Annotated in this window: 49 protein-coding genes, 4 tRNA genes, 1 pseudogene and 1 riboswitch; of the genes and pseudogenes, 32 read left to right on the top strand and 22 right to left on the bottom strand. The window is 59.6% G+C overall.

What is annotated here, in order from left to right; translation table 11 throughout:
* The first annotated feature begins 54 nt into the window (after positions 1-54).
* On the top strand, positions 55-378 hold the full coding sequence (locus J1G34_RS15900; RefSeq protein WP_065895009.1) for a DUF2025 family protein: 324 nt from the start codon (positions 55-57) through the stop codon (positions 376-378).
* A 45-nt stretch (positions 379-423) separates the two neighbouring features.
* Here J1G34_RS15900 and J1G34_RS15895 read toward each other — a convergent pair whose 3' ends face one another.
* Positions 424-744, bottom strand: coding sequence for an antibiotic biosynthesis monooxygenase family protein (locus J1G34_RS15895; RefSeq protein WP_122462613.1), 321 nt, complete (start codon positions 742-744; stop codon positions 424-426).
* Positions 741-1448, bottom strand: coding sequence for a CTP synthase C-terminal region-related (seleno)protein (locus tag J1G34_RS15890; RefSeq protein WP_222994319.1), 708 nt, complete (start codon positions 1446-1448; stop codon positions 741-743). Before J1G34_RS15890 ends, J1G34_RS15895 begins: the two co-directional genes overlap by 4 nt.
* Positions 1449-1528: 80 nt before the next feature.
* On the opposite strand from J1G34_RS15890, the gene J1G34_RS15885 reads away from it, so the two are divergent.
* Positions 1529-2413, top strand: coding sequence for a LysR family transcriptional regulator (locus J1G34_RS15885; protein WP_222994318.1), 885 nt, complete (start codon positions 1529-1531; stop codon positions 2411-2413).
* On the opposite strand, the gene J1G34_RS15880 is transcribed toward J1G34_RS15885, so the two are convergent.
* From J1G34_RS15880 to J1G34_RS15870, 3 genes are all read right to left on the bottom strand, one after another.
* Complete coding sequence (locus J1G34_RS15880) at positions 2410-2928, bottom strand: DUF1003 domain-containing protein (RefSeq protein ID WP_065895005.1); 519 nt, start codon at positions 2926-2928, stop codon at positions 2410-2412. The two genes, J1G34_RS15885 and J1G34_RS15880, sit on opposite strands and share 4 nt — an antisense overlap.
* A gap of 74 nt (positions 2929-3002) precedes the next feature.
* Entirely contained in the window at positions 3003-4322 is a 1320-nt protein-coding gene (locus tag J1G34_RS15875) for a methyl-accepting chemotaxis protein (RefSeq protein ID WP_065895139.1), read from the bottom strand.
* A 283-nt stretch (positions 4323-4605) separates the two neighbouring features.
* The gene (locus tag J1G34_RS15870) at positions 4606-5226 is read right to left on the bottom strand and encodes a TetR/AcrR family transcriptional regulator (protein WP_065936215.1); all 621 of its coding nucleotides are present in this window, start codon (positions 5224-5226) and stop codon (positions 4606-4608) included.
* 121 nt (positions 5227-5347) lie between these two features.
* Here J1G34_RS15870 and J1G34_RS15865 point away from each other — a divergent pair, with 121 nt between their 5' ends.
* From J1G34_RS15865 to J1G34_RS15850, 4 genes are all read left to right on the top strand, one after another.
* The gene (locus tag J1G34_RS15865) at positions 5348-6406 is read left to right on the top strand and encodes an MBL fold metallo-hydrolase (protein ID WP_065896442.1); all 1059 of its coding nucleotides are present in this window, start codon (positions 5348-5350) and stop codon (positions 6404-6406) included.
* Positions 6407-6514: 108 nt separating this feature from the next.
* Complete coding sequence (locus J1G34_RS15860) at positions 6515-7252, top strand: hypothetical protein (RefSeq protein WP_177430137.1); 738 nt, start codon at positions 6515-6517, stop codon at positions 7250-7252.
* 199 nt (positions 7253-7451) lie between these two features.
* Entirely contained in the window at positions 7452-8903 is a 1452-nt protein-coding gene (locus tag J1G34_RS15855; RefSeq protein WP_122462628.1) for an amidase family protein, read from the top strand.
* A 136-nt stretch (positions 8904-9039) separates the two neighbouring features.
* A complete protein-coding gene (locus J1G34_RS15850) occupies positions 9040-9597 on the top strand; it encodes an AAA family ATPase (RefSeq protein WP_065895001.1) in 558 nt (185 codons plus the stop codon).
* Here the strand turns inward: J1G34_RS15850 and J1G34_RS15845 are convergent.
* The 7 genes from J1G34_RS15845 to argH all read right to left on the bottom strand — a co-directional run bounded on the left by J1G34_RS15845 (position 9527) and on the right by argH (position 16388).
* Positions 9527-9907: a helix-turn-helix domain-containing protein gene (locus tag J1G34_RS15845; RefSeq protein WP_083203185.1), complete on the bottom strand. Its 381-nt coding sequence runs from the start codon at positions 9905-9907 to the stop codon at positions 9527-9529. The two genes, J1G34_RS15850 and J1G34_RS15845, sit on opposite strands and share 71 nt — an antisense overlap.
* 107 nt (positions 9908-10014) lie before the next feature.
* Positions 10015-10962 carry a hypothetical protein gene (locus tag J1G34_RS15840; RefSeq protein ID WP_222994317.1) on the bottom strand — a complete coding sequence of 316 codons (948 nt, stop codon included), beginning with the start codon at positions 10960-10962 and terminating at the stop codon, positions 10015-10017.
* Between the two features lie 54 nt (positions 10963-11016).
* The gene (locus J1G34_RS15835) at positions 11017-12186 is read right to left on the bottom strand and encodes an MFS transporter (RefSeq protein WP_065896455.1); all 1170 of its coding nucleotides are present in this window, start codon (positions 12184-12186) and stop codon (positions 11017-11019) included.
* An 89-nt stretch (positions 12187-12275) separates the two neighbouring features.
* On the bottom strand, positions 12276-13097 hold the full coding sequence (locus J1G34_RS15830; protein ID WP_065894998.1) for an ABC transporter substrate-binding protein: 822 nt from the start codon (positions 13095-13097) through the stop codon (positions 12276-12278).
* 25 nt (positions 13098-13122) lie between these two features.
* On the bottom strand, positions 13123-13887 hold the full coding sequence (locus tag J1G34_RS15825) for an amino acid ABC transporter ATP-binding protein (RefSeq protein WP_065887758.1): 765 nt from the start codon (positions 13885-13887) through the stop codon (positions 13123-13125).
* A gap of 25 nt (positions 13888-13912) precedes the next feature.
* Entirely contained in the window at positions 13913-14791 is an 879-nt protein-coding gene (locus J1G34_RS15820; protein ID WP_222994316.1) for an amino acid ABC transporter permease, read from the bottom strand.
* A 169-nt stretch (positions 14792-14960) separates the two neighbouring features.
* Positions 14961-16388 (bottom strand): argininosuccinate lyase, encoded by a 1428-nt coding sequence (argH, locus tag J1G34_RS15815; RefSeq protein WP_222994315.1) that lies wholly within the window; start codon positions 16386-16388, stop codon positions 14961-14963.
* Between the two features lie 193 nt (positions 16389-16581).
* Between argH and J1G34_RS15810 the strand changes: the two genes are divergently transcribed.
* The 3 genes from J1G34_RS15810 to J1G34_RS15800 all read left to right on the top strand — a co-directional run bounded on the left by J1G34_RS15810 (position 16582) and on the right by J1G34_RS15800 (position 18359).
* The gene (locus tag J1G34_RS15810; RefSeq protein ID WP_222994314.1) at positions 16582-17541 is read left to right on the top strand and encodes a LysR family transcriptional regulator; all 960 of its coding nucleotides are present in this window, start codon (positions 16582-16584) and stop codon (positions 17539-17541) included.
* A gap of 253 nt (positions 17542-17794) precedes the next feature.
* The gene (locus J1G34_RS15805) at positions 17795-18082 is read left to right on the top strand and encodes a type II toxin-antitoxin system Phd/YefM family antitoxin (RefSeq protein WP_065894994.1); all 288 of its coding nucleotides are present in this window, start codon (positions 17795-17797) and stop codon (positions 18080-18082) included.
* Positions 18072-18359, top strand: a complete 288-nt coding sequence (locus J1G34_RS15800) for a type II toxin-antitoxin system RelE family toxin (protein ID WP_262411821.1) — start codon at positions 18072-18074, stop codon at positions 18357-18359. Before J1G34_RS15805 ends, J1G34_RS15800 begins: the two co-directional genes overlap by 11 nt.
* Before the next feature lie 123 nt (positions 18360-18482).
* On the opposite strand, the gene J1G34_RS15795 is transcribed toward J1G34_RS15800, so the two are convergent.
* From J1G34_RS15795 to J1G34_RS15775, 5 genes and pseudogenes are all read right to left on the bottom strand, one after another.
* Positions 18483-19130 carry an HAD-IB family hydrolase gene (locus J1G34_RS15795; RefSeq protein ID WP_065887762.1) on the bottom strand — a complete coding sequence of 216 codons (648 nt, stop codon included), beginning with the start codon at positions 19128-19130 and terminating at the stop codon, positions 18483-18485.
* Between the two features lie 72 nt (positions 19131-19202).
* Positions 19203-19916: pseudogene (locus J1G34_RS15790) on the bottom strand (HNH endonuclease).
* A 99-nt stretch (positions 19917-20015) separates the two neighbouring features.
* On the bottom strand, positions 20016-20594 hold the full coding sequence (locus J1G34_RS15785; protein WP_222994313.1) for a BRO-N domain-containing protein: 579 nt from the start codon (positions 20592-20594) through the stop codon (positions 20016-20018).
* 317 nt (positions 20595-20911) lie between these two features.
* On the bottom strand, positions 20912-22162 hold the full coding sequence (locus J1G34_RS15780) for a ribonucleotide-diphosphate reductase subunit beta (protein WP_122461669.1): 1251 nt from the start codon (positions 22160-22162) through the stop codon (positions 20912-20914).
* 883 nt (positions 22163-23045) lie between these two features.
* Positions 23046-23315 (bottom strand): DUF2790 domain-containing protein, encoded by a 270-nt coding sequence (locus J1G34_RS15775; RefSeq protein ID WP_128876201.1) that lies wholly within the window; start codon positions 23313-23315, stop codon positions 23046-23048.
* 400 nt (positions 23316-23715) lie between these two features.
* Here J1G34_RS15775 and acs point away from each other — a divergent pair, with 400 nt between their 5' ends.
* The 7 genes from acs (at position 23716) to J1G34_RS15740 (ending at position 31661) form a co-directional block, all read left to right on the top strand.
* A complete protein-coding gene (acs, locus tag J1G34_RS15770) occupies positions 23716-25671 on the top strand; it encodes an acetate--CoA ligase (RefSeq protein WP_065892695.1) in 1956 nt (651 codons plus the stop codon).
* 696 nt (positions 25672-26367) lie between these two features.
* Positions 26368-27153, top strand: coding sequence for an ABC transporter substrate-binding protein (locus tag J1G34_RS15765; RefSeq protein ID WP_222994312.1), 786 nt, complete (start codon positions 26368-26370; stop codon positions 27151-27153).
* Positions 27154-27245: 92 nt separating this feature from the next.
* Entirely contained in the window at positions 27246-27935 is a 690-nt protein-coding gene (locus J1G34_RS15760; RefSeq protein WP_065892693.1) for an ABC transporter permease, read from the top strand.
* Positions 27932-28630 carry an ABC transporter permease gene (locus tag J1G34_RS15755; protein WP_065892692.1) on the top strand — a complete coding sequence of 233 codons (699 nt, stop codon included), beginning with the start codon at positions 27932-27934 and terminating at the stop codon, positions 28628-28630. Before J1G34_RS15760 ends, J1G34_RS15755 begins: the two co-directional genes overlap by 4 nt.
* 1 nt (position 28631) lies before the next feature.
* Positions 28632-29744, top strand: a complete 1113-nt coding sequence (locus tag J1G34_RS15750) for a succinylglutamate desuccinylase/aspartoacylase family protein (RefSeq protein WP_065892691.1) — start codon at positions 28632-28634, stop codon at positions 29742-29744.
* Positions 29745-29771: 27 nt separating this feature from the next.
* Complete coding sequence (locus J1G34_RS15745) at positions 29772-30536, top strand: ABC transporter ATP-binding protein (protein WP_065884422.1); 765 nt, start codon at positions 29772-29774, stop codon at positions 30534-30536.
* Between the two features lie 144 nt (positions 30537-30680).
* The gene (locus J1G34_RS15740; RefSeq protein ID WP_065884423.1) at positions 30681-31661 is read left to right on the top strand and encodes a GlxA family transcriptional regulator; all 981 of its coding nucleotides are present in this window, start codon (positions 30681-30683) and stop codon (positions 31659-31661) included.
* Positions 31662-31668: 7 nt separating this feature from the next.
* On the opposite strand, the gene J1G34_RS15735 is transcribed toward J1G34_RS15740, so the two are convergent.
* Positions 31669-37554: a leucine-rich repeat domain-containing protein gene (locus J1G34_RS15735; protein ID WP_222994311.1), complete on the bottom strand. Its 5886-nt coding sequence runs from the start codon at positions 37552-37554 to the stop codon at positions 31669-31671.
* 295 nt (positions 37555-37849) lie between these two features.
* Here J1G34_RS15735 and J1G34_RS15730 point away from each other — a divergent pair, with 295 nt between their 5' ends.
* The 7 genes from J1G34_RS15730 (at position 37850) to astE (ending at position 45593) form a co-directional block, all read left to right on the top strand.
* On the top strand, positions 37850-39070 hold the full coding sequence (locus J1G34_RS15730; RefSeq protein ID WP_122483557.1) for an aspartate aminotransferase family protein: 1221 nt from the start codon (positions 37850-37852) through the stop codon (positions 39068-39070).
* Between the two features lie 198 nt (positions 39071-39268).
* Positions 39269-40288, top strand: a complete 1020-nt coding sequence (gene aruF, locus J1G34_RS15725; RefSeq protein WP_065884426.1) for an arginine/ornithine succinyltransferase subunit alpha — start codon at positions 39269-39271, stop codon at positions 40286-40288.
* Between the two features lie 51 nt (positions 40289-40339).
* A complete protein-coding gene (gene astA, locus J1G34_RS15720; protein WP_065884427.1) occupies positions 40340-41365 on the top strand; it encodes an arginine N-succinyltransferase in 1026 nt (341 codons plus the stop codon).
* The gene (gene astD, locus J1G34_RS15715; RefSeq protein WP_222994330.1) at positions 41362-42831 is read left to right on the top strand and encodes a succinylglutamate-semialdehyde dehydrogenase; all 1470 of its coding nucleotides are present in this window, start codon (positions 41362-41364) and stop codon (positions 42829-42831) included. Before astA ends, astD begins: the two co-directional genes overlap by 4 nt.
* 88 nt (positions 42832-42919) lie before the next feature.
* Positions 42920-44266, top strand: coding sequence for an N-succinylarginine dihydrolase (gene astB / locus J1G34_RS15710; protein ID WP_222994310.1), 1347 nt, complete (start codon positions 42920-42922; stop codon positions 44264-44266).
* A 26-nt stretch (positions 44267-44292) separates the two neighbouring features.
* Entirely contained in the window at positions 44293-44577 is a 285-nt protein-coding gene (locus tag J1G34_RS15705) for a topoisomerase II (protein ID WP_222994309.1), read from the top strand.
* 11 nt (positions 44578-44588) lie between these two features.
* Positions 44589-45593, top strand: coding sequence for a succinylglutamate desuccinylase (astE, locus tag J1G34_RS15700; protein WP_065892687.1), 1005 nt, complete (start codon positions 44589-44591; stop codon positions 45591-45593).
* 131 nt (positions 45594-45724) lie between these two features.
* Here astE and J1G34_RS15695 read toward each other — a convergent pair whose 3' ends face one another.
* Positions 45725-46234 carry a 6,7-dimethyl-8-ribityllumazine synthase gene (locus J1G34_RS15695; RefSeq protein ID WP_057723717.1) on the bottom strand — a complete coding sequence of 170 codons (510 nt, stop codon included), beginning with the start codon at positions 46232-46234 and terminating at the stop codon, positions 45725-45727.
* A 97-nt stretch (positions 46235-46331) separates the two neighbouring features.
* Positions 46332-46501: riboswitch (FMN riboswitch) on the bottom strand.
* Between the two features lie 190 nt (positions 46502-46691).
* On the opposite strand from J1G34_RS15695, the gene ltaE reads away from it, so the two are divergent.
* From ltaE to mgtE, 8 genes are all read left to right on the top strand, one after another.
* Positions 46692-47696 (top strand): low-specificity L-threonine aldolase, encoded by a 1005-nt coding sequence (gene ltaE / locus J1G34_RS15690; protein ID WP_065892686.1) that lies wholly within the window; start codon positions 46692-46694, stop codon positions 47694-47696.
* 146 nt (positions 47697-47842) lie between these two features.
* Positions 47843-50461, top strand: a complete 2619-nt coding sequence (gene alaS, locus J1G34_RS15685; protein WP_065892685.1) for an alanine--tRNA ligase — start codon at positions 47843-47845, stop codon at positions 50459-50461.
* A gap of 97 nt (positions 50462-50558) precedes the next feature.
* Positions 50559-51800, top strand: coding sequence for an aspartate kinase (locus tag J1G34_RS15680; protein ID WP_057723714.1), 1242 nt, complete (start codon positions 50559-50561; stop codon positions 51798-51800).
* Between the two features lie 174 nt (positions 51801-51974).
* Positions 51975-52163, top strand: coding sequence for a carbon storage regulator CsrA (csrA, locus tag J1G34_RS15675; RefSeq protein ID WP_003175645.1), 189 nt, complete (start codon positions 51975-51977; stop codon positions 52161-52163).
* A gap of 62 nt (positions 52164-52225) precedes the next feature.
* Positions 52226-52316: transfer RNA gene (locus tag J1G34_RS15670), tRNA-Ser, on the top strand.
* Between the two features lie 108 nt (positions 52317-52424).
* A tRNA-Arg gene (locus J1G34_RS15665) sits at positions 52425-52501 on the top strand.
* A gap of 73 nt (positions 52502-52574) precedes the next feature.
* Positions 52575-52651: transfer RNA gene (locus J1G34_RS15660), tRNA-Arg, on the top strand.
* A 348-nt stretch (positions 52652-52999) separates the two neighbouring features.
* On the top strand, positions 53000-54442 hold the full coding sequence (gene mgtE / locus J1G34_RS15655; protein ID WP_065892684.1) for a magnesium transporter: 1443 nt from the start codon (positions 53000-53002) through the stop codon (positions 54440-54442).
* 96 nt (positions 54443-54538) lie between these two features.
* On the opposite strand, the gene J1G34_RS15650 is transcribed toward mgtE, so the two are convergent.
* The 3 genes from J1G34_RS15650 to J1G34_RS15640 form a co-directional block, all read right to left on the bottom strand.
* A complete protein-coding gene (locus tag J1G34_RS15650) occupies positions 54539-54865 on the bottom strand; it encodes an Arc family DNA-binding protein (protein WP_065884435.1) in 327 nt (108 codons plus the stop codon).
* A gap of 393 nt (positions 54866-55258) precedes the next feature.
* Positions 55259-55438 carry a PA3371 family protein gene (locus J1G34_RS15645; RefSeq protein ID WP_065884436.1) on the bottom strand — a complete coding sequence of 60 codons (180 nt, stop codon included), beginning with the start codon at positions 55436-55438 and terminating at the stop codon, positions 55259-55261.
* A gap of 11 nt (positions 55439-55449) precedes the next feature.
* A complete protein-coding gene (locus tag J1G34_RS15640) occupies positions 55450-55677 on the bottom strand; it encodes a hypothetical protein (RefSeq protein ID WP_065895870.1) in 228 nt (75 codons plus the stop codon).
* A 319-nt stretch (positions 55678-55996) separates the two neighbouring features.
* Here J1G34_RS15640 and J1G34_RS15635 point away from each other — a divergent pair.
* A tRNA-Arg gene (locus tag J1G34_RS15635) sits at positions 55997-56073 on the top strand.
* The last annotated feature ends 590 nt before the right edge of the window (positions 56074-56663 follow it).

Here is a 56663-nt window from a genome sequence, read left to right as displayed (position 1 = left end):
CACGCGTGTAAACCATCTTTCCAGTCCCTGTGGGACTTTTCAGTGAGGTTTACCATGCGCATCACTTCCGAGCTTATCTGCCAGGCCGCCGACCAACTCCACGGTTTTGTTGGCCTGAATCGCAAGACTGGCCAGTACATCGTGCGTTTCAGCGAAGATGCCTTCGGCATGGACGTGGCCGATGACGGCATCATTCCCACCGCCGAGTTCGTCTGGGTCCCGGCTGCCGACCACAGCATGATCCTGTCACGCGCGCGCATTCAGTTACTGCTGGAGCAGAATATCGACGACCGGCTCAACATCAGCGAACCGTTGCGGGTGTATATGCGCCGGGTCGAGATTCCGCAGATCAGTGCGTTGCGTAGCCTGGTCAGCTAGACCTGCACCTGTGTGCAGGTCAACCTGGGGGAGCGGGCCTGGGGCTCACGTCGGGAATGCGTAGTCGCGTTCTACTTTGCATACGCGAGTTTGAAACGCGGTGTACCAGAGGGAACGCCCTTGCTCCCGCACCTGTCGATGCTCGGCCTGCTGTTTCCAGGCCAGGATCGCCGCTTCGCTGCTCCAGTAGGACACGGTGATGCCCAAACCCTCTTCCCGCGCCGACTCCACGCCGAGGAATCCCGGCTGTTCACGCGCCAGTTCCAGCATGCGCGTGGCGGCCTGACCGTAGCCCTGGTCGCCCTCGGTGCGCAGTGAGGTGAAAATCACCGCGTAGTAAGGTGGCGTCGGTGTCTTGGCGATCATGCCGAGGCCTCCCGGCACGCCTTGAGCAGGGCTATCGCCAGCGGCGGCGTGGTGCCTTTGAGGGCGGCGCGTTCGGGCTGGAACAGGGTGGCGACGAAAAATGGATGGCCCAGCAGCTCTATCGCGCGAAGCTCGCCAGCCGCGTCATGGCCGCCGGGGATCAACGCCCCGTCGAGCAGTGCGTGAGCGAACTGCGGATTGATACCGTAGCTGCAACGATAACCTTCGTGGATATCCAGGCTGCCGTAGGCTTGGGCGATACGCGTATTGGCTAGCAGGCGCACGGTGTCGCTGGCTTCCACCAGCGCACAGCTCAATGGCGTAATGACCGCGCGTTCGGCGTCCGGTACCAACTCGCCGTGTTCGGCATTCGCCCATCCCAGCACGTTGCGGGCATATTCGAGTACCACGTGCTGAAAACCACCGCAGGTGCCGAGGAAAGGTCGCCGCTGTTCGCGGGCAAAGCGGATGGCTCGCAGCGCGCCGTCGGTATCGCGGTAAGGACTGGCAGGCACGCACCAGAAGCCGTCAAACCCGTGCAGCGATGCCGTGGAGGTGAGGGTGTCGGTGCCGAGCCAGTGCAGGTTGATGTCAAGCTTCAGGGCTTGGGCCGCTTGTTGCAGCGCTACCGGGATGGCCTGGTGCGCAATCACGTCGGGGTTGTAATCGCCGATCAGAGCGAGGTGCAGCGGGGTGTCGTTCATCGTGTGCATCCCATGGCTTGTGGTGTCCTGGTGGGCACTATAGATTGGCGCTCACGCAATCGATATTGGCGTTTTCCCACATGGTCAATGCAGCCACGCACTATCAGCTCGACTATAACGACCTGTCGCTGGTCCTCGCTCTGGTGCGTGGCGGCACGCTGGCGCGGGCGGCGGGGTTGCTGCGCGTGGATGTGTCCACGGTGTTCCGCGCGGTACGGCGCCTGGAGGCAGCCCTGGGCCAACCGCTGTTTGAAAAAAGCCGCGCCGGCTATCTGCCCACCAGTTTGGCCAACCACTTGGCGCAACAGGCCGAGCGCGCAGAGCTTGCCCTGGAGGCTGCACGCATCGGTGTGGAGCAGGGCGGTGAAGTGATCAGCGGCACGGTGCGCCTGACCTGTTCCGACTCGGTGCTGCAAGGTCTGCTGCTACCCGCCCTGGCCAGCTTCATGGCGGACTATCCCGCGTTGATCCTGGAGCTGAGCACCTCCAACGATTTCGCCAACCTCAGCCGCCGCGATGCGGATATCGCGCTGCGCCTGACCAGGAACCCGCCGGAGCATCTTGTCGGACGTTGCCTGGGCACGGTGACGTATCAGGTGTGCGCCAGTGCCGACTATGCCCGTCGGCATACAGGCCATGAACTCGCCGACCTGACCTGGATCGCGCCGGATGACTTCTTGCCCGACCACCCCACCGTGGCCTGGCGCCGTGAGCATCTGCCGGGCGTGCGTCCCGGTTATCGCTGCAACAGCATGCAGTCGGTGACGGAATTGGTACGCGCCGGGCTTGGGGTGGCGGCGTTGCCGGATTTCCTGATCGACGATGGCTTGCAACGGCTGGGCCCCGCTTTGGCAGGACATGACACGGCGCTGTGGCTGTTGACGCGCCCTGATTGCCGGGCGTTGCGTTCGGTGGTGACGCTGTTTGATGAGCTGGGACGACACGTGCGCTGGCTGCGCCGTTAGGTTTTGCGCACAAAGTGCTCATGCATTTCACTGGTCAGGGTTTCGATACGCTCGGTCAGCTGTTTGGTCATTTGCGTCAACCGCGTGTTCTGCTCCAACAGTTCCAGCAGCTGTTGGGTGGTCTGTTCCGCCTGGGCCTGGCGTGCGGTATTGGCGGTGGCCAGGGCTTCGCGGTGCTGCGCGTCGGCGTCGGACTGGGCTTTGTCGCGCGCCGCCTGGCGCGTCTGGGCCAGCAGGATCAGCGGCGCGGCATACGCCGATTGCAGACTGAAGGCCAGGTTGAGCAGGATGAAGGGGTAGACGTCGAAGTGGGTGATGCCGGTCGCGTTCAGCACCACCCACAGCACCACAATGGCGGTTTGCGCGCCAAGGAACGTTGGGGTGCCAAAGAAGCGCGCGAAGGCTTCGGCCTTGAGGGCAAAGGTATCGTTGCCAAAGGTCGGCGCCAGGTGAGCGTGGTGGCGATGGAAGCGCAGGTGGTCGACAGGGATCGGGTCGGGTTTATCTGAGGTCATGGCAGGCTCGAGTCGAGGGCGTAAGGCTTACGCACTATAGACCGAGCCTCCCGGCCAGGCACATGAAGAAGCCGTCAGCGATTGCCCCGCTCGTTGGCGAACGCGCTCACCGCCTGCACGGCCTCGCTGGTGCCTTCACGAATCTGCAGGATCACCGTACCGGCCTGGTTGGCCAGCTCCACGCCCTGGGCCGCACGGTCGCGGGTGGCGTCCATGCTGTCGATGGCCTGGCGGGTTTCGTCCTGGATCATGGCGATCATGCCGGAAATTTCCATTGTGGAGCCGCTGGTACGCGCCGCCAATTGGCGGACCTCATCGGCGACCACGGCAAAGCCACGGCCTTGCTCGCCCGCACGGGCGGCTTCGATGGCGGCGTTGAGGGCCAGCAGGTTGGTCTGGTCGGCGATCCCGCGAATGGTGTTGACGATGGTGGTGATCTGTTGCGAGCGCTCGCCCAGCTTGGCGATCAGTTGCGAGGAAGCGTCAATATCCACGGCGATTTCGCGCATGCCGGTGGCGGTTTTCTGAATCACGTCGGCGCCTTTTTCGGCCATGTCCTGGGTATTGAGCGACAGGTGATACGCCTGCGCAGCGCTTTGCGCGTCAGCGGCATGCTGTTGCACACGGGCGGTGACGTCCGACGCAAACTTCACCACCTTGCACAGACGCCCGCTGGCGTCGTACACCGGGTTGTAGTTGGCTTCGAGCCACAGCGTGTTGCCGTGTTTGTCCACGCGCTCGAACTGGCCGTTGAACAGTTCACCCTGGTTCAGACGTTTCCAGAATTCGCTGTAGGCGGCGCTGCCGGCCAGCTCTGGTGTGCAGAACAGGCGGTGATGCTTGCCCTGGATCTGCGCGAGGCTGTAGCCCATGCGCTGCAGGAAGTTCGCATTGGCGGTGATGATGGTGCCATCGAGGTTGAACTCGATCATCGCCATGGCGCGGTCGATGGCCTGCAGCTTGGCGTTGGCTTCACTTTCGGCCTGCAGGCGTGGGGTGACGTCCATCGCGTATTTCACCACTTTGATCACGCGGCCGGTTTCATCCTTTACCGGGTTGTAACTGGCTTCCAGCCACACCGATTGGCCATTGGCGCCCACTCGCTCAACGGTGCCCGACTCGAATTGGCCGTTGCGTAGATGCGTCCACAGCTGGTTGTACTCTGCGCTGCGGGCGAACGCCGGTGTGCAGAACAGGCGGTGGGGTTGGCCCAGGATCTGTTCGGCGCGATAGCCCATGGTCTTGAGGAAATTGTCATTGGCGCGCAGCACCGTGCCCTGCGTGTCGAATTCGATGACCGCCATGGAGCGCTCGATCGCGTCCAGCAGGCTGGCTTGTTGGGCATTGGTGTGTTGCAAGGCGGTGATGGTTTTTTTGTAAGCATTGAATAGCATGGTCGGAAGCTCGAGCAGGCATGCGTATGAGGATTCCATGTTGATGCGCCTGACCCCGTAGGGCATCTGGGCCTCACGGTTGACTTGCTCATTGCCAGCTTCCTTGTGCTGACAGAGGGGTGGAACAACGGGTTCAGAGTGATCGGCCGGCCGAGAAGTTCGCCGCTTTGGGGGCGTATTTCATGACCATGCGACCAATGGCGGCATTATGCTATCGCGGCAGGCTGGCGGAATAAAATTCAGACGAAGCGTTGTAAGACGACTCAGGCCGGACGGCGTACCGTCAGCGGTGAGCATTGACCTCATAACCTGCCAGGAACAGATCGATTGCCGATTCGATCACATGGGCCTGGGACGCTGCATCGAGGGTAGGTTGGCCAAGGGTAATCTGCGGCCAGAATGCGAAGGCCTTGAGCAGGCTTTGTACCTGGTGGGCGGCGAACGCCGGGTCGTCGCCACTCAGCCGGCCGTCTTCCTGGGCGGCGCGTATCCACAGGGTAAAGCCTTCTTCACGGGCGCTCAGGCGGTTGACCATGTCCTGGGCACGTGCCGGCGAATGAATGGTGGCCGCAATGGCCACGCGCGCCAGGTCGAGGAAGTTGGTATCCGACATCATCTTCATTTTCGCTTCCAGCAACTGGCGCAATTGATCGCGCAAGGGTTGGTCGCGGCTGTAGGCCACATCCAGTTGCGCGGCGCTGCTGGCCCACAATTTGTGCATGATTTCGGCAAACAGCTCTTCTTTACTGGGGAAGTGGTTGTACACCGTACGCTTGGAAACCCCGGCAGTGGCGGCGATCTTGTCCATGCTGGTGACCTCGAAGCCATTGGCGCGAAATTCGGCAATGGCCGCCGTCACGATAGCTTCGCGTTTACGGTCGGTGAGGCGTGGGGAGGCATTCATGGAGGGCGTTCGGCTCGAAGATGAAGTTACACTCGGTAGTTTACTTGTTCAGGATTTTGTTGCAATGTAGAAACTACACTGTGCAGTGTAATTCATAAGCAGACGTAGGAGTCACTGTGTAATGGGCACCCTTTCAACCCGTCTCGATCCCGCACCCACTGCGCGCAAGCCTGCCGAGCGGGAGCAGGGGCATTTTCATAACGATGCGCCGGTGCCGCACGGTGGCTTTGGCAAGACCTTGCGTATCTTTTGGAACATGTTGTTCAACAAACCGCGTACTACACGGCCTGTGGGCAATATCCCGGTACAGCGCCTGACCCGCGAACACCTGATGGCAGCCCCTGACCACAGTGTGTTCCGCCTGGGCCATTCAACCGTGTTGCTGAAAATGCGCGGTAAGTTCTGGATCACTGACCCGGTATTCGCCGAGCGCGCTTCGCCGTTCAGTTGGGCCGGCCCCAAGCGTTTCCACCAGCCGCCTATCAGCCTTGAAGAGTTGCCGCCGTTGGAGGCGGTGATCCTGTCCCACAATCACTACGACCACCTTGACCGCGCGGCGGTCGTGCAACTGGCCGACAAGACGCGCTACTTCCTGGCGCCTTTGGGCGTGGGAGACACGCTGGTCAAATGGGGTGTGGATGCCGACAAAGTGCGGCAACTGGACTGGTGGCAGGGCACCGAGGTCGATGGCATTCGTTTTGTTGCCACGCCGGCGCAGCATTTTTCCGGGCGTGGCCTGTTTGATGGCAACCAGACCCTGTGGTGTTCCTGGGTGATGATCGATGACGCGCGGCGGATTTTTTTCAGCGGCGACACGGGGTATTTCGACGGTTTCAAGCGGATCGGCGAGCAATACGGACCGTTTGACCTGACCCTCATGGAGACCGGGGCCTACAACGTCGACTGGCCTCACGTGCATATGCAGCCGGAGCAGACATTGCAGGCGCATATCGACCTCAAGGGCCGTTGGCTGCTACCGATTCACAACGGTACGTTCGACCTGGCGTTCCACGCCTGGCACGAGCCGTTCGACCGCATCATGGCGCTGGCCTGGGAACGCAATGTGTCGATCACTACCCCGGCCATGGGCCAGGCTTTCAGGCTCAGCCAGCCCGAGCGAGGGCATGCGTGGTGGCTGGAAGTAGAGCGTCATGATGCAAAAGAACACGCTGCGGGCTAATTGACGAGCGTGTGGAAAAAGGTATTTTCAGGGTGTTTCAACGCTGCGACAAACGTCGGAAGGGAGTGCGATGATCCCTCGGAAATTTAATTTCGGGGAGACGTTGTCATGAGCGACGATTGCAAGAAACTATGGCGATTGGGCATACCCTGCTTCTCGGCGGCGTCGCACGCCGTTGAGCAGGGGAGCGTTGATCCTGGCTCTTCCAGCACCACGGCGGCGCGTACCGATAACGCCAACCCCGGTGCTATCGTCTTCGGTGCCGCACGCGCTGAGGGCGCGGTGCTCATACCCGGCTACAACGCTTTGGCGCCCATGATCAAACCCCCGCGCGACCCGGCCTTATCACTGATCGCCATCAGTGGTGTCGACCCCACTGAGCCTGTGATGGTTGAAGTCCCCCTGGTGCAAAACAACAGTGCTTCGCGTGCATCCCTGGTACTGGAGGGGTGGCGTATCGGTTATGCCAGCCGCTATGTACGCGGTGGTCATATCGAACCTGCCGACCACAGTGCGACCCTGCAGCGAGCGTTCGTCATCCTGCGCCAAGCGGGCGTGCAGTTGGTGGCAGTGGACGCGCAGTGTACGAGCGACCCGCTTGAATCCGGCACGGCCATTGATGAGCTTGCGACCCGCCATCGTCTGGATGCCTTGATATCAGACGAGCAAAGCCAGGCGTTTCATGCCGCCTGCAGAAGCGGCTACCCCAGTGGTTGCCAGGCACTGGAAGACGGGGCCAGGCTCTGGTTTTATGGTGCTCGCTGGGCAAGTGAGCGGGTGAGGGTTGTGCTGCGAACTTATGCTCAGTTGATATCACCCCGCGTACCTACAGCGGCTATGGAATGATCATACCGGGCGGTAGGATTAGCCTGTACAGCGCTGCCGGAATGACCTCTTAGACTGCTGTCGGGTTATCGCAAGATAACCCTCATTCAGTCACTTACAGGGGTATTTCATGATCGGACCCGTTTCGGCAGGTGGGTGGGCGTCAGGCCTGTTGCAAGAACTTTCAAATCCGCCGCAGGGCTTCAAAGGCGCCTGTCAAATGGCAGGGGAGATGGCCAGCCAGGGCGGGGTCACCTCAGAGTCGCTGGTGAAGGACTCATTCAGACAAATCGCTAATATTGACCGTGGCCTGCAGGGCGGTAACGCGTTTGTAGAAACCAACCCGGATGCCCTCAACGACGCCAGGGCTCGCGATCTGGAACGTAAAAGAGGCCATGTGCGCGGGTATTTGCACGGCGTTCCCATTGCCCTCAAGGACGTGTTCGAAACCAGGGACCGTATGCAAACAAGCGGTGGTTCCAGGGCTTTGGTGGGAAAGGCGGCGACTAAAAATGCCAAGGTTGTGGACAACTTGCTGGGGGCGGGGGTGGTGGTTGTCGGTAAAACCAACATGAGCGAACTGGCCAACTTCCGCTCTGAAATGCCCGTGGATGGCTGGAGTTCGCGAGGCGGCCAAACGCTGAACCCACATCGCCTGGGCGGGGTGGTAGCAGGGTCGAGTTCAGGCTCCGCCGTGGCAGTTGCCCAGGGGCATGTCCCGCTGGCGTTGGGGGTGGAAACCAGCGGATCGGTCATTACGCCAGCGGCTTATAACGGCGTGTTTGGCTTGAAAACCTCCGTAGGCTTGCTGAGCAATGAAGGTGTCATGACCAGTTCACGCATGGATACGATTGGCACATTCACCCGCAATGTCTGCGACGCGGCAGAAGCGCTCAACGCCATGGCCGAGACCCGTGTGTACACCGAAGGCCTGCGCTCCGATGCGTTGAAGGGCAAGCGCATCGGCTACACGCCGGTGCCTGAATTGTCCGAAGAGGATGCAAAGGACCCCGCGAAGCGCGCCGACAGCAAGCATTACGCAGAGGCGCTTGAGGTGCTGCGGTCTCAAGGTGCGATCCTGGTGCCCGTCGGCACCCTCGAGGAGGGCGTCGAAGAGCAAACCTACAGCGATTACAACGAAGCGTTGTTTTCAGACGTCAAGCATCACTTGGAAGAGTATCTCGCCGGACGCGAAGGCTTGCCGGTCAAATCGATTAGCGATCTGATTGCATTCAATCAGCGTACCCAGCAACCGGGTGAGCCTGATCACAAGCTGCTTGAGATTATCAATGGCCTGGAAACGACTCAGGACCAGCGCGATGAGCTGTGGGAGAGCGTCCTCCCTCTTTTTCAGAAAACCATCGATGATCCGATGAAAGAGCACAAGCTCGACGCCATGGTGTCGAATTTCCTCTCGAACAATTATTTTTTCACCGCAGCGGCAGGCTACCCCGGAATGTCCGTTCCGTCCGGCATGGATGACGAAGGTATGCCAACTGCACTTTACCTTTACGGGGCGGCCAACAGCGAGGCGACATTACTGTCGGCTGCCTACGTTTATGAGCAAGCCACACAGGCGATCAAAGAACCGGCATTCCTTCCCGGCACTCCGTTTACGCCGGCACCCGTAGCGGCAGATAGCGCCGCTGAGGTACCTGCAGGCAACGTCTGAATGTGATCCAACCTCTGCCCGATGGCATACGGCAGAGGTTGTTCCTGTGCGGCCAATCGACAAATAATGCATAGGGCTGCGCCACTGCTGGCCCGATGTCGGCGTGGCTTGAACTCAATGTCATGGAGAGAAAACCATGGCCTGTAGAATTCACATCCTTGGCGCTGCAGGCGCCGGTACGTCCACCTTGGGCAAGGCGTTGGCCGACTGCCTGAATGTGGCCTTTTTCGACTCGGACTTCTATTACTGGCAGCAAACCCCGGAGCCGTTCTCTGCTGCCCGACCCAAAGGTGAGCGCATCCGCCTGCTGCAGGAACACACCGCACGCCATGAAGGTTGGGTGTTATCCGGCTCGCTATGCGGATGGGGGGATACCATGATCCCGCTGTTCACCCACGTGGTCTTTCTGCGCCTGGACCCCGACGTCCGCCTGCATCGCCTGCGCGTGCGAGAACAGCAGCGCTACGGCGACCAGATACTCGAAGGCGGCAGCCGCCATGCAAACAGCGCGGCATTTCTTGACTGGGCCGCGCGTTACGACGACGGCAACCACAGCCTGCGCAGTTTGCGTCGGCATGAAAGCTGGTTGAAACCACTGAGTTGCCCGGTGATCCGGCTGGACTCTACACGCCATTCGGTTGAGGCGTTGTTGACTCAATTGATGCAGTGGGTGAGCCCAGCAACCGGGAGATAATGCCAGGTGTGGCAGGCTCGGCCGATACGACGTCGAACCGGCGTTTGCTCATTCCCCATCCGGGTGCAAACCCCGGGAAAAACACCAGCCCTTGGGCCTCCAGGCAAAACGCCAGGGCCAGTCGAGTTTCATCCTCGACATCGCCATGGCTCTCCAGTTGTTGAACGGCCTGCACCGCCACGCCAGCCTGGCGGGCCAGTTCTTCGCGGCTCCAGCCCAACATGACACGGGCCTGGGCGCTGTGTTTGGCGGTGAATTGATGAAGGACGATCTGCTGTTCTACGAAAGAGCTCATTGCCAGAGAGGACATGGGGATTTCTCCAGGTTCGACAGGGGAGGCACAACTATACTGTGTTTTTATACAGTTGTTCCTACCGCTCATCAACTCAGGGCAATGGCTGGCGTTCCAGCTTGCGCCTACTCCACGCCGGGCGCCTCGCGAATGATCAGGTGATCCAGGTTTTCAATATTGGCACTGAATACCCCGAACGTCTGCTCGGGGTTCTTCTTGCTCGGCACGTGCTTGAGCTGCGGCGTGACGCCATAGAAAAAGCAATACAGCGCTTGTTCGCTGGCTGCTGCGGCCTTGATCTGCTCCAGAAATGCCGTGCGCTTGCGATAGTGCTCGATGAGCTTTTTGCTCAGGTAGACGTTGACGGCGTAGGGCTTTTTGTCGAGCCATACCTTCTTTTCGAAGTCGATGCGAAAGCTGCTGGTGTAGTCCTTGATGGCCTTGATCCTGCCCCAGTAGATCAGGCCCTTGTTGTCCTGCAGGTATTCGATTTTTTTGAAGAACGTCCAGTACGTCGCCGTGTGCTCGCCGATTTTCAACGGCATTGATTTGAGCTTGTCCTTGTCATCGATATTTGACACGTAGCACTCCACCGGGTGGGCGAATACGCTGGTTTTGTCCGGGGTGGTGTCGTTGTGGCCGTGGGATGTGGCGACGCGATTTGAAGGGGTCTTCGTTGATTCTTGCAGGGCGACGTTCTCGGTGCCTGTCAGGTGGCTCTTACGTTCGTATTGGCGCCGTGTCAGCACAAACTCCGACGGGAAGTTTTCCTCGCGATCGTCATCGCTTTCTCCGGTCGCGTTCCGGTGCGCGCTGGCGTAGCGGCAACCTTCGATATGCCGGGTGCCGGTCTTGTTCTTGAAGTGCGGCGTGCGCTTGTAGTTGAGGTTCTTTGCGTTGAACGTACTCAGGGTATTGCCGGTATCGAACGCCGCGCGGCAGACATCGTTGGGGCACAGAAAGTGGTCTGTGTCGGAATCGAAATCGGCGGTTTCGTCGAAATTCAGGTCTCGTACGTCATAGATTGACAGCTTGTCATCGAGACTCAGGCTGTAGGCCGTATCGAATTTCATGGGGCTCGGGTCCGTGAGAGGTTTGGCTATTAATAGCGAGAACCTGCGCAAATATCAGCAAGAACTTGCAACCCGTCGCCCACTCAGGAAACACAGGGTTCCGCCGGCTGCGGTCAATGCCGCCAGGGCATAAAACATGCTGGCCGGCGTCGCATTGATCAGCAGGTACCCACACATCACCGGGCTCATCGCTCCGCCAAACGCCGCCAGGTTCTGCGCGCCGTAGTAGCTGCCCCGCAGTGCATCGGGGGCGATGGTGTCGATAAACAGGAACTCTGCGGGGTAGATAATCATCTCGCCCAAGGTGAATACGAACATCGCCAGGCACCAACTGACCAGGCTGTCGGCCAGGCTGAACCCCATCAACCCGAGAATAAACAGCAAGGTGCCCAGCGCAATCCAGTGGCGTAACTGCTCGCGTTTGAGAAAACGGCCAATCTGGTACTGCAGCAAAATCACCGTGATGGCGTTGCAGGCCAGCACGGCGGACAGAATCTTCAAGGCGGCTGCGGGCTTGTAGGCAACCAGTAGAAACTGCGACAGATACAGGGTGTAGCGCCCGTGGACAATGGTGCTCAACAAACTGCCGCTGGTGAAGAGGATCAGCGTGCGGTCGCTGCGCAAGGTCTGCAGGGTGCGCAGAAAGCTTTGCGGTTTATGACGGGTATCCCGTGCGGTCGGGGCAATGCCGACCATCAGGAACAGGCTGCCAAAAGCAATCGCGCTGGCGATCAGGAACGGCGCCCAGGGCAGTTGGCCGGCGATCACCACGCCGACCATGGGGCCGGTGGCATAGCCGACGTTGGTCAGGGTGTAGCGCAGGGAAAACACTTTGGCGCGCTCACCCACCGCGAGGTTTTCGCTGATGATCGCCTTGGAACCGATCAGGAACAGCGCCGACGCGGCTTCAGTGATCACCAGGGTCAGCGTGGTGAGGTAGAGGTTGCTGGCAAACGTCAGCAACAGAAAACCGATGGAACTGGAGAGCATGGCCAGGATCAGCAGCTTGCGCTTTTCCAGGCGGTCGATGACGTAGCCGCCGTACAGACCGAGCAACGTGGCGATAAACACGGCAACGCCCATCAGCAGGCCGATGTCCTGCTGGTTGAGGCCCAGACGGGTACTCAGCCAGAGGGCCAGCAGTGGGCTGGTCATGGAACGGCTGACCACGATGGTCACCGAGCAGATCAACAGGCGGCGAATTACCAGGGAGTAGGTGGCCACGGTGGGGGAGAGCATCCTTGTTGTTGCTTAAGATCACACAGATCCAATGTGGGAGGGGGCTTGCCCTCCCACATTTTCAGACCTTGTATCTACTGGCCCGCATTGATGCTGATCTTCTCGACCGCACCTTGCTCCAGATCCCACTTCTTCAAAATCTTGCCGTAGGTCCCGTCATCGATCATGCCCTGCAATGCTTCACTGATCGCGGCGACCAACTCAGTATTGCTCTTCTCGATCCCAAGCCCGGTGAACTGCTTGGAAATCGCCAGCCCCACCGGCTTGTACTTGCCCTTGTCCAGCGACATCAGATAAGGAATCGTCTCGCTGCCCTGCATCGCCGCATCCAGGCGGTTCTGCTGCAACTGCGCGCGCGCATCGGCCGAGCCTTCGGTGCCGATCACCACGATCGCCGGCTTACCCGCCGCTTCGCAGTTTTCCTTGCTCCACGCGGCAATTTCCGACGGCCAGGTGGTACGGCGGCTGGTGCCGACTTTTTTACCGCACAGGTCAGTCAATTCCTTGATCTCTTCACGCTTGGCCAGGGTGTACAACTGCGGGCCGCTGGTGAAGTAGTCGATAAAGGTCACCGATTTCTGACGCTCGGCGGTGTCGCTCATGCCCGACAGCACGATGTCGACGCGCTTGGTGGTCAGGCCGCTGAGCATCTGCTCGAAGCCGGTTTCCTGCCACTTGATCTTCACGCCCAACCGCTCGGCCAGGGCGTTGCCCAGGTCGAAATCAAAGCCGGTGAGCTTATTGGTGGCCGGGTCCTTGAAATCCATCGGCGGGTAGTTCGGCACGATGGCTGCGCTGATTTCACCCTTGTCCTTGATGGCTGCGGGCAAGGCCGCGAACACTGCGCTGGAAGCCATCAGGCCGGCGAGCAACGAAGGAATAAACATCTTTTTCATGGGGGCGTTCTCGTTAGTTTTTTAGTTAAGTGCGAACGGCAGAAATAAAGCTTTGGGTACGCGGGTTTTGTGGGCTTATTAGAATGTCTTCGGGGCTGCCGGCTTCCACAATCTGGCCGGCATCCATAAACACCATGCGGTTGGACACTTCACGGGCAAAGCCCAACTCATGGGTGACCACGATCATGGTCATGCCGGTGGTGGCCAGATCGCGCATCACCGACAGCACTTCGCCTACCAGCTCCGGGTCGAGGGCTGACGTGGGTTCGTCAAACAGCATCAGCTTGGGGCGCATCGCCAACGCGCGGGCGATCGCCACACGCTGCTGCTGGCCGCCGGACAACTCCACCGGGTAGGCATTGCGCTTGTCCGCCAGGCCCACGCGGGCCAGCAACTCCAGCGCATCCTCGGTGGCCTCCTTGGGCGAGCGCTTGAGCACCTGGCACGGGCCTTCGATGATGTTTTGCAGCACGGTCATGTGCGGGAACAAATTGAAACGCTGGAACACCATGCCGGTGGCCAGGCGCTGCCTTGCGATCTGCACTTCGTTCATCTCGTGCAGCTTGTTGCCGACCACCCGGTAACCGACCAGTTCGCCGTCGACCCACAGGCCGCCCTTGTCGATTTTTTCCAACTGGTTGACGCAACGCAGCAGGGTGCTTTTACCCGAGCCGGATGGGCCGATAATGCACATCACTTCGCCTTGCTCGACCTCGATATTGATGTCACGCAGCGCGTGATACTGGTCGTAATACTTGTTCAGGTTGACGGCCTTGACGATGCTTCTCATGGGGGCAAATCTCCTCAACCCAGACTTACGAACGCTTGCCGGCGCCGCGGGCAAAACGACGCTCGAGGCGGCTTTGACCAAATGAAAGAACCGTCACCACCGCCAGGTACCAGATGCCGGCCACCATCAGCAGCTCCATGACCCGCGCGTTGGCGTAGTAGATGTTTTGCGCGTTGTGCAGCAGCTCCGAGTACTGGATCACGCTGGCCAGGCTGGTCATTTTCACCATGCTGATGAACTCGTTGCCTACCGGCGGAATGATCACGCGCATGGCCTGCGGCAGAATGATCCTGCGCAGCGCCTGCAGGCTCGGCATGCCGATCGACTTGGCCGCTTCGTACTGGCCGGTGTCCACCGACAACAGCCCGGCGCGCACCACCTCGGCGGTGTAGGCGCCCTGGTTGATGCTGAGGCCGAGCAGGGCGGCCACGAACGGCGTCATCAGGTCGACGGTTTCAATGCTGAACAGGCCGGGAATGGCAATCACCGGGAAGATCAGCGCCAGGTTGAACCACAACAGCAGTTGCAGAATCAACGGCGTACCGCGGAACAACCAGGTGTAAGTGATCGCCACGTAGCGCAGGATCGGGTTGGCCGACATGCGCATGATCGCCGTGATTACCCCGATGATCACGCCCAGCGCCATCGCCAGGATCGACATGATGATGGTATTGGCCAGGCCCCAAAGAATGGCTTCAGACGTCAGGAACTGCCCGATGTAGGACCATTCGATCTGACCATTGGCAAACGCGCGCAACAGCGCCGCCAATGCAATCACGATCAACGTGGCAAAAAACATTCGTCCGTAATAACGCCGCGGTACGTGCTCGTACTGGGTGATATCGAACTGATTCTCGGACAACTTGCGCTCTATCTCCAAGCGCTCGGCCGGGGTTTGGTTCATGGTGATTCTCCAAAAATTTTGCTTGATGCTGATCGTTCCCACGCAGAGCGTGCTGATCGTTCCCACGCTCCGCGTGGGAATGCCGCCCCCGACGCTCCGCGTCCCGCGCGTAATGTGGCGACGCGGAGCGTCACGGGATGCATTCCCACGCAGAGCGTGGGAACGATCGTCAAATCCTGAATCCCTGATAACTCTCAGCCCATACCTGCTGAGCCGCCAACGCCATCTTCAACCGCCCAATCTGCTCCTTCACCCGCTCCGGCGCCGTCCCGCCCCACCCGCTGCGCGCCGCAATCGCCGCTTCCAGGGTCAAGCAATCGCGCACCTCAGGTGTGAGTCGCGCATCCACCTGCGCCAGCATCGCCGGCGAGGCTTCCCACAACTCAATCTCATGCTTCTCACAGGCCTGCACCAACGCGCCGGTAATCTCATGCGCTTCTTTAAACGGCACGCCCCGGGAGGCCAGCCAATCCGCCACCTCAGTGGCCAGGGTAAAACCCATCGGCGCCTGCCGCCGCAGCTCTTCGACCTGCACCTTCATGGTCGCGACCATCCCGGCCATCGCCGGCAACACCAACAGCAAGGTGTCCACGCTGTCCAACACGCTGTGCTTGTCTTCGCTCAAATCACGGTTGTACGACAGCGGCAACGACTTGAGCGTCGACATCAACCCGGTCAGGTTGCCAATCAAACGCCCGGCCTTGCCCCGCGCCAGTTCGGCAATGTCCGGGTTCTTTTTCTGCGGCATGATCGAGCTACCGGTAGCGTAGGCATCATCCAATACCACCCAGCGAAACTGGCGCGACGACCACAGGCAAAACTCCTCCGACAGCCGCGAAATATTCACCCCGAGCATGCCCGCCACAAACAGAAACTCCGCGACATGGTCGCGGCTGGCGACAGCGTCGATGGAGTTTTCGCACGGCCCGGTGTAACCCATTTCCTTGGCCGAATACTCCGGCTGGCGTGCAATCGCCGAACCCGCCATCGCCGCCGCGCCGAGGGGCGACAACGCCGTACGCGCATCCCAATCCACCAGGCGCTGCACATCGCGCAGCATCGACTGCGCATGGGCCAGCAAGTGGTGGGCGAACACAATCGGCTGCGCCTGCTGCAGATGGGTGAAGCCGGGGCAGATGCTCTCAATATGCTGCTCGGCCTGCTCGACCAATGCCTGCTGCAACCCCAGCACCTCGGTGGCGATGGTGCGCGCATGGTCACGCAGGAACAGGCGCAGGTCGTTGGCCGTCTGGTCATTGCGCGAACGCCCGGCGCGCAGCTTGCCGCCCAGGGCGCCGAGGCGCTCGGTCAATACGCGTTCGATAAAGGTGTGAACGTCTTCGTCATCCAGGCTTGGATGCAGGCAGCCGGCGGCGAAGTCATCGCCGATACGGTCCAGGGCTTCCAGCGTGCGCAGGGTCTCCGACTCATCCAGCAACCCGGCGCGCTGCAACTCACGGGCATGGGCACGGGAGCCGGCCAGGTCGTAGGGCGTGAGGCGAAAATAAGGTTCGGGGCAGCGTGACAACGCGGCCAATGCCGCAGACGGACCGGTCTTGAAACGAGCGCCCCAAAGGCGGTCGGTGGGCTGGGACATGGGTATTCCTCACGCTTGTTTTTAGAAGAGTCGGAGGCAGTAACAAGAAAATTTCAACGCGTTGGAACCGGCGTCTGACGCGCCGTATTCAAGGTTGCCAAGGGCGGATGTTTATGTTCATTATCGCCGCCTGGCTATGTTCAAGGATTGGGTTCAAGCCTGTTGAATATGGCACTCGAGGTCAACGCGCATTATGGAAACCCCACTTTCCACTTCTGGAAACCTGCCCCCCAAACCCGGCACACGACCACCGCTGCAACTGAGCGGGCTGGACTTCAAGTTGCTGCGGGTATTCATGGCCGTGGTCGAGGCCGGCGGTTTCAGTGCCGCGCAGAACGAGCTGAACGTGGGCCTGGCGGCCATCAGCAAACAGATCTCCGACCTCGAGATTCGCATCGGTATGCGCCTGTGCACACGCGGCCGGGAAGGCTTCGGGCTGACCGAAGAAGGCAAGTTGGTGTATCAAGCGTCCATTGAGTTATTTACCTCAGTGGACAGTTTTCGCGACAAGCTTAGTTCAGCGCAAAACGAGCTGATTGGTGACCTTAGTGTGGGCGTTATTGATAACACCGTCTCCGACATTAACTCGCCGCTTATTGCCGCCTTGCGCACCTTGCACAGCGAATCGCCAAAGATCAGATTGCGCCTGCACGCCTCGCAATTGGATGAAGTTGAGCGCGGCGTCGTGGAAGGGCGCCTGGTCGCCGGCATCGTCCCGGTGTACCAACGCCGCGAAGAATTCGACTACTTCCCGCTCTACGAAGAAAAGGCCCACGTCTACTGCGCCGTAGGACATCCGCTGTTCACCGCAACCGACATCCCGCCCGAGGTACTGCGCCAATACGAAGTGGTCAACCACCGCTACGCGATCCACCGCGACAAGCCCAACTTCGTCAACCACGACAGCCAGTCCGCCTCAGCCTCCCAAGTGGAAGCCGTCGCCATCCTGATCCTCACCGGCCGCTTCCTGGGCTTTCTGCCGGAACACTACGCCGCGTCGTTGGTAAGGGAAGGGCGCCTGCGCGCCCTGTGCCCGGAGCGGGTCCACCTGAGTACCGCGTTCAACCTGATCCTGCGCCACAACGCGCCAAGAAGCCCGATGGTCAAAGCCTTCGCCACGGCGCTGGGCGTGGACCTGAAGACGCCGCTCTAAGCCCCGTCAAAGATCAAATGTGGTAGGGGTGGAGCTTCAGCGAGGCTGCGATGGGATCACCGCGTTCTAGCTGGCGAGCGCGCTATGTGTAGCGACATATTTTCTGCATAGGCGGCAAGCCTATTGTCTTCAACATCCCGTAGGAGGGTGTCTATGCATCACACAAATCACTTCAAGGAACCTCTCCGTCAGCCGCTTGTGGGTAATCGAAAAAAGACCAAAATAACGACCTGTTTTAAAAGGAGAGATCTCCATGCAACTTGTTTTGGCTGACGTGGCCGTCAGCGTATCCGAACTCAAAAAGAACCCTTCATCCGTCATGAACGGAGCCAACGGCTCGGCGGTGGCTGTCCTCAACCATAATCGCGTGATGGGTTATATGGTCCCGGCTAGCGTATACGAGGCGATGGTTGAGCGCCTTGATGAGCTGGAACTGGTGCAATTGGTCAAGGAGAGGCTGGACGCCAAGGAAGCACCGATTCGGGTGTCCCTTGATGAGCTGATTGCTGAGGCAGAGGCGGATATCGCCAATGGGCATTGAGTTTAGTATTGAGTGGGATCCGAAGGCGTTAAAGGAACTCAAGAAACTGGACGGTACAATTCGTCATCAGTTTTTGCGCAAACTTCAGGAGCGCCAAGATCACCCGCGGGTTCCAGCTGACGCGCTTTATGGAATGAAGGATTGCTACAAGATTAAATTACGTGGTGCCGGCTTTCGGCCGGTCTACCGTGTTGAAGGCGATCGAATAGTCATCCTCGTATTAGCGGTGGGTAAGCGGGAACGTAGCGCTGTCTACGATTCGGCCAAGAGCCGATAAGCAACCGACGAGGTCTGTTTCACAGCCCCTCCGTACGCTACGTAACCCGGTGGTAGAGTTCACCCGGCTATTTCAGAAAGTTGAGGGGCCGGAAAGCTTTTCGCTGTTCGTCTAAACGGCGCATCACCGCTGCAACCGAGCCCGCCTTTTCTTCTTCGCATGAAAATGCCGAAAATGCGCATCCTGCGCCGCCGCCAGCAATTCCCGATCCCCACGCGTATCGCCCCAGGCCCTGAGCCGATACTCCCCCAGGTCCCCATACACCGCCTCAAGCCGCAGCACCTTGTTCTCACAGCGGCAATTATTCCCCGTGAGCTTACCGGTCAGCACCCCGTCCACCACCTCAAGCTCAGTCCCGATCAAACGGATCCCCAGCCGATCGGCAAATGGCTGCAACACCAACGCCGGCGACGCCGAACACAGCGTCACCACCGCGCCCGAGCCCAACTCCTGCTCCACCGACAACACCCCCGCCGGACGCATCAACCGCGCCCAATTGCGCTGGCAATACTCCTCCGCCTTCTGCTGCACCCACGCCTTCTCCACCCCGGTCATAAAGGTGCGAATCAACTGCGCCTTCAACTCATCCCGGCTGATCTGCCGCACCAAAAAACGCAGCCCCGGCACGGCCAGCTTCACCATCCGGCCATAAAACGCGCCAGTGCCAAAGGCAAACTTGAGGAAGGGCACGAAACTGTCGTGGTGGGTGAGGGTGCCGTCGAAGTCAAAGACGGAGAGTACTTTGGCGTCGATGGGGCCGGCTTCGAGCATGTCTGGGTTCACGGGTTGGCCTCGGTCCTATCTAGTATTTTTTGAATGTGCATCAGGTGTGACAGCAGGAGTCTACTCCCGTGCCAATCTTCCGATTTTGGCGTAAAGCCCTTCGGTGAAAGCCTCCCGATCGCTCGACCGGTGACAACGCTGATGGCAATTGGGGCACAAGGCTACAGCATTGCTGATGCGATCCGAACCCTTCTGGGCGAGGTGCTTGACGTGATGTACTTCAAGAAATGGTAGACCGTCGACCTCGAACGGCGCGTTTGAACCGCAGCCTTCGCAGATGCCGTTGGCTTCTTTCAACACCCAAGCGCGTACTTTCGGGTCGCGAACGAAGGCTGTGCTGAACGTGGATACCTTCTGCGGTTGGGCAATGCCGTCCGGGAGTTTTGAGAAGGTTTGCTGCTGCAGTTTGGACGCGCGGCGGATAAGCGTTTGCTCATCGGCGGTTTGGGCAGCGTCTTCGGATTCGAACACGCCCTGTGCAGTGAGGGCGTGGCGGATGCGTTGCTCTACGCCGGAGCCCACGTTCTTGGCGGGTTTATAGCCCTCAATACGATCCCAACCCATACGGACCAGCACGGTGGAAATGTTTTGCATACGGAATTCGATGGAGCCCTTCGCACGGCCTGCCACCGGGCCTTCGCGTAGAAGCCGGTTCTCGAGGGCTTTGTTGAAAAGTTGGCCGCTCTTTTCCCAGGCCTACATCTTTAGATACGCCTCGACCGCCGCTGCCAGCTCCGCGTCGCTCCAATCCGTTTTGTCTTTCGTAATGTCCATGCAGCCGCCGAGGGTGGAAAACCCTCGGACGATACTGAGTAGCCATTATGGCGTCTACGAAATTTCCTACTTGTCCGTAGGAAACGCCGGGCGAATATGTCAGTAGACTCGCTGACTGATTCGGAGCGATTGTATGAGCTTGCGCCACCACGGCGTGTTCTCGGTCTCTTTCCGGTAGGTTCTATTCACCAGCAAATACGGCATGTCTCGAAGACGAATCCAGCCCTCATCCTGCCAATGCAACAGGTTCAACGACATCTCGGGCCAATCCAGCATGCTCAATAAGGGGCGCTCCATCGTTCGTGCCTGGCGATTGTCTCGCAACGTCGGAACAACTTCGTGAGTCAGCCAGCTACGTAGTAAGCGGTTTCCCGGTATGTAGTGATAGACCAGTAATGCATAGGCGCCGGATTCACTGATCATTAACATTTCTTCCGGCTGACCGTGGAATAGCAGGTTTATGGTTCTTTTTTGATCTTCATCAAGCTTGCGAGTCGTTCGCTGATCCAAGCGCCATCCCATCAAACGACCAAGATCGCGAGCGCAGAACCAAGGTTGGTTTTCCAGCAGAAGAGTATGTAAATGAAGACTGTGACGAGTGAAAACAATGGCGATAAACAGTTCAGCCGCGACTGCTTCTTCAGCGACCGGTAAGTTGGATTGATGTTGTTTGGACATTCCCTATGACCTCTACGTGGTTTCTGAAGGGCCAGAACCCAGCGTAGAGAGTGGGGTTTTAAGAAACTCCAACCGACCAAGCCTCATTGCAGCGTGAATTCCGCATGACTGACATCGAGCGGAATTTTTGCTGTGTGAGTTAGGCTTGCTTCTACGTTGGGCGTTTCTTAGGCACCGGCGGATGAGCCTAGGTAACATCGACATTCGCATCAACCCTTCCATGGATGATCGTCTTGTAGGAGGGGTCCTATTCAAGTCAGCGTGCATAAAAAAGCCCTGAACAAGTCAGGGCTCTTTAGTGTTAATTGGCTTGGAAATCAGTCCCAGCTCAACGCCCCACCCGTCTGATACTCAATCACGCGGGTTTCAAAGAAATTCTTCTCTTTCTTCAAATCCATAATCTCACTCATCCACGGAAACGGGTTGGTCGTCCCTGGATACTCTTCTTTAAGACCAATCTGCGACAACCGACGATTAGCAATAAACTTCAGATAATCCTCCATCATCGCCGCATTCATGCCCAGAACACCGCGAGGCATGGTATCGCGCGCATATTCAATCTCCAGCTGCGTGCCCTGCAGAATCATCTGGGTCGCTTCTTCCTTCATCTCGGCATCCCACAAATGCGGGTTTTCGATTTTGATCTGGTTGATCACATCGATCCCGAAGTTCAGGTGCATCGACTCGTCGCGCAGGATGTACTGGAACTGTTCGGCCACGCCGGTCATTTTGTTGCGGCGGCCCATGGACAGGATCTGGGTGAAGCCGCAATAGAAGAAGATGCCTTCCAGCACGCAGTAGTAGGCGACCAGGTTGCGCAGCAGCTCTTTGTCGGTGTCGACGGTGCCGGTTTCGAACTTCGGATCGGAGATCGAACGGGTGTACTTCAGGCCCCAGGCGGCTTTTTTAGCGACCGATGGGATCTCGTGGTACATGTTGAAGATCTCGCCTTCATCCATGGCCAACGATTCGATGCAGTACTGGTAGGCGTGGGTGTGGATCGCTTCTTCGAAGGCTTGGCGCAGGATGTACTGGCGGCATTCGGGGTTGGTGATCAGGCGGTACACGGCCAGCACCAGGTTGTTGGCAACCAGGGAGTCGGCGGTGGAGAAGAAGCCGAGGTTGCGCATGACGATGCGACGTTCGTCGTCGGTCAGGCCTTCGGGGTTTTTCCACAGGGCGATGTCGGCGGTCATGTTGACCTCCTGCGGCATCCAGTGGTTGGCGCAGCCGTCGAGGTATTTCTGCCAGGCCCAGTCGTACTTGAAGGGCACGAGCTGGTTGAGGTCGGCGCGGCAGTTGATCATGCGCTTTTCGTCGACGGCGACGCGGGCGGAGGCGCCTTCGAGTTCGGCGAGGCCTTCGGCGACGTCGAGTTTGTCCAGTTCGGCCTTGGCGCGTGCGATGGCGGCCGAATCACTCGCGGTGACGGCGCGGGCTTCGATGGCGGCGGCGGCGCCGGCTCCGTCGAGGCGGTCCATGTTGGCTTCGGTGGCGTGGCCGGCGTTGGCGCCCTTGGTGGCTACTTCGCCTTCTTCTTCTTTGTCGAATTCGTCCCAGCTCAGCATGACGTGTCGTCTCCTGCGTGAGGGCTCAAAGGTGCCCGTGTGAAACCGGATGGTGGGGTGTTCACACGGCCCTGAGGCCGCGGTGGATCTTAAGGAATCGTTTGTTGCAGCAGCTCGCGCAGGCAAATAAACGGAAATTGCGTAACGGGTACTGCATGAGGCTTGAGGTGCGGAGCGGTAGGTGCAGGCTCCAGCGGAGGCCTCAGGTCTGGCTCTTCATCCCTGTGTAAAGGGATATTGCAGGCCCGATTTACCCGCGCATTATAGGGAAAAAAACGGGTTTGTGTTGTGGCGGATTGTCCCGGTGGGCGGACAAAAAGGTGGATATTTAGGCCAGAGTGAGGGATTACGGGGGGTTGGTGGGTAGGAAGTTTTTGACGGGAGGTGTCGGTATTTTACCGAGGGGGGAAGAGGTGATCAGGTTGCGGGCATTTGCGTTGCTCTGCGACGAGGAGCTCCCTTAAATTGCAGCAGTCAGCTACGTTGGGGAGGCAACTTGTTATGCGCACTGTTTCGATCATTGAGAGTAGAGAGGGTCAGACGATCCATTTGCCAGCGGATATGGCTTACGACGGGGTGGATGAGCTGGAAATTCTCAGGGAGGGGGACACAATTATTCTGAGGCCAGTCAGGGCCAGTTGATTGTCGCTGGTCGATTTGCCTAAGGTGGATGAGGTTTTTTTGCAAGAAAGGAAAGATGTCATTGAGCGTGTGAAGCCCGATTCGGGCGCTTAGAGCGGATTGCAGTGGTGCAGCATCTATCGTCTTCGCGAGCAAGCCCGCTCCCACATTTGATCTGTGGTGCATTCGAGGTGGGTTCTTGGCCGCAAGAACGATTTCCTGCGGCGACCAAGATCCGGGTTAAAGCTAAATAACGAAGTTATTACCCGTTAGAGCAACCATTCCCCATCACATGATAATTAAGAATATGACGCTGACCTTGCGAGTCTTCATATTCCATCTTCACCGGTACAACTTCACACACTTGTGGAATGTTACTCATGGACACTACTTTGGCGACGTCCAGGTGGGTGCTGTAGGTGTAGTCCTCAACAATCGGCGCGTTGCCGCCAGCCAGCTCCGTCGGGGCTTCGTCGGCCAGGGCGGCGGTGGCGCACAGGCTGCTGAGGGCTAATACTACTAAAGCTTTCATTTCTCTATTTACCTTCTTCAGGGCGAAAGGGATCACGGGGCCCTTGTGAGGCCACGTGTGTCACTTGAAAGTTGGGAAGTTCGGATTAACGTTGCCTTCGTGGGGGCTGTTACGGTGTTAATCAGAGTGCCTTGGTTGGCGGAGTTGATTCTAGGCGCCCGGGTTATATTCATATACCCGTGGTTTTGATAAACACTTTTGACGGTTTTTGTAACAATCCCACGATGAAGGTTTTTTCCTAAGCCCGCCAAGCGCCACAGGACGCGGGCCAGAGCGGGATACCGGCATAGCTGGGCAATTTGTAGGGTCTTGTTACTACCATCGTCGAATGGTTCTATAGGCCTACCCCGGCTACAACAGGGGCCATACAACAACAACTATTGTCACCGAGGTAAGAAAGATGAGTGCGGCTTCCCTGTACCCCGTTCGTCCCGAAGTAGCAGCCAACACGCTGACCGACGAGGCGACCTACAAGGCGATGTACCAGCAGTCGGTGGTCAATCCCGATGGTTTCTGGCGCGAGCAAGCCAAGCGTCTCGACTGGATCAAGCCTTTCACCACGGTGAAGCAGACGTCGTTCGACGATCACCATGTCGACATCAAGTGGTTTGCCGATGGCACCCTGAACGTTTCCTACAACTGCCTGGACCGCCACCTCGCCGAGCGCGGCGACCAGATCGCGATCATCTGGGAGGGCGATGACCCTGCCGAGAGCCGCAACATCACCTACCGCGAACTGCATGAACAAGTCTGCAAGTTCGCCAACGCCCTGCGCGGCCAGGACGTTCACCGCGGCGATGTGGTGACTATCTATATGCCGATGATCCCCGAAGCCGTGGTCGCCATGCTGGCCTGTACCCGCATCGGGGCGATTCATTCGGTGGTGTTCGGTGGTTTCTCGCCCGAAGCCCTAGCCGGTCGCATCATCGACTGTAAGTCGAAGGTTGTTATCACGGCTGACGAAGGCATTCGCGCGGGTAAGAAGATTCCGCTCAAGGCCAACGTCGATGACGCCCTGACCAACCCGGAAACCAGCAGCATCCAGAAGGTCATCGTGTGCAAGCGCACCAATGGCGCGATCAAGTGGAACCAGCATCGCGACATCTGGTACGAAGACCTGATGAAAGTGGCGGGCACCGTGTGTGCGCCCAAGGAGATGGGCGCCGAAGAAGCGCTGTTCATCCTCTACACCTCCGGCTCCACCGGCAAGCCCAAGGGCGTGCAGCACACCACCGGCGGCTATCTGCTGTATGCAGCCCTGACCCATGAGCGCGTGTTCGACTACCGCCCGGGCGAAATCTACTGGTGCACCGCCGACGTCGGCTGGGTCACTGGCCACACTTACATCGTCTACGGCCCGCTGGCTAACGGCGCGACCACGCTGCTGTTCGAAGGTGTGCCGAACTACCCGGATATCACGCGGGTGGCGAAGATCGTCGACAAGCACAAGGTCAACGTCCTCTACACCGCGCCGACCGCGATCCGCGCGATGATGGCCTCGGGCACCGCCGCCTGCGAAGGCGCCGACGGCAGCAGCCTGCGCCTGTTGGGGTCGGTGGGCGAGCCGATCAACCCGGAAGCGTGGGACTGGTACTACAAGAACGTCGGCCAATCCCGTTGCCCGATTGTCGACACCTGGTGGCAGACCGAAACCGGCGGCAACATGATGAGCCCGTTGCCGGGGGCCCATGCGCTCAAGCCGGGTTCGGCGGCGCGGCCGTTCTTTGGTGTGGTGCCGGCGTTGGTGGACAACCTGGGCAACCTGATCGAAGGTGCGGCCGAAGGCAACCTGGTGATCCTCGATTCGTGGCCGGGCCAGGCGCGTACGCTGTACGGCGACCATGATCGTTTCGTCGACACCTACTTCAAGACTTTCCGCGGCATGTACTTCACCGGTGACGGTGCGCGACGTGACGAGGACGGTTACTACTGGATCACCGGGCGTGTGGACGACGTGCTCAACGTGTCCGGCCACCGCATGGGCACCGCCGAGATCGAAAGCGCCATGGTCGCCCACCCGAAAGTCGCGGAAGCGGCGGTGGTGGGGGTGCCGCATGACATCAAGGGGCAGGGCATTTACGTCTACGTCACCTTGATCGGCGGCGAAGAGCCCAGCGAGCAACTGCGCCTGGAGTTGAAGAACTGGGTGCGCAAGGAGATCGGCCCGATTGCTTCGCCGGACGTGATCCAGTGGGCGCCGGGCTTGCCGAAGACGCGCTCGGGGAAAATCATGCGGCGCATTCTGCGCAAGATTGCCACGGCTGAGTATGACGGGTTGGGGGATATCTCCACCCTGGCCGACCCGGGGGTGGTTGCGCAGTTGATTGAGACGCACAAGACCATGAACGTCGCTTAAGGCGGGGTAGGTGGGACAGAGCCCCATTCGGCGCAGGCCGGGTGGGGCTTTTTTATGGGATCTTGCACACAGTGAAGATCCCTTGTGGGAGGGGGCTTGCCCCCGATGGCAGTGGGTCAGTGGAGCATGTATCAGCTGGCACACCGCTATCGGGGGCAAGCCCCCTCCCACATTTGGATTGCATTTCAAGGCGTGTGCAGAGGGTGGTCTGGCAGACCTGCATAACCAACAAGCCAATAAATATCGATTTGCGCAGTAGGATATTTCTGAATGTTACCGTCGAACGCAAATGTGTAACCCTGCGCCCTGGCATGAGGCGAACGGCTACATCCGCGCCCCGAAAAACTGCGTTTCAGACACCCCCGCAAATAAGATTAAACGCCACACTTGCCGTGCCAGAAGGGTTTGCGAATAATAGGCCCGCAATTTGCAGCATTAGCTGGTTTAATATCTTTTGTCTCTGCATAAAATCCAGAGGCTGTCAATGGGCTGGAACCGCTTTCTCGGTGCTTCTGTAAATTGTTGTCGCATTGAGGAAATATCGGCTTTCCGCCTGTCGTTAGAATGCCGATCACTCGCTCGTCGTCGCTGGCACTCTCTGGCGCAGGACGCTGCAACGCTATTCGGTTTCACCTTCGCCGCATCGTGGGCCATGGCTCATACTGCTGTTTTGCCCTATACCGATGGAGTCCCAAGATGAAGAAACTCGTGCTGTTGGGCGCCCTGGCGCTGTCCGTGCTGTCCATGCAGGCTTTCGCCGAAGGCAAGCCACTGAAGATTGGTATTGAAGCCGCTTACCCTCCGTTTGCCTCGAAGGCGCCGGATGGCAGCATCGTCGGTTTTGACTACGACATCGGCAACGCCCTGTGCAAGCAGATGGACGTGAAGTGCACCTGGGTCGAGCAGGAATTCGACGGCCTGATCCCGGCGCTGAAAGTGCGCAAGATCGACGCGATCCTGTCGTCCATGTCCATCACGGAAGACCGCAAGAAGTCCGTCGACTTCACCAACCGCTACTACCTGACGCCGGCGCGCCTGGTGTTGAAGGAAGGCACCAAGGTCAGCGACAGCCTGGATGAACTCAAGGGCAAGAAGATTGGTGTGCAGCGCGGTTCGATCCACGATCGTTTCGCCAAGGAAGTGCTGGCTCCCAAAGGCGCCACGGTTGTGCCTTACAGCTCGCAGAACGAAATCTACCTGGACGTGGAAGCCGGTCGCCTCGACGGCACCGTGGCTGACGCCACCCTGTTGCAGGAAGGTTTCCTCGACACCCCCGCCGGCAAAGGCTATGCGTTCACCGGCCCATCGTTCACCGACGTCAAATACTTCGGCGACGGCGTAGGCATCGCGGTACGCAAGGGCGACCAGGAAAACCTGGACCGTATCAACGCCGCTATCGCAGCGATCCGTGCCAACGGCGAGTACAAGAAAATCCAGGACAAGTACTTCAACTTCGACATTTACGGGCCTGAAGCCAAGTAAATCGTCGCAGCTGTCTGTCTGAAATGGCGCAAGCAACAGAACACTCTGAAGTTTGCGCCATTTTTTCATCCCCCTTTTCGAGGACCTGAATCATGTTGAAAGGCTACGGGGCCGTTATCCTCGATGGCGCATGGTTGACGCTTCAGCTCGCCTTGTCGTCCATGGCCCTGGCCATTGTTCTGGGTCTGATCGGGGTCGCGTTACGCCTGTCGCCGGTGCGCTGGTTGGCCTGGCTGGGTGACTTGTACTCCACGGTGATCCGCGGGATCCCCGACCTGGTGCTGATCCTGCTGATTTTCTACGGCGGTCAGGACCTGCTCAACCGCGTCGCGCCGCTGCTCGGCTACGACGACTATATCGACCTGAACCCCCTGGCCGCCGGTATCGGCACCCTGGGTTTCATCTTTGGCGCCTACCTGTCGGAAACCTTCCGCGGCGCCTTCATGGCCATTCCCAAGGGCCAGGCTGAAGCCGGCCTGGCGTATGGCATGAGCGGCTTCCAGGTGTTTTTCCGGGTGATGGTGCCGCAGATGATTCGGCTGGCGATCCCCGGTTTCACCAACAACTGGCTGGTTCTGACCAAGGCGACTGCGCTGATTTCAGTGGTGGGCCTGCAAGACATGATGTTCAAGGCCAAGCAGGCGGCCGACGCCACCCGCGAGCCTTTTACCTTCTTCCTCGCAGTGGCGGCGATGTACCTGGTGATTACCAGCGTGTCGTTGCTGGCCCTGCGCTACCTTGAGAAGCGCTACTCGGTAGGCGTAAGGGCGGCTGATCTATGATCTTCGACTACAACGTCATCTGGGAGGCCATGCCGCTGTACCTCGGCGGCCTGCTGACCACCCTCAAACTGCTCGCCATTGCGCTGTTCTTCGGCCTGCTCGCCGCTTTGCCCCTGGGCCTGATGCGCGTGTCCAAGCAGCCGATCGTCAATGGTGCGGCGTGGCTGTACACCTATGTGATTCGCGGCACGCCGATGCTGGTGCAGCTGTTTTTGATCTACTACGGGCTGGCCCAGTTTGAAGCGGTGCGGGAAAGCTTCCTGTGGCCGCTGCTGTCCAGCGCTACGTTCTGTGCGTGCCTGGCGTTTGCGATCAACACCAGCGCCTACACCGCCGAGATCATCGCCGGCAGCCTCAAGGCCACGCCCAATGGCGAGATCGAAGCGGCCAAGGCCATGGGCATGTCGCGCTACAAGCTGTACCGCCGCATCCTGTTGCCGTCGGCCCTGCGCCGCGCGCTGCCGCAGTACAGCAACGAAGTGATCATGATGCTGCAGACCACCAGCCTGGCCTCCATCGTCACCTTGATCGATATCACCGGTGCCGCGCGCACGGTGAACGCCCAGTATTACCTGCCGTTCGAAGCCTATATCACCGCCGGTGTGTTCTACCTGTGCCTGACATTCATCCTGGTGCGCCTGTTCAAGTTGGCCGAGCGCCGCTGGCTGAGCTACCTGGCTCCACGGAAGCATTGATATGGAACGTATCGATCACCTGTTGCCCTGGGGTCACCTGGGCTGTGAACGCCAGCTGAGCGTGTTTCGTTTCGGCAGTGGCGAGCGCAAGGCGTATATCCAGGCCAGCCTGCATGCCGATGAATTACCCGGCATGCGCGCGGCCTGGGAGCTGAAAAAGCGCCTCAGCGAACTGGAACAGCAAGGCGCGCTTAACGGCGTGATCGAGTTGGTACCGGTGGCCAACCCGATGGGCCTGGGCCAGTTGCTGCAAGGCAGCCATCAGGGCCGTTTCGAGGTGGGCAGCGGCAAGAATTTCAACCGCGATTTCGTTGAGCTGAGCGAGCCGGTCGCCGAGCGGCTGCAAGGCAAGCTGGGCGATGACCCCCATGCCAATGTGCGCATGATTCGCCAGGCCATGAGCGATGTGCTCACGGCCTTGCCCGCGCCGAGCAGCCAGTTGCAAGGCATGCAACGTATCCTGCTCAGCCATGCCTGCACCGCCGACGTGGTGCTCGACCTGCATTGCGACGCCGAGGCCGCGCTGCACATGTACGCACTGCCCCAGCACTGGCCGCAGTGGCGTTCGCTGTCGGCGCATTTGAATGTGAAGGTCGGCCTGCTCGCGGAAGATTCCGGCGGCAGTTCGTTTGATGAAGCCTGTTCGTTGCCCTGGCTGCGTTTGTCGCGCACGTTCCCCGACGCGCAGATTCCACTGGCCTGTCTGGCGACGACGCTGGAGTTGGGCGGCCAGGCTGACACCGGCCGCGATGAAGCGATCTTCCACGCTGAAGGCATCCTGGCGTTTCTGGCCGAGCAAGGCCTGATCAAGGGCGAATGGCCGGCACCGCAACACGAAGCGTGCGAAGGCATGCCGTTCGAAGGCACCGAATTGCTGTTCGCTCCCCACGCCGGGGTGATCAGTTACCTGCGTAAGGCCGGTGACTGGGTCGAGCAGGGCGACCCCATTTTTGAAGTGATTGATCCCCTGGCCGACCGCGTGAGCATTATCTGCGCGGGTACGTCCGGGGTGTTGTTTGCCGTTGAACGGCTGCGTTATGCCCAAGCGGGTTTCTGGCTGGCCAAGGTGGCGGGGCGCGAAGCGCTGCGTCACGGGCGCTTGCTCAACGACTGACCACCTGTTTTTGTGAGAACCGACCGCATGTACAAGCTTGAAGTCCAAGACCTGCATAAACGCTATGGCAGTCATGAAGTGCTCAAGGGCGTGTCCCTGGCCGCCGCAGCTGGTGATGTGATCAGCATCATCGGCTCCAGTGGTTCGGGCAAAAGTACGTTTTTGCGCTGCATCAACCTGCTGGAGCAGCCCCACGCCGGCAAGATCCTGCTCAACAACGAAGAGCTGAAACTGGTCGCGACCAAAGACGGCGCGATGAAGGCCGCCGACCCCAAACAACTGCAGCGCATGCGTTCGCGCCTGTCCATGGTGTTCCAGCATTTCAACCTGTGGTCGCACATGACCGCGATTGAAAACGTGATGGAAGCGCCGGTGCATGTGCTGGGCGTGTCGAAGAAAGAAGCCCGTGAAAAGGCCGAGCACTACCTGGCCAAGGTCGGCGTGGGCCATCGCAAGGATGCGTTCCCCGGCCACATGTCCGGCGGCGAGCAGCAGCGCGTGGCCATTGCCCGTGCCCTGGCGATGGAACCTGAGGTGATGCTGTTCGACGAACCGACCTCGGCGCTTGACCCCGAGTTGGTCGGTGAAGTGCTCAAGGTGATGCAGGACCTGGCCCAGGAAGGCCGCACCATGGTGGTGGTGACCCATGAAATGGGCTTTGCCCGTGAGGTGTCGAACCAGTTGGTGTTTCTGCATAAAGGCATTGTCGAAGAGCGCGGCAACCCGCGCGAAGTGCTGGTGAACCCGCAGTCCGTACGGTTGCAGCAGTTCCTCTCCGGCAGCTTGAAATAGTCCTTTGCTGTTGGAGCTGCTTTATGTAGGAGGGGGCAAGCCCCCTCCCACATTTGATCACCATTGTTTTTGAGATTTGTGTCGGTTTACCGGCTAGCATTGGCCTCTGTCTTCATTACCGTTACTCGCTTCGGATAGCACTCCATGACCGCCCATAAAATTGGTTTCCTGATTTGGCCCAGCACAAAAGCACTCACGCTTGCGCTGGCTGAGGAGGCCTTGCGCGTTGCTCAGCGGGTGCATCCGGAGGTGGTCTACGAGTTATCGTTTCTACAGGCCGAGCCGCAAACCGAAGGGGCCTGGCAGTTGCCCGGCGAGCCGTGGGCCGGCAAGTTGGACGGCTTTCAGAAACTGTTCCTGCTGGCGGACGAGCCGCCCACCGTCATCGCTTCCCAGCTCAGCACTGCGCTCAAGCAACTGGTCCGGGCAGGGTGTGTGATCGGTGGATTATCGGCGGGCGTGTACCCGCTGGCCCAGCTCGGCTTGCTCGACGGCTATCGCGCCGCCGTGCACTGGCGCTGGCAGGACGATTTTGCCGAGCGCTTCCCCAAGGTCATCGCCACCAGTCATCTGTTTGACTGGGACCGTGATCGCCTGACCGCTTGCGGCGGCATGTCGGTGCTCGATCTGCTGCTGGCGGTACTCGCGCGTGACCACGGCGCCGAACTGGCCGGCGCGGTCTCCGAAGAACTGGTGGTAGAGCGCATCCGCGAAGGCGGCGAGCGCCAGCGCATCCCCTTGCAGAACCGCCTGGGTTCCAGTCATCCGAAACTGACCCAGGCTGTTCTATTGATGGAAGCGAATATCGAAGAACCGCTGACCACCGATGAAATCGCCCAGCACGTGTGCGTGTCCCGACGACAACTGGAACGCATCTTCAAGCAATACCTCAACCGCGTCCCCAGTCAGTATTACCTGGAGCTGCGCCTGAACAAGGCCCGCCAGATGCTGATGCAAACCAGCAAGTCGATCATCCAGATCGGCCTGTCGTGCGGCTTTTCCTCGGGGCCGCACTTCTCCAGCGCCTACCGTAACTTCTTCGGCGCTACGCCGCGCGAAGACCGCAACCAGCGCCGCAGCAGCAGCCCGTTTGAATTGTCGTCGGTACCGTCCGAGCGCGGTTGATCGACCTTCAGTCTTCGTCGGGGACAGGCCTGGCCACTATCAAAGGTTGGCCTTGATTGTCCACGGTGGCGGCCGCTACCTGGAAGTCCACCCCCGTGCGCTGATAGTACTGACGCAAGCGCAGCAGGCTTTGCGCCGACAGGGGGTTGCCGCTCAAATCGCTGTCGCCATTGAAGGCTGCCGAGGTCTCCAGCAAGTCCGCCGGTATCTCCTGGATGGCGTTGTTGCTCAAGTCCAGCGTTTGTAGTTGATCCAGGCCAAAGACGCCCTGCGGAACTTCGTTCAGTGCCGCGTTGCTCAAGTGCAGCGAGGTCAGTTCACGCAATGAGCTGATGTCAGGGGTAAGGCCCAAGGGGTTGTGGCTCAGATTGACGAACTCAAGTTCGGTCAGGGCGGTCAGCCTGCCACGGGTTTCGGGGGTCAATCGTATCGCGCATTCGGTCATGTCCAGCGTGGACAGCTTGGGCATGCTCTGGAGCGCCTCGGGCAGGACGCCCAGGGAGCATTTGCTGAGCCTGAGTGTTTGCAGGTGGGTGAAGCTGCGCAACATCGTGTCGACGCCGGTCGTGGTGCCGTTCCCGTCTAGTTGGAGCAAGGTCACGTGGTCGAAGTTGGCGTTCAATGCTGGTAAATCGCCCATCACCGGAGTGTCGAGTATGACTTGATGGGTGAGCTCATCGTCCAGGCTGTCTTCATCCTCGGGGCTTTCTCGTCGCCAGGCCTGTTCCAGCAGTGTCTTGAAGTTGCGTCGCCTCAGTTGGTCCTGGGCACGGGTTTGTTCATCAATGGGTACATCCAGGATCGGATGGCGGTCCGGAACGGCCTGCACCCACAGTTGCAGGTCATTGCCCAGTTGTTCGTACTCGGCCGCCAGGTGCGTCAGCGTTGGGTCCACTGCCGCCAAGTCGCCGGGCAGGTGGAAGATGAAACGGTCTGCCTCGGTGTCGAGGAACGAGGGGTATAGCTGCTGCGTGCGCCGGCGTTGGGCCACGGGTGCCTGGGCGGCGAAGCTTTCGCCGGTGCGCTGGCAGTAGCGTTTGATCGACTCCAGGGCCTGGGGTGCCAACGGGTTTTCCGACAGGTCCAGGCCACTGGTGCTCGAGGCCGGCATGGAAAACAGCGCGTCGGGCAGTTGCTCGATAGCGTTTTTGCTCAAGTTGATCGACTGGCGTGGCGGGTCGCCCAGCAGGCTCTGGGGGACCTGGGTCAATCCGGTGTCCTTGAGTGAAATGCTGCTCAGTCTGGGCAAGTGACTGAAGTCCGGGGTGTTTACCAGTGGATTGTGATCCAGGTTCAGGTATTCGAGGCGGCTCATGCCTTGCAACTTCGCGGCGCTGGCGGGGCTCAGCGCTATCGAGCAGCGTGGCAGTCCCAGTACGGTCAGTGCCGGCAGGTTGAACACCGGTGCCGGCATGTCGCCGAGCGCAACGTTTTCGAGGTGCAGGATGCTCAAGGCCGGGAAGCTGTCGATCAAGGCCGACGATTGCATTGGGCCGCCATTGCCTTTGATGGTCAGTGAGCCAACGTGCTTGAAGCGCGCGCTCAGCGTGGGCAACTCGCCCGCCAGTGTTGCGGGGATTTCCAGGGCATGGACGAATTGAGTGTCCTGGGGGATTTCCCTGCGCCAGCTTCGTTCAAGCAAGGCATTAAGCTGGCTGCGCCGGGTGGCTTCCGGGGGCGGCAGCTGCGGTTGTTGCGCCCAATGGTTGAGTTCTGACTGCAGCGTACCCAATTCCCCCGCCAATCTTGCCAGCTCGCGCTTACCCGCTTCCAGATTGCCTGGGAGGCTGTAGATAAACTGGTTGATCTGGTTGGTGTCCAGCGAGGGGTACAGCTGTTGTGCGTCACGCGCATCCACCGCTGGCGCATTGGCCTCCCAGTAGGTGCCATGTTGCTGGTAGTAGGCTTTAACGCGCTCGAGCGTGGCCGATGACAGCGGGTTGTCAGACAGGTCGAAGGCAACGCTGGTATGTGAGGGCAGTTCGAATAGCGCCTCAGGTAATTCGCTGATCCGGTTGCCGCTGAGAAAGGCCGCGCTCAGGTCGTTGCGGGTGAGCATGCCGGGAGGGAGGCGATCAATGCCGGTTTCGGACAGGTCCAGGGTGTTCAACTCGTTCATTGCTTCGACGCTGGGCACCCGGCCCAAAGGGTTTTTATGAAGGTCCAGGGTTTGCAGTTGGGTCAGCGAGGCGAGCCGGGTCTGGCTGTGGGGCGTCAGGGTGACGCTGCAGTCGCTCAGGCTCAGTACGTTCAGGCCGCGCATCTGAAATACGACCGGCGGCACGCTGCCCAAGGGAATACTGTCAACGCTCAGATGGCGCAGGCGGGGAAAGAGGGCCAGAAACCCGGCGGCGCCCTGTGTGTGGTGGCTGCCTGAGAGGGTCAGCATCGAGACGTGATCGAAGTTGGCCGATAGCCGTGGAAGTTCGCCGCGAATGTGATAGTGAAGGTTCAGCCGGTAGCCGTCGCGCGCAGGGTCTTCGAAGTAATCATCAACGGGCAGCTCCCGGCGCCAGCAGCGTTTGAGTTCAGTGGCAATGAGTTCGCGATTGCGTTGCTCGTACTGGCGCTGGCGCAGGCTGAGCAGGGAGCCGTTTGCGGGGTCTTGAAGCGGGATATTGCGTTGCCAGGTACTGAGGTCACGTTCCAGTTGGCGGTATTCGATGCCCAGCGCTTCCAGGCCCGCGAGCGCGCCACCTGTCTGTGAGTGCAAGTGGTTCACCAGCGTGGTCAATGGGTGTTCGCGAAGTTCGGGGTACAGGGCGCGCGCGCGGTCCAGCAGGCTCGGCGGGCCCAGCGGTGCCGGTGCCTGGGCACGGTAGCCGTTGTCGCTGCCTAACAGGCGCAGGGTTTCCGTGACGCTCTGCGGTTTGATATCAGGCGTGAGCAGCACACGCAGTTCATCGCGGGGCAATGAATGTTGCCGCAGGCGCCTCTTGAGTTCGGCGCCCTGGTGAATCCGCAGGTCGAGCTGATCGCGTTGTTGATCGGGCAGTGCACTCAAAATGGCCGAATACAGGTCCGTTTCACTCGAAAGCTCGCCCTGTTCGTCGCAGGGGATGTAGCGCCCTGCTTCGGTGCGCACCAGTGTGCGGTGAATGGGCGCATCGGTCGGGCCGATCTGCAGCCAGGTGGGGCCGGTGGGCGAGTGATGGCGAGCGTCGAGCCGTATCTCGCTCGACCAGCCCGGCAGCAGGCGCAGGCTGTTCAATTCAAGGCGATCGGTGTCCAGGGGCGGCGGTGCGGCCAGGTGCTGCCCCTCGTAGGCGCGATTGACCCGTACTTCGCTCCATGCGGTGCGTGCCAGTTCGGCCAGGCGTGGCGGGGTGTTGCCGTCATGCAGGAGCGCAAGCTCGGCGCCGGTCATTTGGTTCACCAGGGTTTGCGCAACGCTTGCGGGCAATTCAGGTGTGGTGCTGAGCAATTGTTGGGTAAGGGGGGCGACGGAGGCCCGCAACGGTGCATAGCGCGATTCGAACAACGCGCTGCGCTGACGCTCGGCAATATCGGCCAGGCTATGGCGCAGCAGGCGGCTGCGGTTTTCCAGGCTCAGCTCGGGGTCGCTGGCGCGTTCATCGAATTGGGCGCGAATTTCCTCGGGGCTCAGCCCACGCAAGACGGTTTTGAGCAAGTCGCCGTTTTCCAGCTGGGCTTCGTGTACCTGGATCACCGGCACGTTCCTGTCGCCGAACGCCCAGGCGGTCTGGCCCTTGTCATCGATGATGCGCAACGCTTTGGTACGCGGCCATGGCCCGTGGGTGGTCAGCAACTGCAAGGTGTCTTGAGGGTCGATCTGGTGATGCACCGCCGGGTCGTCGCTGCGCAGCTGCTCGATCAGCCGTTGGAGGCTGCGGTCGATGCGCAGGCGGCTCAAGGTATCGTCCAGCAGGGGCGACAGGCGTTCGCTGTTGACGTGCATCTTGCGCACGGCGTCTTCGGGAACGCCGCTGATGTCCAGGGCCAGTTCCCGGTCCGCCTCGCTCAGTGCCTGGGCACTGTGCCCCAGCCGACGCAACAGCGTAGGTCTGTCCCACGCCAGCGGTTGTTCAAGCTCGGTATGCCAGGCGCCGGCCTGGTTGTGCCGCACCACGGGGCGGTAGGCTTCAGGACGGCTTGGGTGCTTGATGCGATAGAACTCGCTGTCGGCGTCTTTTTCCACGGAGTAGAGCTTGCCTTCATGGGGCAAAATCGATTCCCTGCGCACCTCGTGCAGGCCCAACTCATTGATGCCGATGCGCGGCGGCAAGGCGGATGGATATTCGTAGGGCGCCAGGTCCGGTTTCCAGTAGCGTTGGGCGCCGTTGGCCAGGCTTACCGGTTTGAAGCTGTCGATGTACGCGAGGACGGGTTCGGGCAGCACTTTGCGCAACTCGGCCGGGCCAATCTGGCCGCCCACTGCGAAAGCCCCCATTTGCACCAGGGATTCCAGCACGCTCATGAGATGACCAAAAGCCTCCTTGCCCAGGCCTTCGGCCCAGTCGACGATGCCTTCGAACACGTCATCAAGCAGTTGATAGGCCATGTAGCCCAGCATCAATTCGCCCAGCCCCGGGACGAAGGGGGCCACCACCATCAGTGCGGCATTGAGGATTGAGGCCGCCACATCGACGAAAGAGTCCCACAGCCGCCAGCGCGCCTCACGATCGACGCTGGCGGTGGAGACCGCCAGCGTGCAGGCGTCGTTGAGGATCTTGTCGAGTTTGCGATGGTACAGGTGCAACCAGGGATCGCCCGTGATGGGCTGGGCATCAAACTGTAGCTTGGGGTCGTCGATGGGCGTGCTGCGCCAGGGCGCCTGGCCGCTGCCCTTGACCGGCGGGTGCCAGGTGATCCGTGCCAGATGCTGGCTCAAGCCGGAAAAAAACACCCCGAGTTGAGCGTGGGGCACGAAGCGGCTGAAAAAGGTTTGGTAGTCGCGGTCACGCAGTTGTCGGGTCAGCTCCTGCTTGAACGCCAGGGGTGACGCATATTCCTTGACGGGGTGCTGCGGATCATCGGGAACATACGCCACCAGGCGTTGCGGCGACCGCGGGCTTTCAAGCTCGGGGGCGAACAGTTGAATGCCCGTCAGCGCAATCCCCATCATGCGTAAATCCTGGCAGCGCAGGCGCGCGCCGTCGAGCCTGGGGTCGGGTGTGCCGGCGATCAAGCTTTCGATCACGTCAGCGTAGTCATCGCTGATATCTGCGTTGATCCGGGCCAATTGCAGGGCTGCCCGTAGAGCGGCTTTCTGGCTGGCATCGACCTTCAGGCGCAAGACCGCAGCGGCCACAGGGTTGGACATGCCCAGCGCTTCGTTGAGGTAGCGGGCGTAGCGGGCGCCGATATCCAGGTCACGGCACAGGCTGGTGAACGCCGGAATTGAAAGCACACGCTTGATCTGCGCCAGGGTGTCGAATTGGCCGCTGGCCGAGGGCTTTGTGATAAAGGTCGAGGCCGGTGCGTAGGCGTCGACCAGGGTTTCCTTGTGTTCGAAATTATGCAGGGCGGCGTCCAATAGCGAGACCGTCCAGGTTCGCGCTGCGCCGGAGCGTATCGAAAACCAGGGGATGTGATCGGGGATGTACAGGCGCAGATAGGTCGCCTCGACATCCAGCACCAGGTTGAAGTCGGCTTTGAGTGCCTGTTCGAGTATCGGCGTGGCGAACGCCTTGATGTCCTGCAGGCTTTGCAACCCCAGGTCTACGCTGTTTTGCGCCTCCCAGTGGGCGCCGGTCAGCCGCGCAAGTGCGGCCCGTTGTTCAGCGCTGCCCTGCAACTGCAGCGGCTGGACGGCTTTGAGCGCCTGGCGTTTGCTGGCAGAGGCATTGCCGAGCCAGGGGGGCAGGGTGCCGGTCAACAGTTGATAGTGGCTGTCAGGCAGGCGGGTATCGGAATAGTCGATGTTCGTCATGGAGCGGGTCCGTGCAAGTCATGAAGGCTTGCAGTTAACCAGCCGGTCCCGGGCGGCGAACTTTAGATAGTTAGCGCGTCGCCACCCTTTCACCGGATATCCTGACGCAAACCTGATGCACCGTTTAAACTGCGCCATTGCGACGCTATTTGTCGCATTGGCGTAAACCCCCGAAAAACGCGGGTTGGCGCTATAAGAAGTTGTCGCTTGGCGACAAGGCCCAGCCGAAAACTGTCCTTACAATCCCTGCATCGCCCGCCAGTTCCAGGCAGGCGTTCCTCTTCAGGAGACTCCGATGTCCGTTGAGCAAGCCCCGGTGCAACGTGCCGATTTCGACCAGGTCATGGTGCCCAACTATGCACCTGCCGCCTTTATTCCCGTGCGTGGCGCAGGTTCGCGCGTGTGGGACCAGGCGGGTCGTGAGTTGATCGATTTTGCCGGCGGCATCGCGGTCAACGTATTGGGCCACGCCCATCCGGCGCTGGTCGGTGCGCTGACCGAACAGGCCAACAAACTGTGGCATGTCTCCAACGTGTTCACCAATGAGCCGGCGCTGCGCCTGGCTCATAAGCTGATCGACGCCACGTTTGCCGAGCGCGTGTTCTTCTGCAACTCCGGCGCCGAAGCCAACGAGGCCGCCTTCAAGCTGGCCCGTCGCGTCGCGTTCGACCGTTTCGGCAGCGAGAAGTACGAGATCATCGCCGCGCTGAACAGCTTCCACGGCCGTACGCTGTTCACCGTCAACGTCGGTGGCCAGTCCAAGTACTCCGATGGTTTCGGGCCGAAAATCACTGGCATCACCCATGTGCCTTACAACGACCTGGCTGCACTGAAGGCCGCTGTGTCGGACAAGACGTGCGCCGTGGTGCTGGAGCCGATCCAGGGTGAGGGCGGTGTATTGCCGGCCGAACTGGCTTACCTGCAAGGCGCCCGCGAACTGTGCGACGCCCACGACGCGCTGTTGGTATTTGACGAAGTGCAAACCGGCATGGGCCGCAGCGGTCACCTGTTCGCCTACCAGCATTACGGCGTGACGCCGGACATCCTCACCAGCGCCAAGAGCCTGGGCGGCGGTTTCCCGATTGCCGCGATGCTCACCCGTGAAGACCTGGCCAAGCACCTGGTGGTCGGCACCCACGGCACCACCTATGGCGGCAACCCGCTGGCGTGCGCGGTGGCGGAAGCCGTGATCGACGTGATCAACACCCCCGAAGTGCTGGCCGGCGTGAATGCCAAACACGCGCTGTTCAAGGCGCGCCTGGAGCAGATCGGCACGCAATACGGCATCTTTACGCAAGTGCGCGGCATGGGCTTGCTGATCGGTTGTGTGCTCAGCGATGCATTCAAAGGCAGGGCCAAGGACGTGTTCAACGCCGCCGAGAAAGAGAACCTGATGATCCTGCAAGCCGGCCCGGACGTGCTGCGCTTTGCGCCAAGCCTGGTGGTGGAAGAGGCGGACATCAAGGAAGGCCTGGACCGTTTTGAACGTGCTGTGAAGACGTTGACCCAAGCCTGATAGCAACACATTTGGCAGGTCGGACCGTTTCCAAATGTGGGAAGGGGCTTGCCCCCGATGGCGGTGGATCAGTCCCCTGATTTATCAACTGACACACTGCTATCGGGGGCCAGCCCCCTCCCACATGGGATCTGTGTGAACTCAGTTCCCGTGTCCGGTATTTTTTCCTATGAGTTTTTCGAGTTAAGGAGTGACACCATGCTGGTGATGCGCCCCGCGCAAATGGCTGATCTGGGCGAGGTACAGCGTCTGGCTGCGGACAGCCCGATTGGTGTGACTTCCTTGCCGGATGATGTGGAACGCCTGAGCGACAAGATCGCCGCCAGTGAAGCGTCCTTCGCGGCCGAAGTGAGTTTCAACGGTGAAGAAAGCTACTTCTTCGTGCTTGAAGACACCGACACCGGCAAGCTCGCCGGCTGCTCGGCCATCGTTGCTTCAGCCGGCTACTCCGAGCCGTTCTACAGTTTTCGTAACGAAACCTTTGTGCACGCCTCCCGCGAGCTGAAGATCCACAACAAGATCCACGTGCTTTCCCAGTGCCACGACCTGACCGGCAATAGCCTGCTCACCAGTTTCTACGTGAAGCCTGCATTGGTCGGTTCGCCGTGGTCGGAACTCAATTCCCGTGGTCGCCTGCTGTTCGTCGCCAGCCACCCGGAGCGCTTTGCCGATTCGGTGGTGACCGAGATCGTTGGCTACAGCGACGAAAACGGCGATTCGCCGTTCTGGGACGCCATCGGTCGCAACTTCTTCGACCTCAACTACGCCGCCGCCGAGCGCCTGTGCGGGCTGAAAAGCCGTACCTTCCTCGCCGAGCTGATGCCGCATTACCCGATCTACGTGCCGCTGCTGCCGGACGCAGCCCAGGAGGCCATGGGCCAGGTGCACCCGCGTGCACAGATCACCTTCGACATCCTGATGCGCGAAGGCTTCGAGACCGATCACTACATCGACATCTTCGACGGCGGCCCGACGCTGCACGCGCGGGTGTCGGGGATTCGCTCGATTGCCCAGAGCCGCGTGGTGCCGGTGAAAATCGGCGAGATGGCCAAGGGCGTCGGTCGCCAGTACCTGGTGAGCAACGCGCAGTTGCAGGATTACCGCGCGGTGATGCTGGAGCTGGACTACGCGCCGGGCAAGCCAGTGATTCTGGACCTGGAGGCAGCTGAAGCCCTGGGTGTGGGCGAAGGTGCGAGTGTGCGCCTGGTTGCGGTTTAAAAAGAGAGTTTCGCGGGTGGCTGACCACAGCGGCCCGTTCGAGGAGATAGCATGATCGTTCGTCCCGTACGCAGCAGCGATTTACCGGCCCTGATTGACCTGGCGCGCAGCACCGGCACCGGCCTCACCACCTTGCCGGCCAACGAAGAGCGCCTGACCCATCGCGTGGGCTGGGCGGAGAAAACCTTTCGCGGCGAAGCCGGGCGCGGCGATGCGGACTACCTGTTCGTGCTGGAAAACGACGAAGGTCGGGTAGTGGGGATTTCGGCCATTGCCGGCGCCGTCGGCCTGCGCGAGCCCTGGTACAACTTCCGGGTCGGCCTGACGGTCAGCGCCTCCCAGGAGTTGAATATCTACCGCGAAATTCCGACGTTGTTCCTGGCCAACGACCTCACCGGCAATTCCGAGCTGTGCTCGTTGTTCCTGCACGCCGATTACCGCAACGGCCTCAATGGCCGCATGCTGGCCAAGGCGCGCCTGTTGTTCATCGCCGAATTCCCGCAATTGTTTGGCAACAAGATCATTGCCGAGATGCGCGGCGTGTCCAACGAGGCAGGGCGCTCGCCGTTCTGGGAAAGCCTGGGCCGACACTTCTTCAAGATGGAGTTCAGCCAGGCCGACTACCTCACCGGCGTCGGCAACAAGGCGTTTATCGCCGAGCTGATGCCGAAGTTTCCGCTGTACAGCTGCTTTCTCTCCGAAGACGCACGCAACGTGATCGGCAAGGTGCATCCGGACACCGAGCCGGCGCTGAGCATGCTCAAGAGCGAAGGCTTCAGCTACCAGGGCTATGTGGATATTTTCGACGCCGGCCCGGCGGTGGAGTGTGAAACCAGCAAGATTCGTGCGGTGCGCGACAGCCAGGCGCTGGTGCTGGCCATCGGCACGCCGGGGGACGACGCCACGCCGTTCCTGATCCATAACCGCAAACGCGAAGACTGCCGCATCACGGCCGCACCGGCCCGTCTGGCTGCGGGCACGTTGGTGGTCGATCCCCAGACCGCCAGGCGCCTGCAATTGGTGGTCGGTGATCAAGTGCGTGCTGTTGCGTTGTCTGCTGCTCGGGAGTCGAAATAATGAATTCGTTGTACATCGCAGGTAGCTGGCTGGCTGGCCAGGGTGAACTGTTTGAGTCGCGTAACCCGGTTACCCAGCAAGTGCTGTGGAGCGGCAATGGCGCGACGGCCGAACAGGTCGAGTCCGCCGTGCAGGCTGCGCGTCAGGCATTTCCAGGCTGGGCTCGGCAGTCGTTGGAAGAGCGCATCGGTGTGCTCGAAACCTTCGCCGCCACGCTGAAAAGCCGCGCTGATGAAATCGCCCGCTGCATTGGTGAGGAAACTGGCAAGCCGCTGTGGGAATCGGCGACTGAAGTCACCAGCATGGCCAACAAGATCGCCATCTCGGTGCAAAGTTATCGCGAGCGTACCGGCGAGAAGAGCGGCGCCCTGGGCGACGCCACCGCTGTGCTGCGCCACAAGCCTCACGGTGTGGTGGCGGTGTTCGGCCCCTACAACTTTCCCGGTCACTTGCCGAACGGGCATATTGTCCCGGCGCTGCTGGCGGGTAACACCGTGCTGTTCAAACCGAGCGAGCTGACGCCCAAAGTTGCCGAGCTGACCGTGCAGTGCTGGATCGAAGCGGGTTTACCGGCGGGTGTATTGAACCTGCTGCAAGGCGCGCGGGAAACCGGTATCGCGCTGGCGGCCAACCCAGGCATCGACGGTCTGTTCTTCACCGGTTCCAGCCGAACCGGCAACCACCTGCACCAGCAGTTCTCCGGGCGTCCGGACAAGATCCTGGCCCTGGAAATGGGTGGCAACAACCCGCTGGTGGTAGACGAAGTGGCCGACGTGGATGCGGCGGTGTACACCATCATCCAGTCGGCGTTTATCTCCGCCGGCCAGCGCTGCACCTGCGCTCGTCGCCTGCTGGTGCCTGAAGGCGCCTGGGGCGATGCGTTGCTGGCACGTCTGGTAGCGGTCAGCGCCGCCATTGAAGTGGGCGCGTTCGACCAGCAACCGCCGCCATTCATGGGCTCGGTGATTTCCCTGGCTGCCGCCAAAGCCTTGATGGACGCCCAGGAACTGATGTTGGCCAATGGCGCTGTGGCGCTGCTGGAAATGACCCAACCCCGGGACCAGGCCGCCTTGCTGACCCCGGGCATCATCGACGTGACCTCAGTGACCGAGCGCGAAGACGAAGAACTGTTCGGCCCGCTGTTGCAGGTGATTCGCTACGCGGATTTTGCTGCGGCGATTGCCGAGGCCAACGACACCCAGTACGGCCTGGCCGCAGGCCTGCTGTCGGATTCCGAGGCGCGTTACCAGCAGTTCTGGCTGGAAAGCCGCGCCGGTATCGTCAACTGGAACAAACAGCTGACCGGCGCCGCCAGCACCGCGCCGTTTGGCGGGGTCGGGGCCTCGGGTAACCATCGCGCCAGTGCGTATTACGCGGCCGATTATTGCGCGTACCCGGTGGCGTCGCTGGAGACCCCAACGTTGGCGGTGCCCGCCACGCTAACACCTGGCATTACGCTTATTTGAATGTGGGAGGGGGCAAGCCCCCTCCCACACTGAATCTGTGGTGTGTTGAAGATTGCCTATAAGAACAGATGTTCGTGGAGCCTCGCCGATGAAATCCTATGAAGTCAATTTTGACGGTCTAGTGGGGCCGACCCATAACTACGGCGGCTTGTCCTTCGGCAACGTCGCGTCCCAGAGCAACAGCCAGCAGCATTCCAACCCCAGGGAAGCGGCGTTGCAGGGGCTGCAAAAAATGAAAGCGCTGATGGACATGGGCTTTGTGCAAGGCGTACTCGCGCCCCAGGAGCGCCCGGATGTGGCCGCTCTGCGCAACCTCGGTTTCAGCGGCACCGACGCTCAGGTCATCGAGCAGGCGGCCAGGCACGCCATGCCGTTGTTGGTGGCGAGCTGCTCGGCGTCGAGCATGTGGGTGGCCAACGCCGCCACGGTCAGTCCCAGTGCCGACACGGCGGATGGCCGCGTGCATTTCACCGCTGCCAACCTCAACTGCAAATACCACCGCAGCATCGAACACCCGACCACCAGCCGCGTGCTGGGGGCGATGTTCGCCGACCAGAAGCACTTCGCCCACCACGCGGCATTGCCGGCGGTGGCACAGTTTGGCGATGAGGGCGCGGCCAATCACACGCGCTTTTGCCGTGAATACGGTGAGGCCGGCGTCGAGTTCTTCGTGTTTGGCCGCAGTGCGTTCGATGCTCGCTACCCGGCCCCGCAAAAATATCCGGCGCGCCAGACCCTCGAGGCGTCCCAGGCGGTTGCACGTCTGCACGGCCTGAAGGATGACGGCGTGGTCTACGCCCAGCAGAACCCGGCGGTGATCGATGCCGGTGTGTTCCACAACGACGTGATCGCGGTCGGCAACGGCGAGGTGCTGTTCTACCACGAGGACGCGTTCCTCAACACCGAACAGGTGCTCGCCGAACTGCAGGGCAAGTTGGGCAAGCGGGGCGGCAACTTCCAGTCCGTGTGTGTGCCGCGTTCCCAGGTCAGCGTCGAAGATGCGGTGCGCTCCTACTTGTTCAACAGCCAGCTGCTGACACGTCCCGATGGCGCGATGCTGCTGATCGTGCCGGAAGAATGCCGCGCCAACCCGCGCGTCTGGGCGTACCTGCAACACCTCACGGCCAGCGGCGGCTTGATCCGCGAAGTGAAGGTGTTCGACCTCAAGCAAAGCATGCAGAACGGCGGCGGCCCGGCGTGCCTGCGTTTGCGTGTGGCGTTGAACGAAACCGAACTGGCGGCGGTGAATCCAGGCGTTATCATGACCGCGCCGCTCTACGACACCCTGACCCAATGGGTCAACAGGCACTACCGCGACAGCCTGCGCGAAACCGACCTGGCTGACCCGCAACTGCTGCTTGAGTGCCGGACGGCACTGGATGAACTGACGCAAATCCTTAAACTGGGCTCGGTTTATCCTTTCCAGATCAATTAACGCCCTACGGCTGAGATATTTTATTTATGACCGACACCCTGAAGCTGATCCTTGAAGACACCGACGGCACCCAGCTGGAAACCTCCTGCACCCGCGTTGCCGTGGTCTGGCAGGGCAAGGAGATCTGGATCCAGCATGACGGCCGTGGCCAACTGCTGATCGGTGTGGATGTGGAAGAGGGCGACGCCGAGTACGCCAACCTGCTGATGCGCCCGCTGGCGACCAACCTGATGAGCCTGGAACTGGAAATGGAACCGGCCGACGTCGAAGGTGACGACGATCACGTCCACGGCCCAGGCTGCAACCACTAAGGAAGCTGCTTATGCTCGCCCTCGGCAAACTGCTTGAACTGACCCTCGCCGGTCGCGAACCGGCGCAAAAAATTCAACTGACTGTCGACGGCGTGCAAATGCGCTGGCTCAGTGAGGGCGCGCTTGAAGTGCGCCCGCCTGAAGCCCGGGACAATGGCGGCGACCTGCTGCTGTCGTCCGGCATCCATGGCAACGAAACCGCGCCGATCGAACTGCTCGACCGCCTGTTGCATGGCATCGCCCGTGGGGAGATCAAGCCCCGCACCCGTATTCTGTTCCTGTTCGGCAACCCCGAGGCCATGCGTCGCGGCGAGCGTTACCTTGAACTGGACATCAACCGGCTGTTCAACGGCCGGCATGAAAGCAACATTGGTCCCGAAGCCATGCGCGCCGCCGAACTTGAACAGTTGGCCCGCAGCTTTTTCAGCCAGCCGGGCCGTTCGCGCCTGCATTACGACCTGCACACCGCGATTCGCGGCTCGAAGATCGAGCAATTTGCGCTGTACCCGTGGAAAGAAGGGCGCCAGCATTCGCGCCGTGAGCTGGAGCGCCTGCGCGCCGCCGGAATGGAGGCGGTGCTGCTGCAGAACAAAGCCTCTATCACCTTCACGGCGTTCACCTACGAACGACTCGACGCCGAGGCCTTCACCCTGGAGCTGGGCAAGGCCCGTCCTTTCGGCCAGAACCAGAGCGTGGATGTGTCCAGGCTGGAGACGCGCCTCAAGCACATCATCGAAGGCACCGAGCCTGAGACAGGCGACCTCGACGGCTTGAAGCTGTTCGCCGTCGCACGGGAAATCATCAAGCACAGCGACGCGTTCCTGCTGCATTTGCCGGCGGACGTGGAAAACTTTTCGGAATTGGAAAAGGGGTATCTGCTGGCCGAAGATGTGGCCCAGACCCGCTGGGTGATCGAGGAGGAGGGCGCACGCATCATCTTCCCCAACCCGAAGGTGAAGAATGGTTTGCGCGCGGGAATTCTCATCGTGCCGACCACAGAAGCTGGCCTTGCATAGATCTCAGGCCTGACTGGCTTCAAATGTGGGAGGGGGCTTGCCCCCGATAGCGGTGTTTCAGCTACAGATGAGCTGACTGACACACCGCCATCGGGGGCAAGCCCCCTCCCACACTCGTTTTGCGGTGTTGCTTAGACCGCTACAGCACGCGGCTCGCTACGACGGATCGCCCGCACCTTGTGCAGGGTGTCGGCACACGTACGCGCAGCTTCCTGGCCCTTGTGCACGAAATGCTCGTAGAAGAAGGTGGTGTGTTCGCTGCCCCCGTGGAAATGGTGGGGAGTCAGGGATACCGAAAATACCGGCACTTCGGTTTCCAACTGCACCTGCATCAGGCCGCTGACCACCGATTGGGCGACGAATTCGTGACGATAAATGCCGCCGTCCACCACCAGCGCGGCGGCGACGATACCGGCGTAACGGCCGGTCTTGGCCAGCAGCTTGGCGTGCAGGGGCATTTCAAAGGCGCCGCCGACTTCGAAGAAATCGATGTCCGATTCCTGGTAGCCCTGGGCGATCATTTCGGCGAGGAAGCCTTTGCGCGACTGGTCGACAATATCCTTGTGCCAGCAGGCCTGGATAAACGCGACACGCTCGCCGTGATGGTTTTTGCTTTTGCTGTCGATTGCGGTGGGTTGCATGTTCTGACTCCTGTTTAAGAAAAAAACAGGGCGTTATGAATCGAATGGGATTTAAGGGTACGCGTGCGCGAACAGGCGCGCGGCCCTTAGGTGCCAATCCCGTTCTCTCTTCATCCGGACTATGACCGTCGGCCCCGGGATCACACCGGGTCTGCTGACCTTGTCGCCGTCCTGCCTGAGCAGTTCGAGGCGCCAAGCGCTCGCGGGCTATGCACATTGCGCGCAATTACCGCCGGTGGGGAATTACACCCCGCCCTGAGAACGTTGCCGCCAGAACCCTGACGGCGCAGAGTTTTTAACATGGTTTTTCAAAAACTGCACGGTTGCCGTATCGATAAGCTATATCGGTTTGTTTGGTGGGTATTCGATTGAGTGCAGCGGGGACTTGATATTGCGTGGCTTTGCCCGCAGTAATCACTCACAAAAGGACTTATCCATTCCGTTAGAGGCCCCCTTCATGACCGTGATCGACCTGCGCAGCGACACCGTGACTCAACCCACCCCCGGTATGCTCGATGCGATGGCCAGCGCCGTCAGCGGTGATGACGTCTACGGCGAAGACCCCAGCGTCAACCGACTGGAGGCTGAACTGGCCAGGCGCCTGGGGTTCGACGCTGCGCTGTTCGTGCCCACCGGCACCATGAGCAACCTGCTGGCGTTGATGGCTCATTGTGAGCGCGGCGAAGAATATATCGTCGGACAACAGGCCCATACCTACAAATACGAAGGCGGCGGGGCGGCCGTGCTCGGTTCGATCCAGCCGCAGCCGCTGGAAGTGCAGGCCGACGGTTCCCTCGACCTGGATCACGTGCTCGACGCGATCAAACCCGACGACTTCCACTTCGCCCGTACGCGCTTGCTGGCGTTGGAAAACACCATGCAGGGCAAGGTGCTGCCGCTGGAATATCTGGCCCGGGCGCGTGCGTTTACCCGTGAACACGGCCTGGCTTTACACTTGGATGGCGCGCGGCTTTACAACGCAGCGGTCAAATTGGGCGTGGAGGCACGAGAGATTGCCCGGCATTTCGATTCGGTGTCGGTGTGCCTGTCCAAGGGGCTCGGCGCACCGGTCGGCTCGGTGCTGTGCGGTTCCACCGCGTTGATCGCCAAGGCGCGGCGCCTGCGCAAGATGGTCGGCGGCGGCATGCGCCAGGCCGGTTCCCTGGCGGCGGCGGGCCTGTATGCCCTGGATCACCAGGTGCAGCGTTTGGCCGATGACCACGCCAATGCGCAGTGGCTGGGGGATGCGTTGCGCCAGGCCGGTTATACGGTCGAGCCGGTACAGACCAACATGGTCTATGTGCAGATGGGCGATCGGGCGCAGGCCCTGAAAGGCTTTGCCGCCGAGCACGGGATCAAGTTGAGCGCCGCGCCGCGTCTGCGCATGGTCACGCATCTGGATGTCAGCCGGGCCCAGATCGAGCAAGTCGTGCAGACATTCGTCGCATTTTCGCGGAAATGACAGTGCAGGCCGTCTAATTGACTGTTTCTATCACATAAACACGCTGTACCACCGGCAAAGGGCCGATATAATGCGGCCCTTTGCCGTCGCTTCGTCTGATGATGTTGCGCACTGGCCTTTGGCCGCAGCCTCCGTGGAAGAACCTAATGAAAAGCGCAGAAATCCGTGAAGCCTTCCTTCGCTTCTTCGAAGAGCAAGGCCACACCCGTGTAGCCTCAAGCTCCTTGATCCCAGGCAATGACCCAACCCTGCTGTTCACTAACGCGGGGATGAACCAGTTCAAGGACTGCTTCCTGGGCCAGGAAAAGCGCGCCTACACCCGCGCCACCAGCAGTCAGAAGTGCGTACGCGCCGGCGGCAAGAACAGCGATCTGGAAAACGTCGGTTACACCGCGCGCCACCACACCTTCTTCGAAATGCTGGGTAACTTCAGCTTTGGCGATTATTTCAAGAAAGACGCGATCACCTTTGCCTGGACCTTCCTGACCGGCGTGCTGAAGCTGCCCAAGGAAAAGCTCTGGGTCACCGTCTACGCGACGGATGACGAAGCGTATGACATCTGGACCCAGCAAATCGGCGTGCCCGCCGAACGCATGATCCGCATCGGTGACAACAAGGGCGCGCCTTACGCGTCCGATAACTTCTGGACCATGGGCGATACCGGCCCGTGCGGCCCCTGCACCGAGATTTTCTACGATCACGGCGCCGACATCTGGGGTGGCCCGCCGGGTTCGCCGGATGAAGATGGCGACCGCTATATCGAAATCTGGAACAACGTGTTCATGCAGTTCAACCGCACCGCCGATGGCGTGTTGCATCCGTTGCCGGCACCGTCGGTGGACACCGGCATGGGGCTGGAGCGCATCAGTGCGGTCATGCAGCACGTTCACTCCAACTATGAAATCGACCTGTTTACCAACCTGTTGAGTGCCTCGGCTGCGGCCATTGGCTGCGCCAATGAGAGCCAGTCTTCGCTCAAGGTGGTCTCGGACCACATCCGTTCCTGCGGTTTCCTGATTGCCGATGGCGTGTTGCCGTCCAACGAAGGCCGGGGCTATGTGCTGCGCCGCATTATCCGTCGCGCCTGCCGTCACGGTAACAAACTGGGTGCGACCGGCAGCTTCTTCTACAAGATCGTGGCTGCGCTGGTGGCCGAGATGGGCGACGCTTTCCCGGAACTCAAGCAGCAACAAGCCAACATCGAGCGGGTGCTCAAGGCTGAAGAAGAGCAGTTCTCCAAGACCCTGGAGCATGGCCTGAAAATCCTCGAGCAGGACCTGGCTGAGCTCAAGGGTACGGTGGTGCCGGGCGACGTGGTGTTCAAGCTTTATGACACCTACGGTTTCCCGATGGACCTGACCGCCGACATCGCCCGTGAGCGCGAGCTGACCATCGATGAGGCCGGTTTCGAGCGTGAGATGCAAGCCCAGCGCGTGCGTGCGCGTTCGGCCAGCTCGTTTGGCCTGGACTACAACACCTTGGTCAAGGTTGACGTGCCCACCGAGTTCATCGGCTACAAGGCAACCGCCGGCTCCGCCAAAATCGTTGCCATTTATAAAGACGGCAAGTCAGTCGATGTGCTGAACGAGGGCGATGAAGCGGTCGTGGTCCTGGACCAGACGCCGTTCTACGCTGAGTCGGGTGGTCAGATCGGTGACTGTGGTTTCCTCGGTTCGACGTCCGGTCGTTTCGAGGTGCGCGACACCACCAAGACCGGTGGTGCGTTCCTGCACCATGGTGTGTTGGTGCTGGGCAACCTGGTCGTGGGTGCGCCGGTCGATACTCAGGTCGATGCCGATGTACGGCATGCAACCGCGCTGAACCATTCGGCCACTCACTTGCTGCACGCTGCGTTGCGCCAGGTGCTCGGTGAGCATGTCCAGCAGAAGGGTTCGTTGGTCGATAGCCAGCGCCTGCGTTTCGATTTCAGCCATTTCGAAGCGATCAAGCCTGAGCAGATCAAGGCGCTGGAAGATATCGTCAACGCGGAAATTCGCAGGAACAGCCCGGTTGAAACCGAGGAAACGGATATCGAGACCGCCAGGAACAAAGGCGCCATGGCGCTGTTCGGCGAGAAATACGGCGACCAAGTGCGCGTACTGAGCATGGGCGGCAGCTTCTCGGTGGAACTGTGTGGCGGTATCCACGCCAATCGCACCGGTGACATCGGCCTGTTGAAAATCATCAGCGAAGGCGGCGTGGCCTCGGGTGTGCGCCGTATCGAGGCGGTGACCGGCGCCGCGGCGCTGGCCTACCTCAATGCCGCCGAAGAACAACTCAAGGAAGCGGCCGGCCTGGTCAAGGGCAGCCGCGACAATCTGATCGACAAGCTGTCCGCCGTGCTTGAGCGCAACCGCGCGCTGGAGAAACAGCTGGAGCAGTTGCAGGCCAAGGCAGCCAGTGCCGCGGGCGACGATCTGTCGGCCTCGGCGGTTGACGTCAAGGACGTAAAAGTCCTGGCGGCGCGCCTGGACGGTCAGGACGGCAAGGCGTTGCTGGCCTTGGTCGATCAGTTGAAGAACAAGCTCGGCCGCGCAGTGATCCTGCTCGGCAGTGTCCATGAGGATAAGGTCGTTCTGGTTGCCGGTGTAACCAAGGACCTGACTGGCCAACTCAAAGCCGGTGATTTGATGAAGCAAGCTGCTGCGGCAGTGGGCGGCAAGGGCGGAGGTCGTCCGGACATGGCGCAAGGCGGTGGTGTGGATGCCGGCGCCCTGGACGCGGCCCTGGCCTTGGCCGTGCCGTTTGTCGAGGCAGGTATTTAAGGCGCTGTTAATGAGCTCATGGTTTAGTCGTGGGCTCGCTCGGTTGCTGGAAGATTCGTTTATTGGGCGCCCCTTTACGGGCTGAGGCGGCTTAGAAATGGCTTTGATCGTACAGAAATTCGGAGGCACCTCGGTCGGTTCTGTCGAAAGAATCGAGCAGGTCGCCGACAAGGTTAAGAAGTTCCGTGATGCCGGCGACGACCTGGTGGTCGTGCTGTCGGCCATGAGCGGCGAGACCAATCGCCTGATCGACCTGGCCAAGGCCATCAGCGGTGATCAACAGCCGCTGCCGCGTGAGCTGGATGTCATTGTGTCCACCGGTGAGCAGGTGACTATTGCGTTGCTGGCCATGGCGTTGAACAAGCGCGGTGTGCCGGCGGTGTCCTACACTGGTAGCCAGGTGCGCATTCTTACCGACAGCGCGCATACCAAGGCGCGCATCCTGCAGATCGACGATCAGAAGATTCGTGCCGATCTGAAGGCTGGACGCGTGGTGGTTGTAGCCGGTTTCCAGGGGGTGGACGAGCAGGGCAATATCACCACTCTCGGGCGTGGCGGTTCGGATACCACGGGTGTGGCGCTGGCAGCGGCTCTCAAGGCCGACGAATGCCAGATCTATACCGATGTGGATGGCGTCTACACCACTGATCCGCGCGTTGTGTCCGTGGCCCAGCGCCTGGACAAGATCACCTTTGAAGAGATGCTGGAAATGGCCAGCCTTGGTTCCAAGGTGTTGCAGATCCGTGCGGTGGAGTTCGCCGGCAAGTACAACGTTCCGCTGCGCGTACTGCACAGCTTCAAGGAGGGTCCGGGCACCCTCATTACTATTGATGAAGAGGAATCCATGGAACAGCCGATCATTTCCGGCATCGCTTTCAACCGCGACGAAGCCAAGCTGACGATCCGTGGCGTGCCAGACACTCCAGGTGTGGCCTTCAAGATCCTCGGCCCTATCAGCGGTGCGAATATCGAAGTCGACATGATCGTGCAGAACGTTTCGCACGATAACACCACCGATTTCACCTTCACCGTGCACCGCAACGAGTACGATGCGGCCGAGCGTATCCTGCAGAACACGGCGAAGGAGATCGGCGCCCGTGAAGTGATCGGTGATACCAAGATCGCCAAGGTATCGATCGTGGGCGTGGGCATGCGCTCCCACGCCGGTGTTGCCAGCCGCATGTTCGAGGCGCTGGCCAAGGAAAGCATCAACATCCAGATGATCTCTACATCGGAGATCAAAGTCTCGGTGGTGATCGAGGAGAAGTACCTGGAGCTGGCTGTGCGCGCGCTGCATACCGCTTTTGAGCTGGACGCTCCGGCCCGACAGGGCGAGTGATGCGATGCCAGAAAGGCGCGGCTTACCGCGCCTTTCATTTTTTTGTTGAGCGCATGTTCTTTTGCGTGGGCTCGACAATACTTAGGCGGTAGGGCTATGGCCGTCTGGTTGTAGGTCCAATGCCTTTTTTTTGCAGACTGTTGTTCCTGAAATGAATTGCGTGAGGTGAAAGGTATGTTGATTCTGACTCGTCGTTGCGCAGAAAGCCTGATTATCGGTGATGGCGAAATCACCGTGACCGTGCTCGGCGTCAAAGGCAATCAAGTGCGTATCGGGGTTAACGCTCCGAAAGAGGTAGCGGTCCATCGCGAGGAAATCTACCTGCGGATCAAGAAAGAGAAGGACGAAGAACCAAGCCTTTAATTTTTATCGTTTTTTATGTTTGCAAACGGGGAGGAACGTGGTTAATATACGCCCCGTGTTGCGGAGAGCTGGCCGAGTGGCCGAAGGCGCTCCCCTGCTAAGGGAGTACACCTCAAAAGGGTGTCGGGGGTTCGAATCCCCCGTTCTCCGCCATTATTTGCTTAGTACGTTGCAATCTGGTTTTTTCGGTAAGTTGTTGAAAATACTCGAAAAAATAGCTTTACATAGAGATTGAACGGCCTATAATGCGCGGCAACAAATGCACTCGTAGCTCAGCTGGATAGAGTACTCGGCTACGAACCGAGCGGTCACAGGTTCGAATCCTGTCGAGTGCACCATTTAAGAGTTGGTTGCAGTAATGCAGGTGACTTGGCTCCAACCAGTTGTGATCTGGTCTAAAAAGCACAATCTGCACTCGTAGCTCAGCTGGATAGAGTACTCGGCTACGAACCGAGCGGTCACAGGTTCGAATCCTGTCGAGTGCACCATACAAACAAAAAGCCCGCCTAGTGCGGGCTTTTTGCCGTCTGGGGTTTGTGTAGGTTTTATCCTGGCGCAGGCCTTTTTCGATTTTCCGTGTGTTTTCCCTTCCGGCTGTGTCGTCGCAGTTCATGGATGCAGCCAATACTCAACTTTGGCTTGCAAGCGCTTGTTCTTTCCAGTTTTTTGACGTTAAAAGCGGTTGGTCGGTGTATCATGCGCCGGTCAGCCCCGCCGGGGCTTATGGACTGCCTCCATGGACTTACCCAGTAGTTACTCAGTACCCCGCTTTACCAATCATGAATTGACTGATTGATCCTTCCGGCGCGCTCCGCTGCTGGGAGTGGAGTTCGCCTATGACCGAAGTAGAAGTAAAGAAAACACAAGAAAGCCTGCAGGATCGTCTGGCTCAAGTTATCGAGCTGCTGCAGCGCCAGCGCGTGGTCGAAGACCTCACGCACCGCCAGGAAGGTCCGCACCATGACCGCGTCGAAAACCTGGTTCACCGGCAAAATCTTGTCGAGTTGCAACGTAAGCTGGATGACCTGCACTCCGCCGACGTCGCTTACATCCTCGAAGCCTTGCCGTTGGATGATCGGCTGACGCTCTGGCAACTGGTCAAGGCTGATCGCGACGGCGACATTCTCCTCGAAGTATCCGATTCGGTTCGCGAAACCCTGATTGCCGACATGGACGATCATGAGCTCCTGGCCGCGGCCAAGGAGATGGACGCGGACGAACTGGCCGACCTGGCGCCTGAATTGCCGCGTGATGTCGTTCATGAGCTGATGGAGGCATTGGACACTCAGCAGCGTGAGCGTGTGCGTTCGGCACTGTCTTATGATGAAGACCAGGTCGGCGCGCTGATGGACTTCGAGATGGTCACCATCCGCGAGGATGTCAGCCTGGAAGTGGTGTTGCGCTACCTGCGTCGTCTCAAAGAGCTGCCTGGCCACACCGACAAGCTGTTTGTGGTCGACTACGAAGGCATCCTCAAGGGCGTATTGCCCATCAAGCGCCTGCTGGTAAATGATCCGGAGAAGAGGGTTGCTGACCTGATGGCCAGCGATACCGTGAGCTTTCATCCGGATGAAGATGCCTACGACGCGGCCCAGGCGTTTGAGCGTTACGACTTGATCTCGGCTCCGGTGGTCGACAAGAACGGCAAGCTGATCGGCCGTCTGACAATCGATGAAATCGTCGACTTGATTCGCGAAGAGAGTGAAACCGAAGTCCTCAACATGGCAGGTTTGCGTGAAGAGGAAGACATTTTTGCGTCAGTCTGGCGTTCGTTGCATAACCGCTGGGCGTGGCTGGCCGTCAATTTGATTACCGCGTTTATCGCGTCCCGCGTGATCGGTCTGTTTGAAGGCTCCATCGAAAAGTTGGTGGCCTTGGCAGCTTTGATGCCGATAGTGGCTGGCATCGGCGGCAATTCCGGTAACCAGACTATCACCATGATCGTACGTGCCATGGCCTTGGATCAGGTCAGTACCGCAAACTCTTCGCGTCTGTTGCGCAAGGAATTGGCGGTGGGCCTTATCAATGGCCTGGTATGGGGCGGAGTGATAGGGGTGGTGGCTTACTTGCTATATGGCAGTTGGTCGTTGGGCGTGGTGATGACCGCTGCCATGACTCTCAATTTATTGTTGGCTGCCTTGATGGGGGTTCTGATTCCCATGACCTTGGCGCGTTTGGGACGCGATCCTGCGATGGGGGCCAGCGTGATGATTACGGCCATGACCGACAGTGGGGGCTTTTTCATCTTCCTGGGCTTGGCCACCATCTTCCTGCTCTGACCTTCCCTGCGAGGGCAATTCTGCCCTCGCTTCCCTTGCTCAAATCCCACACAAAAAAAAGCCAGCACATAGCTGGCTTCGGCTTTCAAGTGTAAATCAATTAGCTTCTGCGGCCGCCTCTACGTCGTGCGCGATCAGCGAAACGAGAGCATTTTGCTGGCGGTGGGAAAGCTGACGAAAACGCTGCAGCAGTTCGCGTTCGTGCAGTGACAGCTCCGGACTGTCCAGGCGCATGCTTAGCTCTTCACCCAAAGCACCTTCCTGAATAAGGCTCTGTTCCAGGCGAGCGATGATTTCCGAGTTCATGCTGCGATGATGATTGCGGGCCACATCGGCAATGCGTTCCCGCATTCCGTCTGGCAGACGTACGACGAACTTGTCAGCCGTACGGCTGGAATAAATTGCCTGTTTCAATGGGCGCATATATTTAACCGGTTAGTTCAGGGGAGCGGTTTCTGGAATTGGCCGCAAGGATGTGTGTTAAGACAAGGCTCACGACCAAAGTTCAACCCGAATTGCAAAGAGGCCGCATCATGCCTCAGATTTGACATTTCCTTGGCGTCAATTCTGTGACAAATATTGAACCGCCTACAGGCTTTATGCCAGCACTGATTTGCATTTTTGCGGACTGGTTGGAAAAGTTTTTGCTCGGATCGGACATTCCTGATCTTCGCGCAAACCTTATCCCGCATCGGGTTGAAGAGCTCGCGCCAGAAGCAATATGGCCTTTTGCCCTCATCTACGAGGGTAGTGGCAGTTTGCTGTTTTACTAGCGCGGGGCGACGTAAGGTAGGGCAGGGTTTGAGGCGGGGAGGGCTAGCGCAGCACGGGGTCGAATTTGATACGACGACCAATGGCGAGCGACACGATCAGCAGGCAGCCGAACACAGCGCTGGCGATAAATGCGAGGGTCGCGCTTTCCCGCATATCGTTACTCAAACCCAGTAGAGCGGTGAGAAGCGTCAGGCAAAGAAATAACCATGCGGATTTGGACATGAGTAGCGCTCTCAAAATACCCAGTGTTCGGATGCTGGGGCTTCTTGGGTGCCTTGGGCCAAGCGAATGGGCGATTGGGCATTGGCAGTCATGACCGCCAACTGTGGACGTTGCTGCAGATGGTGGGGGACGGGTTGATTGATCTGAGCAGTGTCTTGGAAATCGGCAGGCTGGAAGTGAAAGGTTGCCAGCGCGGCCAGTGCCAATGCGTTGAGGCCGAGCAAAAGGGCGCTGTTCATGATTTCTTCTCCGTATGCCTGTATCAAATCGGGTTAGTAGAAGAACTATTGCAGCTCTCGTGCCAACCTATTAGTTCAATATAAACAATGGCTTGCGGGTCAGTCGAGGTTGTGGTGCATTGCAATTTGCAATGATGGCAATTTGCTGGGATGCAATCTGCACGATGGGGCGGGGCGAGCGAATGTAGTGCGGCACCACGTATATGCTTGCAGGATTGGCCTACGATCAAAAAGCCAACGGATGACATGACAAACTTTACCGTGGCCGTTAACATGCACGCCGTCCGTCGCTGAGCCTTTGGCCCGACGATCGCGACATGTCCCAGTAGCTCAATTGGATAGAGCATCCCCCTCCTAAGGGGAAGGTTGGCCGTTCGAACCGGCCCTGGGACACCATCTTCTGCGCTTCATGTTATTGGCGTTCGCCATACACAAGACCTTCGCTCCCTTGCCTGGCCATCATCTCTCCCGAAAAGAGGGGAGGTATTCAGCTCATGGGGCCGGAAACTACCGCTTTTTGATACGTCTGGTTTGTTCTTCTATATAGAGGGACGGCGAACTGGAAGGAAATCTCCATTTTTTTGGTTTAGGCGCTTGACGCCCTTGGTGGATTCTGTAGAATTCGCCTCCCGCTTACGAGAGATCGCAAGCGCAAGTGGTTGAAGTTGTTGAGGAATTCTTCGAAAACTTCTGAAAATAACCACTTGACAGCAAATGAGGCTGCTGTAGAATGCGCGCCTCGGTTGAGACGAAAGATCTTAACCAACCGCTCTTTAACAACTGAATCAAGCAATTCGTGTGGGTGCTTGTGGGGTCAGACTGATAGTCAACAAGATTATCAGCATCACAAGTTACTCCGCGAGAAATCAAAGATGTAACCAACGATTGCTGAGCCAAGTTTAGGGTTTCTTAAAAACCCAAAGATGTTTGAACTGAAGAGTTTGATCATGGCTCAGATTGAACGCTGGCGGCAGGCCTAACACATG

The sequence above is a fragment of the Pseudomonas sp. Wu6 genome (assembly GCF_019891515.1).
In the GTDB taxonomy this organism is placed as follows: Bacteria; Pseudomonadota; Gammaproteobacteria; order Pseudomonadales; family Pseudomonadaceae; genus Aquipseudomonas; species Aquipseudomonas orientalis_A.
This window is presented reverse-complemented; position numbering and strand designations above follow the sequence as displayed.

What these genes read in the sequence shown, in the direction of transcription:
- astE (WP_065892687.1), top strand. Translation starts at nt 44,589, where the DNA reads ATGCTCGCCCTCGGCAAACTGCTTGAACTGACCCTCGCCGGTCGCGAA.
- J1G34_RS15805 (WP_065894994.1), top strand. Translation starts at nt 17,795, where the DNA reads ATGCAACTTGTTTTGGCTGACGTGGCCGTCAGCGTATCCGAACTCAAA.
- J1G34_RS15785 (WP_222994313.1), bottom strand. Translation starts at nt 20,594, where the DNA reads ATGTCCAAACAACATCAATCCAACTTACCGGTCGCTGAAGAAGCAGTC.
- J1G34_RS15750 (WP_065892691.1), top strand. Translation starts at nt 28,632, where the DNA reads ATGGAACGTATCGATCACCTGTTGCCCTGGGGTCACCTGGGCTGTGAA.
- J1G34_RS15740 (WP_065884423.1), top strand. Translation starts at nt 30,681, where the DNA reads ATGACCGCCCATAAAATTGGTTTCCTGATTTGGCCCAGCACAAAAGCA.
- J1G34_RS15850 (WP_065895001.1), top strand. Translation starts at nt 9,040, where the DNA reads ATGGCCTGTAGAATTCACATCCTTGGCGCTGCAGGCGCCGGTACGTCC.
- J1G34_RS15840 (WP_222994317.1), bottom strand. Translation starts at nt 10,962, where the DNA reads ATGAAATTCGATACGGCCTACAGCCTGAGTCTCGATGACAAGCTGTCA.
- J1G34_RS15895 (WP_122462613.1), bottom strand. Translation starts at nt 744, where the DNA reads ATGATCGCCAAGACACCGACGCCACCTTACTACGCGGTGATTTTCACC.
- J1G34_RS15730 (WP_122483557.1), top strand. Translation starts at nt 37,850, where the DNA reads ATGTCCGTTGAGCAAGCCCCGGTGCAACGTGCCGATTTCGACCAGGTC.
- J1G34_RS15795 (WP_065887762.1), bottom strand. Translation starts at nt 19,130, where the DNA reads ATGCTCGAAGCCGGCCCCATCGACGCCAAAGTACTCTCCGTCTTTGAC.
- J1G34_RS15695 (WP_057723717.1), bottom strand. Translation starts at nt 46,234, where the DNA reads ATGCAACCCACCGCAATCGACAGCAAAAGCAAAAACCATCACGGCGAG.
- J1G34_RS15640 (WP_065895870.1), bottom strand. Translation starts at nt 55,677, where the DNA reads ATGAACAGCGCCCTTTTGCTCGGCCTCAACGCATTGGCACTGGCCGCG.
- J1G34_RS15865 (WP_065896442.1), top strand. Translation starts at nt 5,348, where the DNA reads ATGGGCACCCTTTCAACCCGTCTCGATCCCGCACCCACTGCGCGCAAG.
- J1G34_RS15845 (WP_083203185.1), bottom strand. Translation starts at nt 9,907, where the DNA reads ATGTCCTCTCTGGCAATGAGCTCTTTCGTAGAACAGCAGATCGTCCTT.
- J1G34_RS15880 (WP_065895005.1), bottom strand. Translation starts at nt 2,928, where the DNA reads ATGACCTCAGATAAACCCGACCCGATCCCTGTCGACCACCTGCGCTTC.
- J1G34_RS15705 (WP_222994309.1), top strand. Translation starts at nt 44,293, where the DNA reads ATGACCGACACCCTGAAGCTGATCCTTGAAGACACCGACGGCACCCAG.
- acs (WP_065892695.1), top strand. Translation starts at nt 23,716, where the DNA reads ATGAGTGCGGCTTCCCTGTACCCCGTTCGTCCCGAAGTAGCAGCCAAC.
- J1G34_RS15650 (WP_065884435.1), bottom strand. Translation starts at nt 54,865, where the DNA reads ATGCGCCCATTGAAACAGGCAATTTATTCCAGCCGTACGGCTGACAAG.
- J1G34_RS15885 (WP_222994318.1), top strand. Translation starts at nt 1,529, where the DNA reads ATGGTCAATGCAGCCACGCACTATCAGCTCGACTATAACGACCTGTCG.
- aruF (WP_065884426.1), top strand. Translation starts at nt 39,269, where the DNA reads ATGCTGGTGATGCGCCCCGCGCAAATGGCTGATCTGGGCGAGGTACAG.
- J1G34_RS15860 (WP_177430137.1), top strand. Translation starts at nt 6,515, where the DNA reads ATGAGCGACGATTGCAAGAAACTATGGCGATTGGGCATACCCTGCTTC.
- J1G34_RS15825 (WP_065887758.1), bottom strand. Translation starts at nt 13,887, where the DNA reads ATGAGAAGCATCGTCAAGGCCGTCAACCTGAACAAGTATTACGACCAG.
- J1G34_RS15900 (WP_065895009.1), top strand. Translation starts at nt 55, where the DNA reads ATGCGCATCACTTCCGAGCTTATCTGCCAGGCCGCCGACCAACTCCAC.
- J1G34_RS15745 (WP_065884422.1), top strand. Translation starts at nt 29,772, where the DNA reads ATGTACAAGCTTGAAGTCCAAGACCTGCATAAACGCTATGGCAGTCAT.
- J1G34_RS15890 (WP_222994319.1), bottom strand. Translation starts at nt 1,448, where the DNA reads ATGAACGACACCCCGCTGCACCTCGCTCTGATCGGCGATTACAACCCC.
- J1G34_RS15775 (WP_128876201.1), bottom strand. Translation starts at nt 23,315, where the DNA reads ATGAAAGCTTTAGTAGTATTAGCCCTCAGCAGCCTGTGCGCCACCGCC.
- J1G34_RS15735 (WP_222994311.1), bottom strand. Translation starts at nt 37,554, where the DNA reads ATGACGAACATCGACTATTCCGATACCCGCCTGCCTGACAGCCACTAT.
- J1G34_RS15820 (WP_222994316.1), bottom strand. Translation starts at nt 14,791, where the DNA reads ATGAACCAAACCCCGGCCGAGCGCTTGGAGATAGAGCGCAAGTTGTCC.
- ltaE (WP_065892686.1), top strand. Translation starts at nt 46,692, where the DNA reads ATGACCGTGATCGACCTGCGCAGCGACACCGTGACTCAACCCACCCCC.
- alaS (WP_065892685.1), top strand. Translation starts at nt 47,843, where the DNA reads ATGAAAAGCGCAGAAATCCGTGAAGCCTTCCTTCGCTTCTTCGAAGAG.
- J1G34_RS15830 (WP_065894998.1), bottom strand. Translation starts at nt 13,097, where the DNA reads ATGAAAAAGATGTTTATTCCTTCGTTGCTCGCCGGCCTGATGGCTTCC.
- J1G34_RS15870 (WP_065936215.1), bottom strand. Translation starts at nt 5,226, where the DNA reads ATGAATGCCTCCCCACGCCTCACCGACCGTAAACGCGAAGCTATCGTG.
- astB (WP_222994310.1), top strand. Translation starts at nt 42,920, where the DNA reads ATGAAATCCTATGAAGTCAATTTTGACGGTCTAGTGGGGCCGACCCAT.
- J1G34_RS15755 (WP_065892692.1), top strand. Translation starts at nt 27,932, where the DNA reads ATGATCTTCGACTACAACGTCATCTGGGAGGCCATGCCGCTGTACCTC.
- argH (WP_222994315.1), bottom strand. Translation starts at nt 16,388, where the DNA reads ATGTCCCAGCCCACCGACCGCCTTTGGGGCGCTCGTTTCAAGACCGGT.
- csrA (WP_003175645.1), top strand. Translation starts at nt 51,975, where the DNA reads ATGTTGATTCTGACTCGTCGTTGCGCAGAAAGCCTGATTATCGGTGAT.
- J1G34_RS15875 (WP_065895139.1), bottom strand. Translation starts at nt 4,322, where the DNA reads ATGCTATTCAATGCTTACAAAAAAACCATCACCGCCTTGCAACACACC.
- mgtE (WP_065892684.1), top strand. Translation starts at nt 53,000, where the DNA reads ATGACCGAAGTAGAAGTAAAGAAAACACAAGAAAGCCTGCAGGATCGT.
- astA (WP_065884427.1), top strand. Translation starts at nt 40,340, where the DNA reads ATGATCGTTCGTCCCGTACGCAGCAGCGATTTACCGGCCCTGATTGAC.
- J1G34_RS15810 (WP_222994314.1), top strand. Translation starts at nt 16,582, where the DNA reads ATGGAAACCCCACTTTCCACTTCTGGAAACCTGCCCCCCAAACCCGGC.
- J1G34_RS15800 (WP_262411821.1), top strand. Translation starts at nt 18,072, where the DNA reads ATGGGCATTGAGTTTAGTATTGAGTGGGATCCGAAGGCGTTAAAGGAA.
- J1G34_RS15680 (WP_057723714.1), top strand. Translation starts at nt 50,559, where the DNA reads ATGGCTTTGATCGTACAGAAATTCGGAGGCACCTCGGTCGGTTCTGTC.
- J1G34_RS15780 (WP_122461669.1), bottom strand. Translation starts at nt 22,162, where the DNA reads ATGCTGAGCTGGGACGAATTCGACAAAGAAGAAGAAGGCGAAGTAGCC.
- J1G34_RS15645 (WP_065884436.1), bottom strand. Translation starts at nt 55,438, where the DNA reads ATGTCCAAATCCGCATGGTTATTTCTTTGCCTGACGCTTCTCACCGCT.
- J1G34_RS15760 (WP_065892693.1), top strand. Translation starts at nt 27,246, where the DNA reads ATGTTGAAAGGCTACGGGGCCGTTATCCTCGATGGCGCATGGTTGACG.
- J1G34_RS15765 (WP_222994312.1), top strand. Translation starts at nt 26,368, where the DNA reads ATGAAGAAACTCGTGCTGTTGGGCGCCCTGGCGCTGTCCGTGCTGTCC.
- J1G34_RS15855 (WP_122462628.1), top strand. Translation starts at nt 7,452, where the DNA reads ATGGCAGGGGAGATGGCCAGCCAGGGCGGGGTCACCTCAGAGTCGCTG.